This window comes from Stenotrophomonas sp. TWI1409, assembly GCF_039673015.1.
Classification (GTDB): Bacteria; Pseudomonadota; Gammaproteobacteria; order Xanthomonadales; family Xanthomonadaceae; genus Stenotrophomonas; species Stenotrophomonas maltophilia_A.
Map to the genome: position 1 here is coordinate 56,339 of NZ_JBDJKU010000004.1, position 56,665 is coordinate 113,003.

The 56,665-nt window shown below is 67.2% G+C and carries 48 protein-coding genes, 2 tRNA genes and 1 pseudogene (2 of these 51 cut by a window edge); 21 read left to right on the forward strand and 30 right to left on the reverse strand.

Annotated elements, in window-relative coordinates; all coding sequences use genetic code 11:
• Positions 1–356, forward strand: partial view of a succinyl-diaminopimelate desuccinylase gene (dapE, locus tag ABE423_RS02625; RefSeq protein WP_346484895.1) — the 3' end only. Its footprint begins 781 nt before the window's first position; the window shows 356 of its 1,137 coding nt (coding positions 782–1,137); its start codon lies beyond the left edge, outside the window; it ends in the stop codon at positions 354–356.
• A gap of 66 nt (positions 357–422) precedes the next feature.
• Here the strand turns inward: dapE and ABE423_RS02630 are convergent, their stop codons facing one another.
• Positions 423–1,301, reverse strand: a complete 879-nt coding sequence (locus ABE423_RS02630) for a tetratricopeptide repeat protein (RefSeq protein ID WP_346484916.1) — start codon at positions 1,299–1,301, stop codon at positions 423–425.
• Positions 1,302–1,640: 339 nt separating this feature from the next.
• Here ABE423_RS02630 and asnB point away from each other — a divergent pair, with 339 nt between their 5' ends.
• Both asnB and ABE423_RS02640 read left to right on the forward strand, forming a co-directional pair.
• A complete protein-coding gene (gene asnB, locus ABE423_RS02635; RefSeq protein WP_346484897.1) occupies positions 1,641–3,332 on the forward strand; it encodes an asparagine synthase B in 1,692 nt (563 codons plus the stop codon).
• A gap of 100 nt (positions 3,333–3,432) precedes the next feature.
• The gene (locus ABE423_RS02640; protein ID WP_041864491.1) at positions 3,433–4,821 is read left to right on the forward strand and encodes a cation:proton antiporter; all 1,389 of its coding nucleotides are present in this window, start codon (positions 3,433–3,435) and stop codon (positions 4,819–4,821) included.
• 14 nt (positions 4,822–4,835) lie between these two features.
• Here ABE423_RS02640 and ABE423_RS02645 read toward each other — a convergent pair.
• A pseudogene (locus tag ABE423_RS02645) lies at positions 4,836–7,157 on the reverse strand (penicillin acylase family protein); the annotation flags it as partial.
• 123 nt (positions 7,158–7,280) lie between these two features.
• Here ABE423_RS02645 and bfr point away from each other — a divergent pair.
• A complete protein-coding gene (gene bfr, locus ABE423_RS02650) occupies positions 7,281–7,769 on the forward strand; it encodes a bacterioferritin (protein WP_004151115.1) in 489 nt (162 codons plus the stop codon).
• A 350-nt stretch (positions 7,770–8,119) separates the two neighbouring features.
• Here the strand turns inward: bfr and parC are convergent, their stop codons facing one another.
• Entirely contained in the window at positions 8,120–10,363 is a 2,244-nt protein-coding gene (gene parC, locus ABE423_RS02655) for a DNA topoisomerase IV subunit A (RefSeq protein ID WP_182267510.1), read from the reverse strand.
• 60 nt (positions 10,364–10,423) lie between these two features.
• Positions 10,424–11,305, reverse strand: a complete 882-nt coding sequence (locus ABE423_RS02660; RefSeq protein WP_049399506.1) for a helix-turn-helix transcriptional regulator — start codon at positions 11,303–11,305, stop codon at positions 10,424–10,426.
• A gap of 172 nt (positions 11,306–11,477) precedes the next feature.
• Here ABE423_RS02660 and emrR point away from each other — a divergent pair, with 172 nt between their 5' ends.
• Genes emrR through emrB form a run of 4 tightly spaced genes read left to right on the forward strand, consistent with a single transcriptional unit; the run spans position 11,478 to position 16,195 of the window.
• Positions 11,478–11,921: a multidrug efflux system transcriptional regulator EmrR gene (emrR, locus tag ABE423_RS02665; protein ID WP_125893862.1), complete on the forward strand. Its 444-nt coding sequence runs from the start codon at positions 11,478–11,480 to the stop codon at positions 11,919–11,921.
• Entirely contained in the window at positions 11,918–13,411 is a 1,494-nt protein-coding gene (gene emrC, locus ABE423_RS02670; protein ID WP_049463707.1) for a multidrug efflux transporter outer membrane subunit EmrC, read from the forward strand. The genes emrR and emrC overlap by 4 nt, the downstream gene beginning before the upstream one ends.
• Positions 13,412–13,422: 11 nt before the next feature.
• Entirely contained in the window at positions 13,423–14,601 is a 1,179-nt protein-coding gene (emrA, locus tag ABE423_RS02675) for a multidrug efflux MFS transporter periplasmic adaptor subunit EmrA (protein WP_125893864.1), read from the forward strand.
• 7 nt (positions 14,602–14,608) lie between these two features.
• Entirely contained in the window at positions 14,609–16,195 is a 1,587-nt protein-coding gene (gene emrB, locus ABE423_RS02680) for a multidrug efflux MFS transporter permease subunit EmrB (protein WP_032127920.1), read from the forward strand.
• A 110-nt stretch (positions 16,196–16,305) separates the two neighbouring features.
• Here the strand turns inward: emrB and ABE423_RS02685 are convergent, their stop codons facing one another.
• The 3 genes from ABE423_RS02685 to ABE423_RS02695 form a co-directional block, all read right to left on the reverse strand.
• On the reverse strand, positions 16,306–16,584 hold the full coding sequence (locus ABE423_RS02685) for a hypothetical protein (RefSeq protein WP_125893866.1): 279 nt from the start codon (positions 16,582–16,584) through the stop codon (positions 16,306–16,308).
• A gap of 324 nt (positions 16,585–16,908) precedes the next feature.
• Positions 16,909–16,993, reverse strand: a tRNA-Leu gene (locus tag ABE423_RS02690).
• Positions 16,994–17,043: 50 nt separating this feature from the next.
• On the reverse strand, positions 17,044–17,943 hold the full coding sequence (locus ABE423_RS02695; protein ID WP_125893868.1) for a LysR family transcriptional regulator: 900 nt from the start codon (positions 17,941–17,943) through the stop codon (positions 17,044–17,046).
• Positions 17,944–18,042: 99 nt separating this feature from the next.
• Between ABE423_RS02695 and ABE423_RS02700 the strand changes: the two genes are divergently transcribed.
• Positions 18,043–18,789 (forward strand): sulfite exporter TauE/SafE family protein, encoded by a 747-nt coding sequence (locus tag ABE423_RS02700; RefSeq protein ID WP_107433349.1) that lies wholly within the window; start codon positions 18,043–18,045, stop codon positions 18,787–18,789.
• Between the two features lie 78 nt (positions 18,790–18,867).
• Here ABE423_RS02700 and ABE423_RS02705 read toward each other — a convergent pair.
• A tRNA-Leu gene (locus ABE423_RS02705) sits at positions 18,868–18,952 on the reverse strand.
• 128 nt (positions 18,953–19,080) lie between these two features.
• Between ABE423_RS02705 and rnr the strand changes: the two genes are divergently transcribed.
• From rnr to rlmB, 3 genes are all read left to right on the forward strand, one after another.
• Positions 19,081–21,546, forward strand: a complete 2,466-nt coding sequence (gene rnr, locus ABE423_RS02710) for a ribonuclease R (protein ID WP_125893870.1) — start codon at positions 19,081–19,083, stop codon at positions 21,544–21,546.
• 124 nt (positions 21,547–21,670) lie between these two features.
• Positions 21,671–22,165, forward strand: coding sequence for a GFA family protein (locus ABE423_RS02715; protein WP_125893872.1), 495 nt, complete (start codon positions 21,671–21,673; stop codon positions 22,163–22,165).
• 93 nt (positions 22,166–22,258) lie between these two features.
• Positions 22,259–23,002 carry a 23S rRNA (guanosine(2251)-2'-O)-methyltransferase RlmB gene (rlmB, locus tag ABE423_RS02720; RefSeq protein WP_005408775.1) on the forward strand — a complete coding sequence of 248 codons (744 nt, stop codon included), beginning with the start codon at positions 22,259–22,261 and terminating at the stop codon, positions 23,000–23,002.
• Positions 23,003–23,215: 213 nt separating this feature from the next.
• Here rlmB and ABE423_RS02725 read toward each other — a convergent pair whose 3' ends face one another.
• Genes ABE423_RS02725 through ABE423_RS02735 form a run of 3 tightly spaced genes read right to left on the reverse strand, consistent with a single transcriptional unit; the run spans position 23,216 to position 27,848 of the window.
• Positions 23,216–24,655: a TolC family protein gene (locus tag ABE423_RS02725; RefSeq protein ID WP_049463608.1), complete on the reverse strand. Its 1,440-nt coding sequence runs from the start codon at positions 24,653–24,655 to the stop codon at positions 23,216–23,218.
• The gene (locus ABE423_RS02730) at positions 24,652–26,610 is read right to left on the reverse strand and encodes a MacB family efflux pump subunit (protein WP_180838436.1); all 1,959 of its coding nucleotides are present in this window, start codon (positions 26,608–26,610) and stop codon (positions 24,652–24,654) included. The genes ABE423_RS02725 and ABE423_RS02730 overlap by 4 nt, the downstream gene beginning before the upstream one ends.
• Positions 26,607–27,848 carry an efflux RND transporter periplasmic adaptor subunit gene (locus ABE423_RS02735; RefSeq protein ID WP_180838437.1) on the reverse strand — a complete coding sequence of 414 codons (1,242 nt, stop codon included), beginning with the start codon at positions 27,846–27,848 and terminating at the stop codon, positions 26,607–26,609. The genes ABE423_RS02730 and ABE423_RS02735 overlap by 4 nt, the downstream gene beginning before the upstream one ends.
• Positions 27,849–28,052: 204 nt before the next feature.
• Here ABE423_RS02735 and ABE423_RS02740 point away from each other — a divergent pair, with 204 nt between their 5' ends.
• The 3 genes from ABE423_RS02740 (at position 28,053) to ABE423_RS02750 (ending at position 33,401) form a co-directional block, all read left to right on the forward strand.
• The gene (locus tag ABE423_RS02740; protein ID WP_005408779.1) at positions 28,053–28,781 is read left to right on the forward strand and encodes a response regulator; all 729 of its coding nucleotides are present in this window, start codon (positions 28,053–28,055) and stop codon (positions 28,779–28,781) included.
• A 6-nt stretch (positions 28,782–28,787) separates the two neighbouring features.
• Positions 28,788–30,197 (forward strand): ATP-binding protein, encoded by a 1,410-nt coding sequence (locus ABE423_RS02745; protein ID WP_032127908.1) that lies wholly within the window; start codon positions 28,788–28,790, stop codon positions 30,195–30,197.
• A gap of 177 nt (positions 30,198–30,374) precedes the next feature.
• Positions 30,375–33,401 (forward strand): two-component regulator propeller domain-containing protein, encoded by a 3,027-nt coding sequence (locus ABE423_RS02750; RefSeq protein WP_346484904.1) that lies wholly within the window; start codon positions 30,375–30,377, stop codon positions 33,399–33,401.
• 95 nt (positions 33,402–33,496) lie between these two features.
• On the opposite strand, the gene rnt is transcribed toward ABE423_RS02750, so the two are convergent.
• The 11 genes from rnt to pstS (ABE423_RS02805) form a co-directional block, all read right to left on the reverse strand.
• Entirely contained in the window at positions 33,497–34,081 is a 585-nt protein-coding gene (gene rnt / locus ABE423_RS02755; protein ID WP_005408782.1) for a ribonuclease T, read from the reverse strand.
• Between the two features lie 235 nt (positions 34,082–34,316).
• Positions 34,317–34,838 carry a DoxX family protein gene (locus tag ABE423_RS02760; protein WP_180838439.1) on the reverse strand — a complete coding sequence of 174 codons (522 nt, stop codon included), beginning with the start codon at positions 34,836–34,838 and terminating at the stop codon, positions 34,317–34,319.
• A 27-nt stretch (positions 34,839–34,865) separates the two neighbouring features.
• Positions 34,866–35,621 (reverse strand): putative DNA-binding domain-containing protein, encoded by a 756-nt coding sequence (locus ABE423_RS02765; RefSeq protein WP_125895760.1) that lies wholly within the window; start codon positions 35,619–35,621, stop codon positions 34,866–34,868.
• Positions 35,614–36,489, reverse strand: coding sequence for a DUF692 domain-containing protein (locus tag ABE423_RS02770; protein WP_180838440.1), 876 nt, complete (start codon positions 36,487–36,489; stop codon positions 35,614–35,616). Before ABE423_RS02770 ends, ABE423_RS02765 begins: the two co-directional genes overlap by 8 nt.
• On the reverse strand, positions 36,476–36,835 hold the full coding sequence (locus ABE423_RS02775) for a hypothetical protein (RefSeq protein ID WP_125895762.1): 360 nt from the start codon (positions 36,833–36,835) through the stop codon (positions 36,476–36,478). Before ABE423_RS02775 ends, ABE423_RS02770 begins: the two co-directional genes overlap by 14 nt.
• Before the next feature lie 205 nt (positions 36,836–37,040).
• On the reverse strand, positions 37,041–37,748 hold the full coding sequence (phoU, locus tag ABE423_RS02780; RefSeq protein ID WP_008265615.1) for a phosphate signaling complex protein PhoU: 708 nt from the start codon (positions 37,746–37,748) through the stop codon (positions 37,041–37,043).
• A gap of 97 nt (positions 37,749–37,845) precedes the next feature.
• Entirely contained in the window at positions 37,846–38,676 is an 831-nt protein-coding gene (gene pstB / locus ABE423_RS02785) for a phosphate ABC transporter ATP-binding protein PstB (protein WP_005408788.1), read from the reverse strand.
• A 19-nt stretch (positions 38,677–38,695) separates the two neighbouring features.
• A complete protein-coding gene (pstA, locus tag ABE423_RS02790) occupies positions 38,696–39,559 on the reverse strand; it encodes a phosphate ABC transporter permease PstA (protein ID WP_032127902.1) in 864 nt (287 codons plus the stop codon).
• Complete coding sequence (pstC, locus tag ABE423_RS02795) at positions 39,559–40,527, reverse strand: phosphate ABC transporter permease subunit PstC (RefSeq protein ID WP_049421601.1); 969 nt, start codon at positions 40,525–40,527, stop codon at positions 39,559–39,561. Before pstC ends, pstA begins: the two co-directional genes overlap by 1 nt.
• A gap of 82 nt (positions 40,528–40,609) precedes the next feature.
• Positions 40,610–41,698, reverse strand: coding sequence for a phosphate ABC transporter substrate-binding protein PstS (gene pstS / locus ABE423_RS02800; protein WP_125895763.1), 1,089 nt, complete (start codon positions 41,696–41,698; stop codon positions 40,610–40,612).
• 511 nt (positions 41,699–42,209) lie between these two features.
• Positions 42,210–43,226, reverse strand: coding sequence for a phosphate ABC transporter substrate-binding protein PstS (pstS, locus tag ABE423_RS02805; RefSeq protein ID WP_180838441.1), 1,017 nt, complete (start codon positions 43,224–43,226; stop codon positions 42,210–42,212).
• Positions 43,227–43,777: 551 nt separating this feature from the next.
• Between pstS (ABE423_RS02805) and ABE423_RS02810 the strand changes: the two genes are divergently transcribed.
• Positions 43,778–45,010 carry a porin gene (locus ABE423_RS02810; protein ID WP_032127900.1) on the forward strand — a complete coding sequence of 411 codons (1,233 nt, stop codon included), beginning with the start codon at positions 43,778–43,780 and terminating at the stop codon, positions 45,008–45,010.
• 81 nt (positions 45,011–45,091) lie between these two features.
• On the opposite strand, the gene nth is transcribed toward ABE423_RS02810, so the two are convergent.
• The 3 genes from nth to ABE423_RS02825 are packed head-to-tail and all read right to left on the reverse strand — an operon-like array spanning position 45,092 to position 46,930.
• Positions 45,092–45,790, reverse strand: coding sequence for an endonuclease III (gene nth, locus ABE423_RS02815; RefSeq protein WP_258015816.1), 699 nt, complete (start codon positions 45,788–45,790; stop codon positions 45,092–45,094).
• The gene (locus ABE423_RS02820) at positions 45,790–46,143 is read right to left on the reverse strand and encodes a hypothetical protein (protein WP_049399879.1); all 354 of its coding nucleotides are present in this window, start codon (positions 46,141–46,143) and stop codon (positions 45,790–45,792) included. The genes nth and ABE423_RS02820 overlap by 1 nt, the downstream gene beginning before the upstream one ends.
• Positions 46,144–46,147: 4 nt before the next feature.
• The gene (locus tag ABE423_RS02825; protein WP_180838442.1) at positions 46,148–46,930 is read right to left on the reverse strand and encodes an enoyl-CoA hydratase-related protein; all 783 of its coding nucleotides are present in this window, start codon (positions 46,928–46,930) and stop codon (positions 46,148–46,150) included.
• Between the two features lie 167 nt (positions 46,931–47,097).
• Between ABE423_RS02825 and ABE423_RS02830 the strand changes: the two genes are divergently transcribed.
• The 3 genes from ABE423_RS02830 (at position 47,098) to ABE423_RS02840 (ending at position 49,638) form a co-directional block, all read left to right on the forward strand.
• Entirely contained in the window at positions 47,098–47,799 is a 702-nt protein-coding gene (locus ABE423_RS02830; RefSeq protein ID WP_032127896.1) for an FKBP-type peptidyl-prolyl cis-trans isomerase N-terminal domain-containing protein, read from the forward strand.
• A 136-nt stretch (positions 47,800–47,935) separates the two neighbouring features.
• Positions 47,936–48,739 (forward strand): CoA pyrophosphatase, encoded by an 804-nt coding sequence (locus ABE423_RS02835; RefSeq protein WP_125893469.1) that lies wholly within the window; start codon positions 47,936–47,938, stop codon positions 48,737–48,739.
• Entirely contained in the window at positions 48,736–49,638 is a 903-nt protein-coding gene (locus ABE423_RS02840; RefSeq protein WP_125893471.1) for a sulfurtransferase, read from the forward strand. Before ABE423_RS02835 ends, ABE423_RS02840 begins: the two co-directional genes overlap by 4 nt.
• Before the next feature lie 433 nt (positions 49,639–50,071).
• On the opposite strand, the gene ABE423_RS02845 is transcribed toward ABE423_RS02840, so the two are convergent.
• The gene (locus ABE423_RS02845; RefSeq protein ID WP_180838443.1) at positions 50,072–50,638 is read right to left on the reverse strand and encodes an N-acetylmuramoyl-L-alanine amidase; all 567 of its coding nucleotides are present in this window, start codon (positions 50,636–50,638) and stop codon (positions 50,072–50,074) included.
• Between the two features lie 72 nt (positions 50,639–50,710).
• On the opposite strand from ABE423_RS02845, the gene ABE423_RS02850 reads away from it, so the two are divergent.
• Positions 50,711–51,238 carry an alpha/beta hydrolase gene (locus tag ABE423_RS02850; protein WP_014036558.1) on the forward strand — a complete coding sequence of 176 codons (528 nt, stop codon included), beginning with the start codon at positions 50,711–50,713 and terminating at the stop codon, positions 51,236–51,238.
• 145 nt (positions 51,239–51,383) lie between these two features.
• Positions 51,384–53,522, forward strand: a complete 2,139-nt coding sequence (gene rlmKL, locus ABE423_RS02855) for a bifunctional 23S rRNA (guanine(2069)-N(7))-methyltransferase RlmK/23S rRNA (guanine(2445)-N(2))-methyltransferase RlmL (RefSeq protein ID WP_180838444.1) — start codon at positions 51,384–51,386, stop codon at positions 53,520–53,522.
• A gap of 155 nt (positions 53,523–53,677) precedes the next feature.
• Here the strand turns inward: rlmKL and ABE423_RS02860 are convergent, their stop codons facing one another.
• The 4 genes from ABE423_RS02860 to ABE423_RS02875 all read right to left on the reverse strand — a co-directional run.
• Positions 53,678–54,007 (reverse strand): DUF3325 domain-containing protein, encoded by a 330-nt coding sequence (locus ABE423_RS02860; RefSeq protein ID WP_032127891.1) that lies wholly within the window; start codon positions 54,005–54,007, stop codon positions 53,678–53,680.
• The gene (locus tag ABE423_RS02865; protein WP_180838445.1) at positions 54,004–55,641 is read right to left on the reverse strand and encodes a PepSY-associated TM helix domain-containing protein; all 1,638 of its coding nucleotides are present in this window, start codon (positions 55,639–55,641) and stop codon (positions 54,004–54,006) included. The genes ABE423_RS02860 and ABE423_RS02865 overlap by 4 nt, the downstream gene beginning before the upstream one ends.
• Entirely contained in the window at positions 55,638–55,952 is a 315-nt protein-coding gene (locus ABE423_RS02870; RefSeq protein ID WP_125893479.1) for a DUF3649 domain-containing protein, read from the reverse strand. The genes ABE423_RS02865 and ABE423_RS02870 overlap by 4 nt, the downstream gene beginning before the upstream one ends.
• Before the next feature lie 107 nt (positions 55,953–56,059).
• Positions 56,060–56,665, reverse strand: partial view of a TonB-dependent siderophore receptor gene (locus ABE423_RS02875; RefSeq protein ID WP_346484912.1) — the end only. It continues 1,620 nt past the right edge of the window; 606 of the gene's 2,226 nt are visible here — the last part of the coding sequence; its start codon lies off the right edge, out of view; it ends in the stop codon at positions 56,060–56,062.

Genomic DNA, 56,665 nt, shown 5'->3' on the forward strand with positions numbered 1-56,665 from the left:
ACTGGGATGCACCGAAGCTGGAGGCGGAGATCACCGCATTGCTGGGCCGCCATGGCCTGCAGTACACGCTGAAGTGGCACCGCAGCGGCGAGCCGTTCTACACCCCGGAAGGCACGCTGCGCGCCACCGCGCGTGCGGTGCTGGCCGAGCACATCGGCCGTGCGCCGGAAGAAAGCACCGGCGGCGGCACGTCAGATGCACGCTTCATCGCGCCACTGGGTGCGCAGTGCATCGAAGTGGGGCCGGTCAACGCCAGCATCCACCAGGTGGATGAGAACGTGCGCGTGGACGATCTGGAAGCGTTGCCGGGGCTGTACCAGCGCCTGGTGGAACGGCTGCTGGTGGGAACCCCATGACGGAATGAATCCCGCGAGGGTGGGTGCCGACCGTTGGTCGGCACGCCTCCCGCCGGGGCCGCTTCTCTACTCTGAAAAAATGAAGAACGGCGGCTCGACCGCTTTCTTCCAGTAACTTGGCGCGGCCATGTAGAAGTGTTGCGCCTCGGCTCTGGCGAACCAGCGCGCCGCCGCGTCGGTGTCTTTCTCCACACCCGGCGCACTGCGGCCCAGCAGCAGCCCGGCGAAGTACTGGCCGAACACATTGCCCTTCTCACCGGCGCGCTGGTACAGCTGCAGCGCACGCGCCGGATCGCGCGGCAGTCCCATGCCTTTCTCCAGCAGCGCGCCCAGGTCGACCTGCGCTTCGGCGTCGCCGTGCTCGGCACGACGCTGGATCTGCGCCACCAGCGGATGCACGGTGTCACCCTGTGCGGCCACCGCATCCGACAGTCGCGACGACGAACTCGGGTAGCGCTCGTAGATCATTCCGCGCAGGTCCCAGCGCAGCGCCTGCTGCGCGTCGCCTCGCTGGCGATAGGCCTTGGCGAGCCCGTAGAACGCATAGGGATTGCCGTGGTTGGCAGCCGCCAGATAGGCGCGTTCGCCACGTCGCCAGGACGTGCGCAGGACAGGTGCCGGGTTGATGTGGGGGCTGTCGGCATGCTGCAGCGTACCGGAGATCCAGATCCGGCCCAGTGCTTCTTCCGCTTTGGTGTTGTGGAAGGTCCAGGGCGTGATCGCGGCAGCACGCTCGTAGTAGGCGACGGCGCGCGGATCGTTGAAACGTTCGAAGGTCTGCGCAGTGTCCCAGGCTCCGTCGAAGCTGCCGTCGGTGCCGCGTTGCTCCAGTGCCTGCTGCTGCGCCAGCGGCAGCGTGGAGGGCGGAGGCAGGGTCTGGCAGGCGGCCAGGCCCAGGCAGAGCAGGGCGGCCAGCGCCGCGTTGCGTCCAGTGCGGTGTTGCATTTCCATTACACGTTTCACGGCGGGCCATTATGCGCGCCGGGGAGTGGTTGCCAACGCAACGGTTGCGCCGTGCCGGAAACCGGGGTAGGGTCGATGCCATGTCGATCCGTCTGGTCACCGCCGTCAATAACAACAACCGCAATAATCTGCGCGCGAATAATCGTGCGCGGCCGATGCGGGACTGCGCCCTGGGTAGATAGACAGCAACACACGCCCGGACACCAGAAAACCCGCATCAGCCGATGCGGGTTTTTTTGTGCCCGGGCGCAGCCCCACCCGGGCCTGGATGGCCGGTCGAACACCCTCCCACCCGTGAAATCCCCCAACAGGAGCTCTCCCATGTGTTCGATCTTCGGAATCTTCGGCCTGCAGGCCGGTGACGATCTTCCCGCCCTGCGCCGCCATGCGCTGGAACTGTCGCAGCGCCAGCGCCACCGTGGCCCGGACTGGAGCGGCGTGTACCTCGACGAAGGTGCGCTGCTGGTCCATGAGCGGCTGGCCATCGTCGACCCGGCCGGTGGTTCGCAGCCGCTGCTGTCGGCCGATGGCCAGCTGGCGCTGGCGGTGAACGGCGAGATCTACAACCACCAGGCATTGAAGGCGGCGCTGACCACCGCCTACGACTTCCAGACCGGCTCGGACTGCGAGGTGATCAATGCGCTGTATCGCCAGGGCAGTTCGCCGGCGCAGTGGCTGGAACAGCTCAACGGCATCTTCGCCTTCGCGCTGTGGGACCGCGACAGCGGGCGCGTGCTGGTGGCGCGTGACCCGGTCGGTGTGGTGCCGCTGTACTGGGGCCACGATACCCAGGGGCGCCTGCGCGTGGCCTCGGAAATGAAGGCGCTGGTCGATACCTGTGCCGACGTCGCACAGTTCCCGCCGGGTCACTACTTCGACAGTGCCAGCGGTGAGCTGGTGCGCTACTACCAGCAACCGTGGCGCGACTATGCCGACGTGCAGGGCCGCCAGGCCGACCTGGCCGAACTGCGCCAGGCCTTCGAGCATGCGGTGGAGCGCCAGCTGATGAGCGACGTGCCGTATGGGGTGCTGCTGTCCGGTGGCCTGGACTCGTCGCTGGTGGCGGCCGTTGCCGCGCGCTATGCGCGTCGCCGCATCGAGGATGGCGGGCAGACCGAAGCCTGGTGGCCGCGCCTGCATTCGTTCGCGATCGGCTTGAAGGGTTCGCCGGATCTTGCTGCTGCGGCGATCGCTGCCGAGGCTCTTGGCACCGTGCATCACGGCTTCGAATACACCTTCGAGGAAGGCCTCGACGCGCTGCCGGAAGTGATCCGCCACATCGAAACCTACGACGTCACCACCATCCGCGCCTCGACGCCGATGTTCCTGCTGGCACGGCGGATCAAGGCGATGGGCGTGAAAATGGTGCTGTCCGGCGAGGGCAGCGATGAGATCTTTGGTGGCTACCTGTACTTCCACAAGGCGCCGGATGCACGTGAATTCCACGACGAGCTGGTGCGCAAGCTGGACGCGCTGCACAACTACGACTGCCTGCGCGCCAACAAGTCGATGATGGCCTGGGGCGTGGAGCCGCGCGTGCCGTTCCTCGATCGTGAGTTCCTTGATGTGGCGATGCGCTTCGATGCCGCGCACAAGATGGTCGGTGCCGGCTTCGGTGGGCGCCGCATCGAAAAAGCGGTGCTGCGCGAGGCGTTCGACGGCTACCTGCCGGACAGCATCCTGTGGCGGCAGAAGGAACAGTTCAGCGATGGCGTCGGCTACGGCTGGATCGACGGGCTGAAGGCGCATGCCGAAGCACAGGTGAGCGACCGTGTACTGGCGGCGGCCGACAAGCGCTTCCCGCACAACCCGCCACAGACCAAGGAGGCGTACTACTACCGCCACCTGTTCGAGCAGTTCTTCCCCAGCCGTGCGGCGGCCGAGACCGTGCCGGGCGGCAAGTCGATCGCCTGTTCGTCGCCGGCCGCCATTGCCTGGGACGCCAGCTTCGCCGCGGCGGCGGACCCCTCGGGCCGCGCGATCGCCGGCGTGCACGAGCAGGCACTGGCCTAAGTCCCAAAAAGGGGACGGAGGGGATTAAGTCGTTTTTGCCACAAACGACTTAATCCCCTCCGTCCCCTTTTTCGTATCATCGCCCCCTGCACATTGGGGAATGTTCATGGGCGTACAGACCGGGGGCCAGGCGCCGCCGATGAAATGGGGATGGCGTTATCTGGCCTGGGCCGGCGTGCCATTGCTGGCCGGGGTGCTACTGGCGCGGTATGCCGGGCCGGCAGCGCCTGCGGCGGTCGCCCGTGCCTCGGTAGCCGCCGAAGGCAGCTGGGCGCAGCACCTTGCCTCACCGCTGGGCCTGTTCCTGCTGCAGCTGCTGGTGCTGCTGCTGGTGGCCAAGGGCGCGGGCGCGCTGCTCAAGCGCTTTGGACAACCGGCGGTGATCGGCGAGATGGCCGCTGGCCTGATGATGGGGCCGCTGGTGCTCGGCAGCCTGCTGCCGCAGCTGCATGGTGCGTTGTTCCCGGCCAGCTCGCTGGGTCCGCTGGGCATGCTCAGCCAGCTGGGCGTGCTGATGTTCCTGCTGGTAGCCGGTGCCGAGCTGGACCTGGCGGCGCTGCGTGGCCGCCGGCGCTTCGCCTTCACGGTCAGCCATGCCGGTATTGCAGTGCCGTTCGTGCTCGGCGTGGCGCTGGCGATCTGGCTGTATCCGCAGCACGGTCCGCAGGGTGTGGGCTTTACTGCTTTCGCATTGTTCGTCGGCATCTCCATGAGCATCACCGCGTTCCCCGTGTTGCTGCGCATCCTTGCCGATCGTGGGATCACACAGACGCCATTGGGCCAGACCGCGATCGCCTGCGCGGCATTGGGCGATGCCACCGCCTGGTGCCTGCTGGCCTTGATCGTCGCCGCCGCCCAGGCCAGCGGCTGGTTGCCGGCCAGCCTCAACCTGCTGTGCGTGGTCGTGTTCGTGGCGCTGATGCTGGGGCTGGTGAAGCCGTGGTTTGCCCGCCAGCAGATTGCGCCGGGCCGTGAGGGACGTTGGTTGCTGGGTATCCTGCTGCTGTCACTGGCGAGTGCGCTGGTCACCGAGATGCTGGGCATCCACGCGTTGTTCGGTGCATTCGCTGCGGGCGTCGCGGTATCGTCCAACGCGCAGCTGCGCGACCTGTTGATGGCCCGCGTCGAACCGTTCGCGGTGACCCTGCTGCTGCCACTGTTCTTCGCCATGACCGGCCTGCGCATGCGCGCCGATGCGCTGCAGGCCAGCGATATCGTGTTGTGCGTGGTGGTGATCGCGGTGGCCACGGCCGGCAAGCTGCTGGGCACCTTCAGTGCCGCGCGCAGTGCGGGCATGCCCACGCGCGAAGCGTGGCGGTTGGGGGCGCTGATGAACACCCGTGGTCTGATGGAGCTGATCGTGCTCAACCTGGGCTACGAGCTGGGCCTGCTCGGCGATCGGCTGTTCGCGGTGCTGGTGATCATGGCGTTGGTGACCACGGCGATGACCGGGCCGCTGCTGAACCTGATCGAGCGACGCCGGGGCTGAGCGCTGGACGGTAGTGCCGGTACCAGCGTCATCGTGTGCTGCGCCTTGCCGGGCAGGAACGGTGTCGGCCGCCCATGCACCCAGTCTTCGTGGCCGGCGCCCCAGTACGGCGACAGCGGGTGCCCGCTCTGGCCGCCGGGCATGTGCACGATTCCGTCGGCCTCATGTCCGGGCGAAACCACCATGCGTTCGGAGGCGCCGAAGTTCGGCGTCTGCACGCGCGGCATGTCACGGTCGCCGGGCAGCGGGTCGGCGGGCATGCACAGCCAGCGCTTGGCGATGTCCGGCAATGCACGCGCGATGGGATGGCAGAGCGCCGCGGTGTTGCGCTCTCCCCAGGTGCGCTGGGCCAGCGGGCCCTGCTTGGCCAGCTCGCTCTCGGTGCGGCGTGCGGCATCAAGCAGCAGCGCGTCCCAGCTGTCGTAGGCCGGTGGCAGCAGGTTGGCGGGGCGTTGCTGCAGCATCGGCCAGGCCACGCCTTCCAGTTGTGCCAGGCGCGGGTCCAGATAGTCATCGCCCAGCTGCGCGTTGGCCGGTGCCAGCAGTGCTTCGGACAGGGTATCCATCACCTGCGTGCGGAACGCGCGCACCACCCGGTAGCTGACCGAGCCGGCCGAGGCCCGGCCGCCCCATTGATGGCTGACCGCCTTCAAGCGCTTCAGAGCAGGGTCGTCACTGCGTTCGATGACGTCATGCAGCAACGCCCACCAGCGCTGCAGAAACACGGCGCGATCATCGAGCTGGATCGCCAGCAGGTCGTGTTCGTCGAAGCGGTCCTGGATGGCGAGCAGGTCGCGGATCTGCTGCGCACGCGCGCCGAGGTCATAGCCACCGTTGCCAACAGTAGCCAGCGCCTCGCCGTCGAGGACGCGTCCGTTGGCGGTCCACAGGCGATGGTTGGGGGGATCGATCAATGCAGGCGAGGCATCGCTGCGGATCGGCCACGGCGCGCAGTCCTGGTTGCTGGCGGCATTGAAGCCGGCCGGCGCACAGCCGGGGCCGCGGTCAGGGCGGGCGCCGATCAGCCGCCAGGCAATGCGGCCGCTGCGGTCGCCGACCACCAGGTTCTGCGCGGGAATGCCGGCGCGGTCGGCGAAGTGCAGTGCACCGTCAAGGTCACCGGCGCGGGCCAGATCAGCGAAATCCAGGCGTACGGCGCCGGGCAGGTGTGCGACCCAGCGCAGGGCATCGCCACTGCCATCGGCATGGGTGTGCAGGATCGGCCCCCAGGCGGTTTCGCGTACCGGGAACAGCACGTCGGCCTGGCCGGCCACCGCGATGCGTTCTTCGTGCACGGTCACCGTGGCGTTGGCCGGTTCCGTGCGGTAGTCCGCCGTGTCGATGTAGCTGTTGGTGAAGCCCCAGGCGACGTGGCCGTTGCTGCCGACGATCACCGCCGGCAGGCCAGGCAGCGAGAAGCCAGTGACGTCGACCTGGCCGCCGGCGGCCTGCGGGTCCGGATAGCGCAGGCGCACCCGGAACCACAGCCCCGGCGCACGCAGGCCCAGGTGCATGTCGTCGGCAACGATCGCGCGGCCGTCGGCGGTGAGTGCGCCGGCCACCGCGAAGTTGTTGCTGCCGATGACGTCCGCCTCCTCCTGCTCGGTGCCCGGCTTTCCCTTCAATGTGCGCAGATCGAGCTGGCTGGCATCGGGCAGAATCGCATTGCCGGTGGCTTCGCCAAACAGCGGTGCATCCCATTCGGTGCCGTCGTGGGCAATCAGCGCGTACAGCGCCGGCGGCACCACCGCACGGATGCGGCTGAGGGCAAGCTCGGTCTGGTTGTTCGGGTCCTGCAGGTCGGCGTACATGGCCAGCCCGGCCAGCACGCTGTCGCTGGCCTGCCACGGTTGCGGTGACTGCCGCAGCAGCAGGTAGGCCCATGGCCGCACGGAGAGATCGGTAAGGCCTTCGTTGACGCCATCTACATAGGCGCGCACGACCGCGCCGTTGTCGCCCAGCGCGGTATCCAGATGCGCCTCGGTGCGGGCGCGCAGGCGGTGCACGCGCATGCGCTTGTCGGCGTCGATGGCCTTCGGTCCGAACAGCGCCGACAGCTCGCCGGCGGCACTGCGGCGCATCAGGTCCATCTCGAAATAGCGTTCCTGCGCATGCACATGGCCGAGTGCGCGCATCGCGTCGGCCTGGCTGCCGGCAGTGATGGTGACCACCCCCAGCGCATCGCGCTCGATGGTGACCGGCTTGGCCAGGCCCGGCAGCGCATGCTCGCCGTCCAGGTCGGCCAGGCTGCCGCGCAGCAGCAGCCACAGGGCCAGTGCGGTGACCAGCACGATGGCGACCAACACACCCAGCACCCAACGCCATGTACGTCGCATCGCACGTCCTTTCCGAACTCGTGGGCCGATTGTAGCCGCAGGCGCAACTGCGACTGATTCCGATTAGATCACCGTATTTTGAAATGCGGCACCCTATGCCACATCGATTCACAGGAGCCCCCCATGAAAGGCAACCCGGACGTCATCGCCTGCCTGAAGGAACTGCTGCGCGGCGAGCTTGCTGCCCGCGACCAGTACTTCATCCATTCCCGCCGCTACGAGGACCAGGGCCTGTTCGCGCTGTACGAACGCTTGAACCACGAGATGGAAGAGGAAACCCAGCACGCCGACGCGCTGCTGCGCCGCATCCTGTTCCTCGGCGGCGACCCGGACATGCGCCCGCATGCCACCGAGCCGGGCAAGACCGTGGAAGAGATGCTGCAGAAGGATCTCGACACTGAATACGCGGTTCGGAACAATCTCGCCGCCGGCATGAAGCTGTGCGAAGAGAAGGGTGACTACGTGAGCCGCGACATGCTGCTGGCGCAGCTGAAGGACACCGAGGAAGACCACGCCTGGTGGCTGGAGCAGCAGCTGGGCCTGATCAAGCGCATCGGCCTGGAGCTGTACCAGCTGAGCAAGATCGACGGCAACGGCGCTCCGGCGCACTGAGCCGCAGGCGCCGCCGGGCCATGCCCGGTGACCACCCGGTAGAGCCGACCGCTGGTCGGCTGCTCTTCAAAAGCGGGGGGCCCTCGCCGTTTCCCCCCCGGTCTGCCCCGCCGGGTGTTCGTTGCAACAAAAACCCCCCCCCCCCCCCCGGTCGGCTCTACCAGAAGAAGCACAGCGTTCTGTCGCCCGCCAGCACCGGAGCATCGCCAGCCAGCTTTCGCCAGCCAGCCGCTCCACCGCCCGCCAGCCGACAACGAAAAAGCCGGGGAATGCCCCGGCTTTTTCGTGTCTGGTCTCCGGCAAGGCGTGTCAACCAAGGTTGACACCCACCAGGAGCAAGGCCCCAGCCTTTATTCCACCGACAGCCCTTCCACCTTCTGCCAGCCGCGCGGCAGCAGGTGGCCGCGGGTGGCGCGGGCGCCGAGGTAGGCGTCAAGCTCGTTGAACTTCAGGCCCATCGTGCGCTGGCCACTGCGCACCTGCAGGGTCTGCCCCGGGCTGATGGCCACGATGGCGACCACGCGTTCGGTGGCGAGCTTGGCCTTGGGGATCTCGATGATCTTGTTGCCCTTGCCCTTGTCCAGTTCCGGCAGGTCGTTGGCGGCAATCGCCAGCAGGTTGCCGGAGCTGGTCACTGCCACGATGCGGTCGGTGGCGACGTTGGCGACCACCGACGGGGTCAGCACCGACGAACCCGCCGATAGGTTCAGCATCGCCTTGCCGGCCTTGTTGCGGCCGATCAGGTTCTCGAAGCGGGTGACGAAGCCGTAGCCGTGGGTGGAGGCCAGCACGAAGCGGGTGTCCGGCTCGGCGCTGGCCAGGGTCACGAAGCTGGTGCCCGCGGCCGGCGAGAAGCGGCCGGTCAGCGGTTCACCGTTGCCACGCGCGGAGGGCAGGGTGTGCACCGGCGTCGAGTAGGCGCGGCCCTCGCTGTCGAGGAACGCGACCTGCTGCGTACTGCGCGCACGCACCGCGCCCTGCAGGGCGTCACCATCACGGTAGGACAGGGCGGACGCATCGACGTCGTGGCCCTTGGCGGCGCGGATCCAGCCCTTCTCCGACAGCACGACGGTCATCGGCTCGCTCGGCACCAGCTCGGTCTCGTCGATGGCCTGCGCGGCCTGGCGCTGCACCAGCGGCGAACGGCGCGCGTCGCCGAATTTCTTGGCATCGGCGGTCAGTTCGTCGCGGATCAGCTTCTTCAGCTTGGCCTTGCTGTCGAGGATGCCGAGGATCTTCTCGCGCTCCTTGGCCAGCTCGTCCTGCTCGCCACGGATCTTCATCTCCTCCAGGCGGGCCAGCTGCTTCAGCTTGGTTTCCAGGATGTACTCGGCCTGGTCGTCGGACAGGCCGAAGCGCGCGATCAGCGCGGCCTTCGGTTCGTCCTCGGTACGGATGATGTGGATCACCTCGTCCAGGTTGAGGAACGCGACCAGCAGGCCTTCCAACAGGTGCAGGCGGCGCTCGACCTTCTGCAGGCGGTGCTGCAGGCGGCGGGTGACGGTGTTGCTGCGGAAGGTCAGCCATTCGCTGAGCAGCATCTTCAGGTTCTTCACCTGCGGACGGCCGTCCAGCCCGATCACGTTGAGGTTGACGCGGTAGCTGCGTTCCATGTCCGTGGTCGCGAACAGGTGGCCCATCAGCTGCTCGGCGTCGACGCGGTTGGAACGCGGCACCAGCACCACGCGCACCGGGTTGGCGTGGTCGGACTCATCGCGGATGTCTTCCAGCCACGGCAGCTTCTTGGCGCGCATCTGCGCGGCGATCTGCTCGATCACCTTCGACGGCGACACCTGGAACGGCAGCGCGGTGACCACGATGTTGTGTGCTTCCTTGGTGAAGGTCGCACGTGCGCGCACGCTGCCGTTGCCGGTTTCGTAGATGTTCCGCAGATCGTTGGCCGCGGTGATGATCTCGGCGCTGGACGGATAGTCCGGGCCCTGCACGTGCTCGCACAGGTCGCGCACGCTGGCATCGGGGTTGTCCAGCAGGTGCAGCAGTGCGCTGACGATCTCGTTGAGATTGTGCGGCGGCACGTCGGTGGCCATGCCCACGGCGATGCCGGTGGTGCCGTTCAGCAGCAGGTGCGGCAGCCGTGCCGGCATCCAGGTCGGTTCCTGCAGGGTGCCGTCGAAGTTCGGTGCCCAGTCAGTGGTGCCCTGGCCCAGTTCGCCCAGCAGCACTTCGGCAATCGGGGTCAGCTTGGATTCGGTGTAACGCATCGCCGCGAACGACTTCGGGTCGTCGCTGGAGCCGAAGTTGCCCTGGCCCTCGATCAGCGGGTAGCGGTACGAGAACGGCTGCGCCATCAGCACCAGCGCCTCGTAGCACGCGCTGTCGCCATGCGGGTGGTACTTACCGATGACGTCACCGACGGTGCGCGCGGACTTCTTCGGCTTGGACGCGGCATTCAGGCCCAGCTCGCTCATCGAATAGATGATGCGGCGCTGCACCGGCTTCAGGCCGTCGCCGATGAACGGCAGGGCGCGGTCCAGGACCACGTACATCGAGTAGTCGAGGTAGGCGCGTTCGGCGTACTCGCGCAGCGGCAGTTGTTCGAATCCGTGGAACACGGGGCGGGCAAGTTCGGTCATGCGGCGTTGTTACCTGTTGTCGGGAGGCGGCGACGGCGGTCGCCGCTCGCAATCCTGTGATTATCCGGATGCGGCGGGGGATGCCAAGCCGCGCGCAGGGTCCAGCCCGGTTTCCAGGCCGTGTCCGGCCCGTGCCAGGTAGCGCCCCGGTGGCAGCCCGAAGTGGCGGCGGAACACGGTGACGAAGGCGCTGGCGCTGCTGAAGCCCAGCGCGTGGGCGATATCGGCCACGCTGCGGCCGTCGGTCAGCTGGCGCAGGGCTTCGGACAGCCGGGCCTGCTGCCGCCACTGGGCGAAGCTGAGCGTGGTCTCGTCGCGGAAGTGGCGGGTCAGGCTGCGCGGCGACAGTCCGGCCCAGTGCGCCCATTCGGCCAGGCTGCGCTCGTCGGACGGGTCGGCCAGCAGCTGCGAGGCGATCTTCAGCAGGCGCCGGTCATGCGGCATCGGCAGGTGCATGCGCTGGCGCGGCGCGGTACGGATCTCGTCCAGCAGCACCTCGATGATGTGCTGGCGCTCGGGCGTGGTGTCGTAGCCCAGCGGCCATTCGCAGATGCGGTCGGCCAGCGCCTGCGCCAGCTTGGACAGGCCCAGTACGCAGGGATCGGCGGGCAGGGTGGCGCAGGCCGGTGCGGCCAGCGCCATGCCCCAGCCACGCAGCGGGCCGTCGAGGGTGACCGTATGCGGCTCCAGCGGCGGCATCCAGCCGGCCGAGCCCGGCGCCAGTGACCACGTTCCGTGCGAGGTGCGGGTGGTCAACAGGCCGCGTTCGACGCAGATCAGCTGCGCGCGCTGATGGTGGTGCCAGTCCACTTCACGGACCAGGCCCAAGGGGCTGTCGAAGCGGAAGGCGACAACCGGTGGCCCGTCATTGCGCTCGAACCAATCCAGGGCGTCGTCGCGCAGCAACCGCTTGGGAGGGGGGATTTCTGCCTTGTTCATCATATCCGCTGGCTGAAATGTGTCATCCATTGGCTGAATTGTACTACCGGGCCACCTGACCAGATCATTAAGGTAGGCGCCTTCGTTGATCCAGCCCGCTGCTGCAACACAGCATTCGATGCCAGATCGAATATTTCCATTGAGAAATATTTTTTTTGGAAGAGAATGCTCCCCCATGATCTGTCCTGCAACCACTCCCCCCAGCTTCGGCCTGCTGCTGCGCCAGGTGCGCGATGGCCTGGTCCGTCAACTCGACGCGTCCATGGCTGAAGAAGACCTGGGTATCGGCTTCACCCATTACATCGGGTTGAAGGTGCTTTCCAACATGGCTCCGTGCACGGCCAACGAGCTGTCCCAGGCCATCGACCAGGTGCCCAGTGCGGTGACCCGCCTGCTGGACAAGCTGGAGTCGCTGGGCTGCGTCCGCCGCGAACCGCATGCCCAGGACCGGCGTGCGCTGCAGATCGTGCTGACCGATGAAGGCCGCGCACTGTGGGCGCGGCTGAAGCTGCGTGGCGACGCGGTGATGGATTACGCCCTGCGTGATCTTTCCGCCGACGAGCGCACGCAGCTGCTGTCCCTCCTCACCCGAATCCGCGATTCCCTGACGACCCCATGAACCCGATCCCGCAATCCACTCTCCGCCGGTCCGGGCGCGCGCTGCTGGTATCAGCGCTGGCCCTGGCCCTGGCCGCCTGCGCCAGCAGTCGTGGCCTCAACCCGCAGGGCCACGTGCTCGACGTGGACAGCCTGCACAGCGAACGCACCCTGGCCGACACCGACCTGAGCGCCACCGGCTTCCCGGCGCAGGACTGGTGGAAGGCACTGGGCGATGCGCAGCTGGACGCGCTGGTCGCCGAGGGCCTGGCTGGCCACCCGAGCCTGGACGCTGCCGATGCGCGCCTGCGCCAGGCGCAGTCGCAGGTCGGTACCGCGCGTGCCGATCGCCTGCCGAGCCTGTCGGTGTCCGGTGGTTACACCGGTCTGCGCCTGCCCGAGTCGATGGCCGGCAGCGAGATGGGTGGCCATTACGCTGGCAGCAGCCAGGTCGCGTTTGATTTCAGCTATGGCGTGGACCTGTGGGGCGGCAAGCGCGCTGCCTGGGAAGCGGCCGTGGACGGCGCCCATGCCGCCACTGTCGAAGCCCAGGCTGCACGCCTGAACCTGTCCACCGGCATCACCCAGGCCTATGCCGACCTGGCGTATGCATGGCAGCTCAATGACGTGGCCGAAGAAGAGCTGGGCCGCTCGCAGAAGTCGCTGGAATTGACCCGCCAACGCCGCAGCGCCGGCATCGACAGTGATCTGCAGGTGCGCCAGGCCGAGGCCCGCGTGCCCGCCGCGCAGCAGCAGGTGCAGGCCGCGCAGCAGCGCATCGATGCGGCCCGCACCGCGCTGGCCGCGCTGGTCGGCAAGGGTCCGGACCGTGGCCTGTCGATCCAGCGCCCGCAGGCGTTGAATCCGATGGCGCTGCAGCTGCCGGGCGTGCTGCCCAGCGAACTGTTGGGTCGTCGCCCGGACATCGTTGCCGCGCGCTGGCGCGTGGAAGCGGCCGACAAGCAGATCAAGGTCGCCAGGACCAAGTTCTACCCGAGCTTCAACCTGACCGCACTGGCTGGCGTCGTCGCACCGAACGTGGGCGATCTGCTGAAAAGCAGTTCGACCTTCGCCTACATCGGACCGGCGCTGAGCCTGCCGATCTTCGAAGGCGGCAAGCTGCGCGCCAACCTGGCCAACACCGATGCGCAGTACGACCTGGCGGTGGCCAACTACAACCAGACCGTGCTCGATGCACTGCGCGACGTGGCCGACCAGGTCAACGCGGTGCGTTCGCTGGCACAGCAGGCGCATTCGCAGCAGCAGGCGGTGGATACCGCACGTTCGGCCTTCGACCTGGCCCAGCAGCGCTACCGCGCCGGCATCGGCAGCTACCTGGACGTGCTGACCGCGCAGTCCACCCTGCTGCAGTCGCAGCAGCAGCTGGCCGGCCTGCAGTCGCAGCAGGTGCAGACCTCGGTGCGCCTGAGCAAGGCGCTGGGCGGTGGTTTCCAGCCCTCTGACGCCGACCGCGCACCGATCGCCTCCCATTCCGATTCCTCGCATTCCTGAAGACTTCCGCCATGAGCCAGACCCAAGACACTGCGGCCCCGGCCGCCCCCAACCGCCGCGGCAACCTGCTGCGCGGCCTGTTCGTGATCGTCGTGCTGCTGCTTGCCGCACTGGCGCTGTGGTACTTCATGTTCGGCCGTTGGTTCGAAGAGACCGACGACGCCTACGTGCAGGGCAACCAGGTGCAGATCACCCCGCTGGTGGCCGGTACCGTAGTCGCCATCAACGCCGATGACGGCATGCGCGTGGAGCGCGGCCAGCTGCTGGTGCAGCTGGATCCGTCCGACACCGCAGTAGCCCTGCAGCAGGCCGAAGCCAACCTGGCCAAGACCGTGCGCCAGACCCGCGGCCTGTACCGCAGCGTGGAAGGTGCGCAGGCGGACTTGAACGCCCGCCAGGTGACCCTGAAGCGCGTGCGCGACGACTTCGCCCGCCGCAAGGATCTGGCCGCCACCGGCGCCATCTCCAACGAAGAACTGGCCCACGCCCGCGATGAGCTGGCCGCTGCCGAAGCGGCCGTGGCCGGTTCGCGCGAGACGGTCGAGCGCAACCGCGCGCTGGTCGACGATACCGTGATCGCCACCCAGCCGGATGTGCAGGCCGCCGCCGCGCAGCTGCGCCAGGCCTTCCTCAACAACGCCCGCGCCGGCATCGTTGCGCCGGTCACCGGCTACGTCGCCCGTCGTTCGGTGCAGGTCGGCCAGCGCGTGCAGCCGGGCAATGCCCTGATGGCGGTGGTGCCGACCGAGCAGATGTGGGTCGAGGCCAACTTCAAGGAAACCCAGCTGCGCCACATGCGCCTGGGCCAGGAAGTGGAGCTGAAGTCGGACCTGTATGCCGGTGACGTGAAGTACAAGGGCCGCGTCCAGAGCCTGGGCCTGGGCACCGGCTCGGCGTTCTCGCTGCTGCCGGCGCAGAATGCCAGCGGCAACTGGATCAAGATCGTTCAGCGCGTGCCGGTACGCATCGCCATCGATGCCAAGCAGCTGGCCGAACACCCGCTGCGCATCGGCCTGTCGATGAAGGCCGAAGTGAGCCTGCGCGACCAGAAGGGCGAAGTGCTGCCGAGCACCCCGGCCAAGGGCACGGTGTTCGACACCGACGTGTATGCCAAGCAGCTGCATGATGCCGACGAGGTGATCCACACGATCATCCAGGGCAACCTGCCGCAGCAGGCGAAGGTGGGCTGAGGTCGCCATGTCCGCACAAGCTCCAGCCGCGCCCGGTGCTCCGGGCGCCCCGGCGGCGCCGGGTGCGGCCTCCGGGTTCCTGCCGCCCAGCGTCGCCCTGTGCACCGTCGGCCTGGCGATGGCGTCGTTCATGCAGGTGCTCGACACCACCATCGCCAACGTCTCGCTGCCGACCATCGCCGGTAACCTCGGCGCCAGTTCGCAGCAGGCGACCTGGGTCATCACCTCGTTCGCGGTCAGCACAGCCATCGCGCTGCCGCTGACCGGCTGGCTCAGCCGCCGCTTCGGCGAACGCAAGCTGTTCGTCTGGGCCACGCTGGCCTTCGTCATCACCTCGCTGCTGTGCGGCCTGGCGCAGAGCATGGGCATGCTGGTGCTGTCGCGTGCGCTGCAGGGTTTCGTGGCCGGCCCGATGTACCCGATCACGCAGTCGTTGCTGGTCTCGATCTATCCACGGGAGAAACGCGGGCAGGCACTGGCGCTGCTGGCGATGATCACGGTGGTGGCGCCGATCTGCGGCCCGATTCTCGGTGGCTGGATCACCGACAACTACAGCTGGGAATGGATCTTCCTGATCAATGTGCCGCTGGGCATCTTCGCTGCGCTCGTTGTGGGCAACCAGCTGAAGGGGCGCCCGGAGCACATCGAGAAGCCGAAGATGGACTACGTCGGCCTGGTCACCTTGGTGATCGGTGTCGGTGCGCTGCAGCTGGTGCTCGACCTGGGCAACGACGAGGACTGGTTCTCGTCGATGAAGATCGTGGTGCTGGCGTGTGTGGCCGTGGTCACGCTGACGGTGTTCCTGATCTGGGAACTGACCGACAAGGATCCGATCGTCGACCTGAAGCTGTTCCGGCATCGGAACTTCCGCGCCGGTACGCTGGCGATGGTGGTGGCCTACGCGGCGTTCTTCAGCGTGGCGTTGCTGATTCCACAGTGGTTGCAGCGTGACATGGGCTACACCGCGATCTGGGCGGGCCTGGCGACAGCGCCGATCGGCATCCTGCCGGTGATCATGACCCCGTTCGTGGGCAAGTATGCATCGCGCTTCGACATGCGCATGCTGGCTACGATTGCGTTCATTGTGTTGTCGATGACCAGCTTCCTGCGTTCGAACTTCAACCTGCAGGTGGACTACAACCATGTGGCGGGCGTGCAGCTGATCATGGGCATCGGCGTCGCGCTGTTCTTCATGCCGGTGCTGCAGATCCTGCTGTCGGACCTGGATGGACGCGAGATCGCGGCGGGCTCAGGCCTGGCCACCTTCCTGCGCACGCTGGGTGGCAGCTTCGCGGCGTCGCTGACGACGTGGCTGTGGGCGCGGCGCACCCAGGTGCACCACGCCGACCTGACCGAGCACATCTCGGTCTATCAGCCGGGCATGCAGGACCAGGTGACAGCGATGGGGCAGGGCGACCTGCAACATGGCGCAGCGGTACTGAACAACATGATCAACCACCAGGCATCGCAGATGGGCTTCAACGACATCTTCTTCCTGCTGGGCTGGATCTTCCTGGCGATCATCGCGTTCCTGTGGCTGGCCAAACCGCCGTTTGGCGCAGGCGCAGGTGCGGCCGCCGGTGGCGGACACTGAAACTCCCTGGAAACACGTGCTGTATTTTGACCCCGCCGCAAGGCGGGGTTTTTGTTTGTGCACCGCGGGTCGCACAGGCCCTGCCCTTGGGGTCCTGCCGTGGCGCAGGTTCAGCGCGTGCGATAGACGCGCTTGAACTCCACCCGATCGCAGAACAATCGGGAGATGGCCCACATTCCCGCCACAAGTACGGCGCCGCATGTGAGCCAGCCAGCCGTGGCCTGCAATCGGCTGCCGACCAGTGCGCCGCAGATGATGGCGGCAACAAAGACCAGCATTACGGCCTCCTTCGATGCGCCGTAGTGGACCTCGGCCTGGCATCCCACGCATACGCGTACGCCGTGGTTCGAGCCGGTATGGCAGTGAGGGCAGATGATGCTGCGCTGCATGGGTGCGTCCTTTGGGGAAGGGGGAGGGCGCTGGTCAGGTCGTGGCGATACACCTGCAACCGGCTTCTGTAAATCTGCCTTCCACCGAAAAGGAATCGGGTAAATCTCGACTAGGAAAAGTACGAAATGAACGGCTGACGTGAAATGCGCCCCAAAAGGAGGCCGTTCAAGGTCTGGTAACGACGCGCCGGGAGGCGGTATGCAGCAGCAGGCGACTGCCGGGTGGTGCTAGATACGACAGTTCCAGCGGTAGATGCGATGCCAGGCTCGCCAAACCCCGGAAACGAAAAAACCCGCTTTCGCGGGTTTGATCATCTTGAGTCATGGTGCCCAGGAGAGGACTCGAACCTCCACGGTTTTACCCGCTAGTACCTGAAACTAGTGCGTCTACCAATTCCGCCACCTGGGCGACTCAGGAGATGAATTATGGGGAGCGACAGAAGATGTGTCAACAACATTTCACACCTTTTTCTGCGGCTGTACGCCCAGGTGAAGCAGCAGGCTGCGCATCGCCGATGACAACTGCGCCCACTCGGCAAAACAGGCGCACAGGCGGCGCTGTGCCCATGCATCGGCGAGCGGTACGGCGACGGTATGCGTGTTGCGCCGATGCTGGCGGGCGATGGTCCGCGGCACGATGCCGACACCAATGCCGTGGCCGACCATGATGCATACGCCTTCGAAGGTCTTCATGCGGATGCGTACATCCAGGCGCCGCCCGATGTCGCGCGCCTGGTCCTCGATGTAGGTCTGCAGTGCATTGCCATCGGCCAGTGCGACGAAGGTCTCGCCGGCAACATCGGTGAAGGCCACGCTGCGCCGCGATGCGAAGCGGTGGTCTTCGGGCAGCAGCATCACCAGCGGATCTTCGGCGACCACATGCTGCTGCAGGCCGGCAGCGTCGACGGCATCGCTGATGATGCCGGCCTCGGCCTGGCCAGCACTGATCGCACGCACGACTTCAGGGCTGGTGCGCTCCAGCAGTTCCACGTGCAGGCGCGGGCGTTCGGCCAGCCATGGTGCGAGCCGCGAAGGCAGGTAGTTGGTCAGCGCTGCGGTGTTGGCATACAGATGCAGGGTGCCGCGCGCACCGTGCGCGAACGCCTGCAGTTCACCGCGCAGCTGTGCCTGCTGCTGCAGGATCAAGCGTGCATGGTGGGCGAGCGCGGCACCGGCTTCGGTCAGGCTGACGCCGCGTGGGTGCCGGTTCAACAGCGGGGTACCGGCATCGGCTTCGATCGTGCGCAGGCGCTCACTGGCTGAGCCCAGTGCCAGGTTTGCCTGCGCGGCACCGGCCGTGATGCTGCCCGCCTCGGCAATGGCCAGGAACAGGCGCAGGTCGGCGATATCCATCCGCATGTGATGCCCTCATCGCAACGCCTGCGCCTTCGGATCAGCCGAAGGCGAGGCCGGGAAGACCGCATTGTGCGCCGAGCGGCCGGCCGATCCAATGAAGGCATGAATGAATCGATGTACTTCTACGTGCTGCTGGTGGTGGTGTTCGTGCTGGCCGGTGTGGTCAAGGGCGTGACCGGCATGGGCTTGCCGACAGTGGCGATGGGTCTGCTCGGTGGCGCGCTGTCGCCGGTGGCGGCGGCATCGATGCTGTTCATCCCCACCTTCGTCACCAATGCGTGGCAGCTGTTGTCCGGCCCCTCACTGGGCCACATCGTGCGGCGCCTGTGGCCGATGATGCTGGCCGTGGTGGTGGTGACGCTGGGTTCGGCAGCGCTGCTGGTGCGGGTCGATCGCACCTGGTCGCGTGTTGCGCTGGGCGTTGCGCTGGTGGTTTATGCGGCCTATGCCCTGCTTGCGCCGGTGTTCCGCGTGCCGCAGCGGCGCGAGCGATGGCTGGGGCCGCTGGTGGGGGCGTTGTCGGGTGTGGTGACCGGCGCCACCGGCGTGTTCGTGATGCCGGCGGTGCCGTACCTGCAGTCGCTGGGGTTGCAGCGCGAGGAGCTGGTGCAGGCGCTGGGACTGGCGTTCACTGTGTCGACGATTTCGCTGACCACTGGCCTGGTGCTGCACGGCGCATTCGGCATCCAGCAGCTGGGGCTGAGTACGCTGGCGGTGCTGCCGGCATTGCTGGGCATGTGGCTGGGGCAGGTGATCCGGCAGCGCATCAGTGCGCGGGTGTTCCGCGCCTGCTTCCTGGGTTTCCTGCTGCTGCTCGGGCTGGAGCTGGTGCTGCGGCCGCTGTTGTGATGCCGGCCGCCGGTCGCGGCGATGCCGAATCACGGGCATGAAAAAACCCGCTTTCGCGGGTTTTTCTCATTCTCGACGTGGTGCCCAGGAGAGGACTCGAACCTCCACGGTTTTACCCGCTAGTACCTGAAACTAGTGCGTCTACCAATTCCGCCACCTGGGCGTTCCAGAGGCGCAATTGTGAAGATGAATCCGCAGGCTGTCAACGACTTCCTGAATATTTTTCATGCAAGGCCTTCAAGACAGCCGCTGACCCGTTCTGCACGCCGTCAGCGGCTACCATGTAGGGCGATGACTACCAAAAAACCAAGCAAGGGCGGGAGCACCTCCCGCAGCCAGGCCCCGAAGAAGGGCGCCAAGGCGGGCACGGCCCGCACCACCAAGCCGGGCAAGCCGTTGCCGGGCTGGTTCCCCGAATTGAATGAAGGCGGCGCACCACCGCGTGGTCGCAAGGTCCGCAGCGCCGATGCCGCCGCTCCGGGCCCGGCCCCGGGCCGCAAGCTGCCGCCGACCGGCAAGGTGATCGACGATCCCTATGCCGCCCGCGAAGCCGAGAAGTACGAACAGCCCATCGCCAGCCGCGAGGCCATCCTGGCCCTGCTGGAGCGCTGCGAAGGGCCGCAGACCGCCGAAGAACTGGGCGCGCGCCTGGGCCTGACCGCGCCGGACCGGGCCGAGGCGCTGTCGCGCCGGCTCGGTGCCATGGTCCGCGACGGCCAGTTGGTGCAGAACCGTCGCGGCGGTTTCGCCCCGATCCAGACCCTGAATCTGGTCACTGGCGTGGTGATCGCCAACCCGGAAGGGTTCGGTTTCCTGCGCCCGGTCGAGGGCGGTGACGACCTGTTCCTGCCGCCGTATGAGATGCGCAAGGTCATGCACGGCGACAAGGTGCTGGCCCGTGTGACCGGCATCGACCATCGTGGCCGTCGCGAAGGCAGCATCGCCCGCGTGCTCGAGCGCGGCATGACCCGCCTGATCGGCCGCTTCAGCATCGAGATGGGCATCAACTACGTGGTGCCCGACGACAAGCGCGTGCAGCGCAACGTGCAGGTGCCGCCGGACCAGACCGGTGGTGCGCGCGATGGCCAGCTGGTGGTCTGTGAACTGACCCAGGCGCCGGACAGCCGCCGCCCGCCGATCGGCCGCATCATCGCCGTGCTCGGCGACAAGCTGACCGCCTCGCTGGTGGTGGAAACCGCCATCCACGGTCATGAGCTGCCGTTCGAGTTCCCGCAGGAAGTGTTGGACGAAGCCGCCTCGGTACCGCTGGTGGTCGAACCGGCGATGATCGGCGACCGCGTCGACCTGCGCAGCACGCCGCTGGTCACCATCGATGGCGAGGATGCCAAGGACTTCGACGACGCGGTGTACTGCGAACCGAATGCCGAGGGTTTCCGCCTGGTGGTGGCGATTGCCGATGTCTCGAACTACGTGCGCCCCGGCACGCCCCTGGATGAGGAGGCGCAGAAGCGCGCCACCTCGGTGTACTTCCCGGGCTTCGTGGTGCCGATGCTGCCGGAGACGCTGTCCAACGGCATCTGCTCGCTGATGCCGAAGGTCGACCGCATGTGCTTTGTCTGCGACATGCAGATCGACCGCGACGGCCTGGTCACGCATTCGCGCTTCTACGAAGCGGTGATGAACTCGCACGCGCGCCTGACCTACACCCAGGTGTGGAAGGCGGTGGGCGAGGACGATGCCGATACCAAGGCCTGGATGGGCGACCTGCTGCCGCAGGTGCAGCGCCTGCACCAGCTGTACAAGGTGCTGTCCAAGGCACGTGCCAAGCGCGGCGCCATCGAGTTCGAAAGCAGCGAAGTGCGCTTCGTGCTGGACAACCGCGGTGAAGTCACCCAGGCCGGCATGCTGGTGCGCAATGACGCGCACAAGCTGATCGAGGAATGCATGATCGCGGCCAACGTCGAGGCGGCCAGGTACCTGCTGTCGCGCCATGTGCCGGCCCCGTACCGCATCCACGAGAAGCCGCCGGAAACCAAGTACGCCGACCTGCTGGAATTCCTCAAGGAGTTCAAGCTGAGCCTGCCGCCGTGGTCCAAGGTGCGTCCGGGCGATTACACCAAGCTGCTGAAGAAGATCCGGGATCGCCCCGATGCCACGCTGCTGGAATCGGTGCTGCTGCGCAGCCAGAGTCTGGCGATCTACAGCCCGGAGAATCACGGTCACTTCGGCCTGGCGCTGGAGGCGTACGCGCACTTCACCTCGCCGATCCGTCGCTACCCTGACCTGCTGGTGCACCGCGCGATCAAGCACGCGTTGTCCGGCAAGCCGCTGGACAAGTTCACCTACAACGCACGCGAGATGGCTGCGCTGGCGCTGCAGTGCTCCGAGCGTGAGCGCCGTGCCGATGAGGCCGAGCGCGAGGTCGACGAGCGCTACCGCGCCGCGTGGATGGAAAAGCACGTAGGCGGCCAGTTCGATGGCGTGATCAGCGGCGTGACCAGCTTCGGCCTGTTCGTGGAACTGGACGAGTCAAAGGTGCAGGGCCTGGTCCATGTGACCCAGCTGCCGCAGGACTATTACAAGTTCGACGCGACCCGCAAGACGCTGACCGGCGAGCGCCGTGGCAGCAGCTACCGGCTGGGTGATCGCGTGCGCATCCTGGTGCTGAAGGCCAGCATGGAAGAGCGCAAGATCGACTTCCGCCTGGTCGAGCACAAGGGTGAGGATGAAGGCGATGGCCTGCCGCCGCTGCCCGAGCGTGGCAAGCCGGCCAAGCGCGCCAAGAAGCAGTATTGAAAGGTGTGCCGACCAACGGTCGGCACCCACCTCACCCGGTAGGTATCCACCTCACCCGGTCGGCACCCACCTCACCCGATAGGTGCCAACCGTTGGTTGGCACGACGTTTCGGAGGAACTCACAATGCAGGGCCAACCCGAATACAGCGGCGGCTGCCAGTGCGGCGCGATCCGCTTCCAGGCGCGAGGCGAGCTGACCGACAGCTCGATCTGCCATTGCCGGATGTGCCAGAAGGCCTTCGGTGCCTACTATGCGCCGCTGGTGTCGGTGCGCGGCGTGCAGTTCAGCTGGACCCGCGGCCAGCCACGCTATTTCCAGTCGTCCAACGTGGTGCGGCGTGGCTTCTGCGCCGACTGCGGAACGCCCCTGACCTACGAAGCCCCGGATGGCGTGGCCGTGGCCGCCGGTGCCTTCGACGAGCCGGAACGCCTGCCACCGACCATCCAGTACGGGGTGGAGCGCAAGCTGCCGTTCGTCGACAGTTTGTCCAGCCAGCCGGCGCGACGTACCGAGGAAGACGTCGCGGCGCTGGAGTTCCTGGCCACCATCGTGTCCCACCAGCACCCCGACCACGACACCCCGCACTGGCCGCCGCGCAGCCGCTCCGCCGAAGGCTGAGCTGCGGGTAGCGCCGGGCCGTGCCCGGCGAGCGCGCAGCGCGGTCGGCGCCGATGCTCTACCATAGCCACCCCCTTTCCGGTCCCCGCCCGCATGAGCAAGAACAGCCAGTGGATTGTCGGCGTCAACGCCGTCGCCTCCTCCATCGAGAACGACGCCGAGAACGTCCGCGAAGTGCTGGTCGAGGCCGGTGCGAAGAACCCGCGCCTGACCGAGATCGAGGAAAACGCCCGCCGCAAGGGCATCGACGTGCGCAAGGTGAACAGCCAGGCGCTGGACGGTGTCGGCGGTTCGGTACGCCACCAGGGCGTGGCCGCGCGCTATGCCGCCGCCCGCACCTACAGCGAGAACGAGCTGGAAGGCCTGGTCACTGCAGCCGAGGGCAAGGCCCTGCTGCTGGTGCTGGACGAGGTGCAGGACCCGCACAATCTCGGTGCCTGCCTGCGCTCGGCGGCTGCCGCCGGCGCGACTGCCGTGATCATCCCCAAGGACAAGTCGGCCACGGTCAATGCTACCGTGCGCAAGACCTCGGCCGGTGCCGCCGATCTGATCCCGGTGGTGGCGGTGACCAACCTGTCGCGCTGCCTGAAGGACCTGCAGAAGCAGGGCGTGTGGATCTACGGCCTCGCCGGCGAAGCCACCGCCTCGCTGTACCAGCTGGACCTGAAGGGCAACATCGCGCTGGTGCTGGGCGGTGAAGCCGATGGCCTGCGCCGCCTGACCCGCGAGAACTGCGATGGCCTGGTCAAGATCCCGATGCCGGGCGAGATCGAGAGCCTGAACGTCTCCGTCGCTGCCGGCGTCAGCCTGTTCGAGGCCGTGCGCCAGCGCGGTTGATCGGCTTTCCGGTAGCGGCGGGGGCCGGCCCGGGGGGGGGGGCGGCGGGGCGGGGGGCGCCCCCCCACCCCGCCCCGCGGCCGGGGGGTTTCGTGGCCCGTGACGTCCCCGCCCGCTACCGGCGATCCGATTCACGCATGGCGTGGATCGGCCGTGTCGACCAAGGTCGACACCTACCGGTAGTCGCCAACCTTGGTTGGCGCTCTTGCCGCCTCACCCCGCGCTGCCGCCCAGTGCCTTGAACAAGGTGACGTCGTTGTTCAGCTGGCCCTGGCGCACGCGCGCCAGCGACAGCTCGGCATCGCGCCGGGTCTGCTGCGCTTCCAGCCAGGTGCGCAGGTCGGTGGCACCCACGCGGTAGCGCACTTCCTGCGCCCGTTCCACTTCCACCGCTTCGTCGTACGAAGCCTGCGAGGCCGCCACCTGGCGCGCCAGCTGCTCGCGTGCCGACAGCGCGTTGTCCACTTCCGAGAGCGCGGTATACAGCGTCTTGCGGAAATTGGTCGCGGCGATCTGGTAGGCGGTGCCGGCGATATCGGTATCCAGCTGCGCGCGCTGCAGGTTGAGGAACGGAAGCGACAGGCCGGCGCCCAGCGTGGCCACCGGGTTGCGCAGCACGTCACCCAGCGACGTTGCACTGGAGCCGAGGCTGCCGGTCAGGCTCAGCGCCGGGTAGTACTGGGTAGCGGTCACCTTGATGGTCTTCAGGCTGTTGCGCAGGCGCAGTTCGGCCGCGCGCAGGTCGGGACGGCGACCGAGCAGGTCGGTCGGCAGGCCCTCCGCGATGCTGGGGCTGCGTGCGCCGAGCAGGTCCTGCGGTTCGTCCTGCTGCGGCCAGGGCGTGCCGTCCAGCAGCACGGTCAGTGCATTGCGGGCCTCCACCCGCTGCTGTTCCAGCGCACTCTGCGAGGAACGCTGCGACTGCAGGTTCTGCAGTGCCTGGCGTACTTCCAGGCGCGATACTGCACCGGCGTCGAAGCGGGCCTGGACCAGTTCGCGGGTACGTTCCAGCCGCTCCAGGTTGGCCTGGCCGGTGGCGATGGACTGGTTGAGATAGGCCAGGTTCCAGTATTGGTTGATGGTGTCGCTGATCACCAGCAGCGCGGTGTTCTGCCGGTCTTCCTCGCTGGCCTCGGCTTCCCAGCGGGCGATGTCGCGCTGGGTGCGCAGGCGGCCCCACAGGTCCACTTCCCAGCCCAGCGAGACGCCGGTGGAATAGCTGCGGCGCCAGTCGTCGGCCTGGTCGGTGGCGCGGCTGGCGCTACCACTCACACCCGAAGACGAAGGCTGCGGCCACAACGCGTTGCTGGCCAGGCCGGCCTGCAGGCGCGAACGCTGCACGGCCAGGCCAGCGGCGGCAAGATCGCTGTTGGCGGCCAGCGCCTGCGCCACCAGACGGTCGAGACGTTCATCGCCGAAACCGGTCCACCAGGTGTCCTGGCGGATGTCGCGGCCCGGAGTATCCAGGCTGCTGCGCGGATCGTCGGCCGGCGCATTGAGGGTGGCATCGCCACGACCGTAGGTCGCCGCCACGTCGGGGGCCTGCACCGGATAGCGGCCCATCGATGCGCAGCCTGACAGAGCGAGCAGTACAGCGCCCGCCAGCAACAGGCGCGAGGGGGCAGGGAAGGGCAGTCGGGTCATCATCTTCATTCGCGGGCCAGGGCCTCCACCGGGTCGAGCTGCGCGGCGTTACGCGCGGGCAGGAAGCCGAACGCCACGCCGATCAGGGTCGAGCAGGCGAACGCGGCAACGATCGAGGCAGTGGAGAACAGCACCTGGAAGTCGCTGGCGAAGCGGCCGATCATCGAGCCCAGCAGCAGGGCCAGGCCGATGCCGAGCACGCCGCCGAGCAGGCACACCAGCACTGCTTCGATCAGGAACTGCTGGCGGATATCACTCTGCCGTGCACCGACGGCCATGCGCACGCCGATCTCGCGGGTACGCTCGGTCACCGACACCAGCATGATGTTCATCACGCCGATACCACCGACCAGCAGTGCGATGGCGGCGATGGCGCCGATCAGCAGGGTCATCGTGCGCGTGGTCTGCTCGATGGTCTGGCGGATCTCGGCGCTGTTGCTGAGGAAGAAGTCCTCGGTGCCATGGCGCATCGTCAACAGTCGGGTGATCGCTTCCTGTGCGGCGTCCATCGGCGTGGCGTCGTCCACGCGCACGGTAATGCTGGACACGTGGCTCTGGCCGAGCATGCGCGACATCACCGTGGTGTACGGCAGCCACACGCTCAGGCTGGTGCTGCCACCGAACCCGAAGCTCTGGCGCTTGGCCACGCCGACCACGCGCGCCGGCACGTTGCCCAGCAGGATCACCTGGCCGATCGGATCGACATCGGGGAAGAACTGGGCCTGGGTGTTCTCGTCGATCACCGCCACCTGGCCGAGGCCCTTCACTGCATCGGCATCGAAGAAGCTGCCGCTGAGCAGGGTCACGCCCTTGACCCGGAAGAACTGCTCGCCGACGCCGCTGACCTGGGCGGTGGAGGACTGGTTGCGGTAACGCGCGGTGACCGAGGTCGACACGCTGGGCGTGGAGCTGTCGACGTAGCTCTGCCGGGCCAGCGCATCGGCATCACTGGCTTTGAGCGTCTGCACGCGGGCCGAGCGCATGTCGCCGAAACCACGGCCGGGGTAGACATCGATGGTGTTGGTGCCGAGCGCGCTGATGTTCTGCAGGATCTGCTGCTGCGAGCCGTTGCCCAGCGCCACCACCGAGACCACCGAGGCGATACCGATGATGATGCCGAGCATGGTCAGGAAGGTGCGCAGCCGATGTGCATTCATCGCCAGCAACGCCATGCGGAATGCTTCGGTGAAGCGGTCGCGCGCGGCCCGCCAGCTGTTGCCGCGGGCGACGCCGGTGCTGGCCTCGCGCTGCGCGCGGTAGGTCGGTGCATTCGGGTTGGCGCGGTCGGCGATGATCTCGCCGTCGCGGATCTCGATGATGCGCTGCGCGTGTTCGGCCACGCTCATGTCGTGGGTGACGATGATGATGGTGTGGCCTTCGGCGTGCAGCTCGCCGAGGATCGCCATCACTTCCTCGCCGGATTTCGTGTCGAGCGCGCCGGTCGGTTCGTCGGCCAGGATCACCTCGCCGCCGTTCATCAGGGCACGGGCGATCGACACGCGCTGCTGCTGGCCGCCGGACAGCTGGCCCGGCTTGTGGTGCATGCGGTCGCTCAGGCCCAGCCGCTGCAGCAGTTGTTCGGCACGCGCGTTGCGCACCGGGCCGGGGCTGCCGGCGTACACCGCCGGCACTTCCACGTTGCCGCGTGCATCGAGGTCGCCCAACAGGTGGTAGCGCTGGAAGATGAAGCCGAAATGCTCGCGGCGCAGTTCGGCCAGCTCGTCCGGCTCCATCTTCCCGGTTTCGCGGCCGGCCACCTGGTAGCTGCCACGGGTGGGACGATCGAGGCAGCCGAGGATGTTCATCAGCGTCGACTTGCCTGAGCCGGACTGGCCGACGATGGCCACCATCTCACCGGCGTGGATGTCGAGGTTGACGTCACGCAGCACGGCGATCACATCGTCGCCGGCCGGGAATTCGCGTCGCAGGTCACGCAGGCGCAGCAGCGGCGCCGTCGTGCTCATCGGCGCCCCATGCCCGGGCCGCCGACCCGCATCTGCATGCCGCCGCGGTTGCCGCCGCCGGCGCTGGCACCGGCCGCACCGGCTTCGCCGACCACTACGCGCTCGCCTTCCTTCAGTCCCGACAGGATCTCGGCCGAGGCGCCGTTGTTGATGCCCACGGTAACCTTGCGCGGCTGCGGCTGGCCCTTGTCGTCCAGCACCCGCACCATGCGCTCGTCGCCACGGCGCTTCGGCCCCAGTGCCACCGCCGGCACCATCAGCACGCCCTTGGCCTGCTTCAGCAGTACCGAGACCTGCGCGGTCATGTCGATGCGCAGGGTGCCATCCGGATTCTCCACGTCGAACAACGCGTTGTAGTAGACCGCGCTGCTGGAACTGGAACTGGACGAGCTGCTGGAACTGGACGAACTCTCGTTGGCGATCGAGGCCGGCGCCGGATTGATCTGGCGCAGCGTGGCGTGGTACTTGCGATCCGGGTCACCCAGGGTGGTGAAGTACACCGGCATGCCGGCCTTGATCTTGACCACGTCGGCCTCGGAGATCTCGGCATTGACCGTGACCACGTCCAGCCGCGCCAGCATGACGATGGTCGGTGCAGTCTGGTTGGCGTTCACGGTGCGACCTTCCTCGGCCACCACCGCCACCACGGTGCCGTCCATCGGCGCGGTAATGCGGGTGTAGGCCAGGTTGGCGCGGGCGGTGCCCAGCTCGGTTTCGCGGCCCTTGATCTGCGCCTCGTAGGACTGCAGCTGGGCGCGGGCGGTCTTCAGCTGCGCCTCGGCGGCATCGTATTCCTGGCGCGAGGTGGCCTCGGCGGCCAGCATCTGCTGCTGGCGCGCGAATTCCAGTTCGGCCTGGCGCAGGGTGGCCTGCTGCACGGCGCGCTGGGCGGTGACCTGGTCCAGCGAGGCCTGCGCATTGAGCACCTGGTTCTGCTGGGTGGTGGCGTCGATCTCGGCGATCAGGTCGCCTTCCTTCACGGTGTCGCCCAGCTGCACCTTCAGCGATTTGATCTGGCCCGAGGCCTGGGCACCGACGCTGACCAGCTTGTAGGCGTCGATCACGCCGGTGGCTTCCACCGTCTGCTCGATGTCACCACGGCTGGCGGGCGTGGTCGCCACCGCCGGGGCGGCGGGCTTGCGCAGCAGCCACCAGGCGGCTGCGGCAACGGCAAGGGCGAGCAGGGCGATCAGTATCAGGCGACCCCGGCGGGTCGCGGGCAGCAGGCGGAACGTCACGTCGTGGCTTCACTCTCGGGGCCGCGGTGGCGGCGTTGGTGGGCATTGTGAAGACCGGGCGATGGGCGGCTCAATCCTCGGGGTATGTCTCTATGTAACACTGTCGGTGAATACGCGTAACCACAGGTATCCCGCCCATGGCTGGATACACTGGTACGCATTGCCCCGGATGCGGTTCAGCTGCCGACACGGGATGATCGCGACATGGAGACTGAAAACACGATGCATCGACTGCTGATCGTCGACGACGACAACGACATCCGCACCCTGCTGGCCGAACAGCTCGGCCGGGCCGGCTACCAGGTGAGCACGGCGGCAGACGGCACCGCCATGCGCCAGCTGCTGGACCGCGAACACGTGGACCTGATCGTGCTCGACCTCAACCTGCCGCGCGAGGATGGCCTGACCCTGTGCCGCGATCTGCGCGCGCGCTCGAACACGCCGGTGATCATGCTGACCGCGCGTGCCGAGCCAATCGACCGCGTGCTGGGCCTGGAAATGGGCGCCGACGACTACCTGGCCAAGCCGTTCGAACCGCGCGAGCTGCTGGCACGCATCCGCAACGTGCTGCGCCGGACCGAGGCGCTGCCGGCGAACCTGGAGCCGCTGGCGGTGCGCCGTGCGCGCTTCTCGCGCTGGGTGTTCGATCTGGAGCATCGCCACCTGGTGGACCCGGACGATCGCGTGGTGGTGCTGTCCGGCGCCGAGTTCCGCCTGCTGCGGGTGTTCATCGCCCACGCCAACAAGGTGCTGTCGCGCGAGCAGCTGGTCGCTCTCAGCAGCGGCCGCAACTACGAGGCACAGGACCGCGCCATTGATCTGCAGGTCAGCCGGCTGCGCAACAAGCTGGGCGACGACGGTGGCCCGGACGGACTGATCAAGACCGTGCGCAACGAAGGCTATGTACTGGCCTCCTCGGTGAACCTGGAATAAGCCGCGATGAAGCGCCTGCGCCATTTCCTGTCCTCGATGGTCGGGCGGTTGTTCGTGATCCTGCTGCTGGGCATGAGCGTGGCCGCGATCGGCGCGACCATGCTGGCCACCTCCAAGCGCCAGCAGGAGTTCGAGCGGCAGAACCTGAACCGCATCGCCGACCGCCTCCAGGGCTACGTCAACCTGCTCGACGGCAACCCCGAACTGCGCGAGCGCCTGCTCGAAATCGGTGGGCCGAGCGTGCGTGCGCTGCAACCCGGCGCACGCCTGGGACGGGCCGATACCGCGTTGATGGAAGTGCTCGATGACCGGCCCGGCCCGGTCGCACGCGCGCATGTGCACTTCGCTTCGTTCCGCTCCTGCATTCCCAAGCTGCAGGACCTGCTGCCCCCGCCGCCACCGGGGCATCGAAAGCATCCGCGCGAACGTGATCCGGCGTTCATCCCGCCCAAGTGCCGTGCGGTCGACGTGACCCTCAACGACGGCACGCTGCTGAAGCTGGCGCTGGATTCGCCGGCGGTGGCACACAACGGCATCCTCGCCGTGGACCCGTGGTTCCTGACCCTGCTGGTGCTGGCGATCGCGGTGCTGGCCTATATCGTCGCGCGCATGGCCAGCGCGCCGCTGCAGGAACTGGCCGCAGCCGCCGAAGACCTGGGCGACGACCTGCAGCGCGATCCACTGCCGCTGCGCGGCCCGCGCGAAGTGCAGCGCGCCGCAGAGGCCTTCAACGCCATGCAGCATCGCCTGCAGCGGCACCTGGCCGAGCGCACGCAGATGCTGGCGGCGATCACCCATGACCTGCAGACCCCGCTGACCCGGCTGCGCCTGCGCCTGGAGAATGTCAGCGACGAGGTGCTGCGTGAGCGCCTGATCGGCGATCTGGCCGCGATGCAGGCGTTGGTGCGCGAAGGCCTGGAGCTGGCGCGCAGCGCGGAGAGCGCCGAGCAGCGCGCCGCACTGGACCTGGATTCGCTGCTGGAGAGCATCGTTGAAGACACGGCCGAGGGCGGCGGTGATGTCGTCTTCGAAGGTGGCAGCGGAGCGGTGTTGATGTTGCGTCCGCTGGCCATGCATCGCCTGTTTTCCAACCTGGTGGACAACGCGGTGATGTATGCCTACCGGGTGCGGGTACGGGTCGAGCGTAGTGGTGGCGCGATCACCGTGGTGGTGGCCGATGACGGCCCGGGCCTGGCCGAGGATCAGCTGGAAGCCGTGTTCGACCCGTTCGTGCGGGTGGAAACCTCGCGTTCGCGCGAAACCGGCGGCGCCGGTCTGGGCCTGACCATCGCCCGCGCCCTGGCTGAGAAAGACGGGGCGCGGCTGTGGCTGCGCAACCGCGTTGAAGGCGGGCTGGAGGCGGTAGTGCAGTGGCCGGCCAGTGCACAGGTGACGCCGCCGGGCCGCGCGGGCTGAGCCTTCGCGGCTGGCGATGGTGACGCCCTGGGCCGGGTTTGGCCTATCATCTGCGCATCTTCCCAGTTCCCCCCCGATGAGCCAGCCCGTTCCCGCCGGCATGCCGTCCCGCGCTGCCCGGCAGTTCCCGCATGCTGCCAGGCCCGGCAGCCCTGCCTGGCCGCCGCCGCTGCACTGATGGCCGGACAGGGGGACATCGGGCGCTGGGTGGAGCGCTGCGGATCAGATATCGGTCGATGGCTGCGACAGGGCCTGCTGTGGCTGCTGCTGGCCCTTGCACTGCCGGTGGCAGCGCAGGAGGGGGCTCCGCCACTGCGCGACTACGCCATTGATGTATGGACGTCGCGCAACGGCCTGCCGCACAACTCGCTGCGCGACATCGCGCAGACCCCCGAAGGCCACCTCTGGTTCGCCACCTGGGAAGGCCTGGTGCGTTACAACGGGCTGGATTTCACCGTGTTCGACCGCAGTACCCGCCCGGGCCTGCGCGACAACGGCATCGGCGCGCTGTTCGTCGACCGCCAGGGTGGGCTGTGGATCAGTGATTCGCGGGGCAATGTCAGCCATCGCGGCAACGATGGCCAGTGGCGTGTCTGGGAGCACCAGGCCGATACCCCGCAGGTCCTGATCCAGTCCATGCAGATGGACAGCCAGGGCCGCCTGTGGCTGCTGTATGAAGGCAAGGGCATCGGCTATCTGACGCCGGACACCGGTATCGTCTACCAGGCTCCGGCCGCCGACCTGCCGATGGCGATGAGCTTCACCAAGCTGGTGGTCGACGCGCAGGACCGGGTCTGGGCCGGCACGTTGGATGGACTGGTGCTGCGCGACAACGACGGGGTGCTCAAGCGGGCGCCCGCGGCGTGGGGGCTGGGCGCCGGCAGTGGCCTGTCGTGGCCGTACCGCGCTCCAGATGGCGCGCTGTGGATCGTCGCCGGCGAGCGCCTGTACCGGGTGGAGGATGATCAGCTGGTGCTGATGCACCGCCTGCCGGGGCAGCTGCACCTGACCTCGATGCTGCAGGATCGCCATGGCGACCTGTGGCTGGGCACCGAGAACCAGGGCCTGCTGCGGATCTCAGCGCATGGCCTGGAGCGCCTGCCGGCGGGCCTGAACCTGCCGGGTGGGCGCGTGGTCAGCCTGCGCGAGGATGCCGAGGGCAGCATCTGGGTGGGTGCCAACGGTGGCCTGTACCGCCTGCGCGAAACACTGTTCAGCAGCTACACCGAGCGCGATGGCCTCAGTGGCGACTATGTGCGCACCGTGTTCGAGGACCGCGATCGCCAGCTGTGGGTCGGCAGTGCCAGCGGCCTCGACCTGCAGACTGCTGATGGCCGCTTCCGCGCGATGCCGCTGCACAACCGCGGCGGCAAGGCACCTTCGGTGCTCAGCCTGGCGCAGGGCCCGGACGGTGACCTGTGGGTCGGAACGTTCGGTGATGGCGTCTACCGTCTTGGCCCCGATGGCCGGCTGCGGCACAACTATGCCGCCGCCGATGGCATGCCGGGCGGCAACATCCGCGCGATCAGCGTGGACCCGCAGGGTGTGGTCTGGGCCGGCACCCAGAAGGGCGTGGTCCGCATCGACGGCGACCGCGTGCAGGTATCAAGCGTTGCGGGTATGCCCAGCGGCCTGATCACCGCGCTTGAGCACGATCACCAGGGCAACCTGTGGATCGGCACCATCGAGGGCATCCGCGTACTGCGCGGCGATCACGTGCAGTCGATCGACCTCGCGCCGATGGGAGGTGGCCGCAGCGTGTTCGGCTTCCATCAGCTGGGTGACGCGATGTGGATCAGCAGCGACCGTGGCCTGTACCGCTGGCGCAACGGCACGCTGGCACGGGTGGGGCTGGAGCAGGGCATGCCGGTGGATGCGGTGTTCCAACTGGTGCCGGATCGCCTTGGCAACGTGTGGATCAGCAGCAACCGCGGCGTGCTGCGCACCGACATGGCCACCCTCAACGCCGTGGCCGATGGCCGCGCACCCCGGGTGGTGGTGGAGCGCTACAACGAGATTGACGGCATGGCCAACGCGCAGGCCAACGGCAGCTCCGGGCCATCGGCGATCCTGCGCCAGGACGGCACGTTCTGGGTGGTCACCGCCGGAGGCCTGAGCACCGTCGATCCGCAACGCCTGCAGCGTTTCCGCGAGCGTCTTTCACCGCCGGCAGCGATTGAAAGCGTGCAGGTGGATGGCGCACCGGTGCATTGGGAAGGCCCGGACCGCAACTACATTCCCGGCGGTCGCCGCTTGGCGGTGAGTTATGTCGGCCTGAGCTACCTGATGTCTGACCGGATCCGCTACCGCACGCGGTTGGATGGCCTGGATACGGGGTGGGTCGAACGCGGCCCGCAGCGCAGCGTGGAGTTCGTTGGCCTGCCGCCGGGCGACTACACCCTGCACGTGGCCGCTGCCCATCCGGGTGGCAGTTGGGGCCAGCAGGAAGCGGTATGGAGCTTCACCGTGGAGCCGTTCTGGTGGCAGCGACGCAGCGTGCAGGTGCTGGGTGGCCTGTTGCTGCTGGCCGGGCTGGTGGCGCTGTACCGGCTGCTGCTGCAGCAGCTGAAGGCCAGCAACCTGCGCCTGGCACGGCGCGTGGACGAGGCGACCTTCGACCTGCAGGCCAAGACCGTGCACCTGCAGGCGCTGAACCAGGAAAAGACCGAACTGGCCGAGCGCCTCGCACGCCAGGCCGAGGCATTCGAACGGCAGGCCCGCGAGGATGCACTGACTGGCCTGGCCAACCGCCGTGCCTTCGATGAAACGCTGGCGCGTGACTTCGCGCGTTCGCAGCGCAGCGGTCATCCGCTGTGCCTGGTGGTGCTGGATATCGACCACTTCAAGGACGTCAACGACCGCCACAGCCACAGCATCGGTGATGCGGTGCTGGTGCAGGTGGCGCGGTTGATCGCCGCCGCCAGCCGCGATTCGGACCTGCCGGCGCGGACTGGCGGCGAAGAGTTTGCGCTGCTGCTCAACGACACCCGCCTGGAGGAAGCCGCACAGCTGTGCGCGCGCCTGCGCGGCCTGTTCCATGACCACCCCGACTGGGCCGGCGTGGACGGACTGCGCGTGACCTTCAGCGCAGGGCTGGTGGAGCTGGATGCCGACGACCGCACCCCGGCACTGCTGTACCAGCGCGCAGATCGCGCGTTGTACCGCGCCAAGAGCGAAGGCCGCGATCGTACGAGTATTGGTTGATCGCATCCACGCATGGCGTGGATCTACCGTCCGGTGAGTGGTGGGTGCGGACCGTTGGTCCGCACTGCGTGGATGCGGTTGCGCCGTTGGCTGGCTTACCGCGGCCAGGCGTTGGCGATGGTGCAGAACAACCGCGCGGTCTGCTCGGTGTCATACACCGCGCTGTGCGCCTCGTTGGCATCCCAGCCCAGCCCGGCGGCGGTGGCCGCACGCGCCAGCACGGTCTGCCCGTAGGCGATGCCGGCCAGGGTCACCGTATCGAACACGCTGAAGGGATGGAACGGATTGCGCTTGTGGCCGGTGCGCGCCACGGCGGCATTGACGAAGCCGAGGTCGAAATGCGCGTTGTGGCCGACCAGGATCGCGCGCTGGCAGCCGTACTTCTTCATGGCCGCGCGTACCGGGGTGAAGATGTGGTCCAGTGCCGCCTTCTCTTCCTTGGCCAGCCGGAACGGGTGGTCGAGGATGATGCCGGTCACTTCCAGCGACTTCGGGTCGATCTCCAGGCCCTCGGCCGGCACCACGTGGGCACTGGCGGTCTGGCCGGGGTAGAGCAGGCCGTTCTCGTCCATCTCGATCGGCACGGCGGCGATTTCCAGCAGTGCGTTGCGCTGGCTGTCGAAGCCGCCGGTTTCCACGTCCACCACCACCGGCAGGAAGCCGCGGAAGCGTTGTGACATCGCGCGCTGCGCCTGGGGGACTGCGGAATCGTGAGCGGCGGCAGGTGCGGGGGTGGGGTCAGTCATGCGTGAATTCTAGCAGAGCGACCCTGAGCGCCCGGCCAGCCTTCGGTGCATGCGTTCCCTGCGCGGGCGTGTGTCGACCAAGGTCGACACCTACCGGGGCAGCGCGCGCTCAGGATTCCGGTAGCTGCCAACCCTGGTTGGCACACGGTGCGCCGACCAGGGTTGGCGATTACCGGACTGCTGGCCGTGCAGGCGTGGCCGAGGGAGACCACCTCGCCAGCCACGCATCCACGCTCAGCCTGCCGGCGCCGGTGAGGATCAGCGGCAGCAGCATGGCCATGAACAGCACCGGCAGCTTGAAGTTGCCGAAGCCCTGGTCAGTGATCGCGTAGCCCATGGCGAGGTCGGCCAGCGAGTTCCACTCCATCGGCCAATGCACCGCATAGGTAGCCACTACGGTCAGCACCAGCAGGCTGGCGGCGGCGAAACGGGTGCCGAAACCGAACAACAGGCAGGCCGCGCCGAGCAGTTCGAACCAGGTGGCAAGCTGCCAGTTCAGCGCGGCCGGCAGCTGGTCGAACGGGAACGGGAAAGCGTCCTGCAGGTCGGCGAACCAGTTCTGGCCGCGCAGTTTCTCGCGGCCGGATTCGAAGTATTCCCAGGCCAGCAGCAGGCGCAGGCCGAGCGGGGCCAACCAGGGGGCGAGACGGTCCAGCTGGCCACGCGTGGCGGCCAGGGTCGGAAGGTTCATCGGTGGTTCTCCGTGGGGGAAAGGGCGTCAGCCAGGGACTGTGAGCGGGCCGATCACGCCGGCCTGCAGGAACTGCTGCAGCAGCGCGGCACCGGGCCCGGCCAGCGCCTCCTCAGCCAGGCCGTTCGCAGCGGCCAATTGCCGCAGATAGGCATGTCCATCGAGGCCGGGTCGTTCGCCGACGCTGGACAGCAGGTATACCGCCAGCGGGCTGAGCACGGCGAAGCGCACTTCGCCATCGGCCTCGCGGCGGACCAGCAGGCCGGTCGGTTCCGCCGGCGGCTGCATTGGCGCATCCTCGGCACCGAGTCGATGCACCGGCCACTGATACAGCAGCGGCCACGCCAGGGGTGAGCGCTGCAGCGGTACCTGCAGCGGATCGATGTCGCCGGGTGCCGGCAGCGGCTCGGCCTGCAACTGGTACAGCGCGGTCTCCACCCACTCGTAATGAGCGAGTTCGGCCAATGCCGGGTGCGGCAGCTGCGGCTGTGCCTGCAGCCACTGCACGAATTCGGCGGCCAGTTCGGTGAACAGCGGTGTCTGGCAGCGATGGGTGGCGAAGTAGTGGCGCACCAGGTCGCTCCAGGCGGGCTCGCCGAGCAGGCGCACGCAGACCGGGAAGCCGTTGCTCAACAGGCCGAGCAGATTGTTGAACAGCAGCCGTTGGTACACCGTGACCCGGCGTGCCTCCAGCCCAGCCGGCGGTGGAACGCCCTGCGGATCGCGCAGATGGGCAGTGAACGCGTGCTGCTGCGCGCGCAGGGTGCCGCGAGCGTCAGTCATGTGCAGTCCCCCCGTGCGTCGCCTGCAGGCGGCGGATGGTCTGCAGTTCGCCCTGCAGCTCGGCGTACGGGGGGAAGTTGAAATCGCGTTCGAGCAGGGTGGGGCGTGGGCCGATGCGCGCGTAGGTACGCGCCAGCAGCTCCCAGACCGGGTCGATCACCGCGCTGCCATGGGTATCGATCTTCAGGTCCGGTGCCTCGTCCAGGTGCCCGGCCACGTGCAGGCAGACGACGCGCTCTGCGGGCAGCCCGGCGATGAAGGTGTCGGCATCGTAGCCGTGGTTGCAGGCGTTGACGTAGACGTTGTTGACGTCCAGCAGCAGATCGCAGTCGGCTTCGGCAAGCACCGCATTGGTGAAGGCCAGTTCGTCCATCGCCGGTTCTGGTGCCAGGTAATAGGACACGTTCTCCACTGCAATGCGGCGGCCCAGCAGATCCTGCACGTGAGCGATGCGTGCCGCAGTGTGGCGCACGGCTTCGTCGGTGAACGGAATCGGCAGCAGGTCGTACAGGTGACCGTCGTCGCTGCAGTAGCTCAGGTGCTCGCTGTACAGCGGCACGCGGTGCTTTTCCAGGAACTGGCCGACCTGTTCCAGCAGCTGCGTATCCAGCGGCGCGCTGCCGCCAAGCGACAACGACAGGCCGTGGCAGCTCAACGGATGGCGCTGCGCCAGTTCGGCCATTGCATCCCCGGCGGGACCACCCACATGGATCCAGTTCTCCGGCGCGCATTCGAGGAAGTCGAAGTCACCGGCCGGTGCATCGCGCAGATCCTGCAGCAGCGCCCGGCGCAGCCCCAACCCGGCGGCCGCCGCACGAAGCGGCGACCGCAGGTGGACGGCGCTGGCGCGGACGTCAGTGCTTGGCACCGCACTTGCCTTCGCCGCACTTGCCTTCAGCCGACTTCTTGTCGCCTGTCTTGGCAGCGGCTGCACCAGCAGCCTTGCCCTTGTCGGCACCGCACTTGCCTTCGCCACACTTGCCTTCGGCAGCCTTGCCCTTGTCACCGCCGCACTTGCCTTCAGCGGTCTTGCCGTCGGCGCCGCACTTGCCTTCGGCGTGCTTGGTATCGGCAGCCTTTGCCGCCTGGCCAGCCACCAGGTAGCCCTGGGCCAGGTCGCTCATGCTCAGGGCCGAGGCACTGGCGGTCATGCCCAGGCCGGCGGCCAGGGCCGTAGCGGTCAGCAGGGACAGGGTCTTGTTGGAACTGCTCATCGGTCTTACTCCTAGGTGGTGGGCAGGCGCCCGGGGTGAATCGATGGTGCAGCGATCCTACTCAACGAATCCTCGCCAAGAACTCAAATTTTCGTGAGATTTGTTACAGAGCGGGAGACCGGTGGCCAGAACGCCCAAAACAAAAGGGCCGCTGTCACCAGGACAGCGGCCACCTTGGAGTCAACTCCGGTGTTGCAGTGCAGCGTCAGGGCTGTCCGGTGCTGGAGGTTTCGTCGCGTTTTTCACGCGGCGGCAGCGGCTGCTCGCCATGCACCAGGAACCACACGTTCTCGGCGATGTTGGTGGCGTGGTCGCCCACGCGCTCCAGGTTCTTGGCCATGAACAGCAGGTGGGTGCACGGGGTGATGTTGCGCGGGTCTTCCATCATGTAGGTCAGCAGCTCGCGGAACAGCGCGGTGTACTGCGCGTCCAGGCGGGCGTCGTCCTCGCGCAGCGCCAGCGCAGCGTCGGCATCGTTGTCGCGGTAGGCGGCAATGGCGCGGCGCACCTGCTGCGCGGCCAGGCGGCCGAGCGCCCGCAGGCCCTGGATCTGTGGCAGCGGCGGCACTTTGCCCAGCGCGATCGAACGCTTGGCAACGTTGGCCGCATAGTCGCCGATGCGCTCGATGTCGGCCGGGATGCGCAGGCCGGCCAGGATCTCGCGCAGGTCGCGCGCCATCGGCCCACGCAGCGCCAGGCGCATCACGTCATGGCTGATCTGCTGCTCCAGCGCATCGATCGCTTCGTCGTTGGCGATGATGCGATGGGCGGCGTTCTCGTCGCGCTTCTCGATCACGTCCATCGCCGCTTCGAGCTGAGCGACGGCCATCTCGCCCATGCGCACGATTTCGGCCACCAGCCGCTGCTGTTCTTCGTCGTAGCTCTTGACGATGTGGTCGTTGGGAAGATTCATGGTCTGCAATCCGGGTAGAGCCAGGCCATGCCTGGCTGGCGTGATTTGTAGAGTCGAGCCATGCTCGACTGACATTGTCTGTCTGTCGACTGACGTTTCAGCCGAAGCGACCGGTGATGTAATCCTCGGTCTGCCGCTGCGACGGCTGCGAGAAGATCACTTCGGTGCGGTCGTGCTCGATCAGGTCGCCCAGGTACATGAAGGCGGTGTAGTCGGACACGCGCGCGGCCTGCTGCATGTTGTGGGTGACGATGACGATGGTGTACTCGTGCTTGAGCTCTTCCACCAGCTGCTCGATGCGGCTGGTCGAGATCGGATCCAGCGCCGAGGTCGGCTCGTCCAGCAGCAGCACCGACGGGCGCAGGGCCACGGCACGGGCGATGCACAGGCGCTGCTGCTGGCCACCGGACAGGCCCAGTGCGCTCTGCCCCAGCTTGTCCTTCACTTCGTCCCACAGCGCGCCCTGGCGCAGTGCCTGCTCGACGCGGTCGGCCATGTCGGCCTTGCTCAGCTTCTCGTGGTGGCGGATGCCGTAGGCCACGTTCTCGAAGATGGTCATCGGGAACGGCACCGGCTTCTGGAACACCATGCCGACCTTGCTGCGCAGGCGGTTCATCGGGTACTTCGGCGACAGGATGTTTTCGCCGTCCAGCAGCACTTCACCACGCGCCTCCAGCTTCGGGTACAGCGCGTAGATGCGGTTGAAGATGCGCAGCAGGGTCGACTTGCCGCAGCCGGAGGGACCGATCAGCGCGGTCACGCGCTTTTCCGGGATCTCCAGGTTGATGCCCTTCAGGGCATGGAACTTGTCGTAGTAGAAGTCCAGTCCACGCGCAGCCAGCTTCACCGGCGACGGCGTGTGCAGGCTCTCGTGCGAGGACGGCACGGCGATGCGCTGCATCGGCACGGCGTTGGAAAGGTCGTTCATGGCGTTATCCACGGAAAGGTCAGTCATGGGAGATACGGTTGCGCAGCAGGATGCCGCGGGCGGCAAGGCTGACCAGCAACACGAAGACGGTGAGCACCAGGGCACCGGCCCAGGCCAGCACCTGCCAGGATTCATACGGGCTGCCGGCGAACTGGTTCATCACCACCGGCACCGAGGCCATCGGCTGGAAGATGTTGTTGTTCCAGTACTGGTTGCCGAAGGCAGTGAACAGCAGCGGTGCGGTCTCGCCGGAGATGCGGGCCAGCGCCAGCAGGATGCCGGTGATGATGCCGGCCGAGGCACTGCGGTACAGCACCTGCACGATCACCTTCCACTGCGGGATACCCAGCGACAGGGCTGCCTCACGCATCTGCGAGGGCACCAGGCGCAGCATCTCGTCGGTGGTGCGCACCACCACCGGCAGCACGATGAAGGCCAGCGACAGTGCACCGGCGAACGCCGAGAAGTTGCCGCCGGTCTGCATCACGTACAGCGTGTAGACGAACAGGCCAAGCACGATGGATGGGGCCGACAGCAGGATGTCGTTGACGAAGCGGACCACGGTGCCGGCCTTGCGGGCGTTGCCGTACTCGGCCAGCCAGGTGCCGGCCAGCACGCCCAGCGGGGTGCCGATGCCGATCGCCAGCGCACACATCACCGCACTGCCGAAGAAGGCGTTGGCGAGACCGCCTTCCTGCATCGGCGGCGGCGTCATCTTGGTGAACAGATCCCAGTTGATGCCGGCCAGGCCCTTGGAGGCCAGGGTGAACAGGATCCAGCCCAGGAAGAACAGGCCGAACAGGGCGGTGGCGCAGGAGGCGGTGATCGCAACGACGTTGCCGATGCGACGGCGCAGGTACAGCGAATCAGCGGTGGTGGACATCAGTTGCCCTCCTTGCGGGACAGGCGCATCAGCATCAGGCGGGCGATGGCCAGCACCACGAAGGTGACGATGAAGAGGACGAAGCCGAGCAGCAGCAGGGCCGAGCGGTAGGTTTCAGTGGCTTCGCCGAAATCGTTGGCGATCAGCGCGGCGATGGTGGTGCCCGGTTCCAGCAGCGACGGCGACAGGCGCACGCTGTTGCCGATCACGAAGGCCACCGCCATCGTCTCGCCAAGGGCGCGGCCGAGGCCGAGGAAGATGCCGCCGATCACTGCCGAGCGGGTGTAGGGCAGCACGATGTCCCAGCTCACTTCCCACTTGGTGGAGCCCAGCGCGTAGGCCGATTCCTTCAGGCGGGTCGGCACGGTCAGGAACACTTCGCGCATCACCGAGGAGATGAACGGAATGACCATGATGGCCAGCACGAAACCGGCGGTGAGCATGCCGATGCCCAGCGGCGGGCCCTGGAACAGCGGGCCGATGATCGGCATCTCGCCCAGCGTCTCGTTGAGGAACGGGGTGACGTACTCGGTCATCACCGGCACCAGCACGAACAGGCCCCACATGCCGTAGATGATCGAGGGAATGCCGGCCAGCAGTTCGATGGCGGTACCGACCGGGCCACGCAGCCAGCGCGGCGCGACTTCGGTGAGGAAGAAGGCGATGCCGAAGCTGACCGGCACGGCGATGACCATCGCGATGAGCGCGGTGACCAGGGTGCCGTAGATCGGAGCGAGGGCGCCGAACTTGTTTTCGACCGGATTCCAGTCGGCGGAGAAGAAGAAGCTCAGGCCCTGCATCTGCAGGGCATGGCGGCCGCCCCACAGCATGGACAGCGCAGCGCAGGCCAGGGCGATCAGGACGAAGATGACGGTGCCGACCAGCACCCATCGGAACAGTTTGTCGTTGCGGGCATCACGCGCATCACGCGTGGACGGGGCGGCTACAGGCTGGGCGATGGCATTCATGGGGACGGCAGGGCCAGGAAGGGGCGGGGCGGCACGGCGTGGAAGAAGCGGTGCCCGCGCGGGGCGGGCACCGTCGTGTCCATCACTTCAGGTCGGTCGCCCAGTAGGCCTCGATCTGCTTGACCAGTTCGGCCGGCAGCGGCACGTAGTGCAGCTCGTTGGCCTGGGCCTGGCCGTTCTCGAAGGCCCACTTGAAGAAGGCCAGGGTGTCCTGGTTGCGCTTGGCGTCCTTCGGCTGCTTCTGCATCAGCATGAAGTTGGTGGCGGTGATCGGCCACGCCTGCTCGCCCGGGGCGTTGGTGATGACCAGGTTGAAGTCCTTGGCGCTGGCCCAGTCGGCGCTGGCAGCCGCAGCGGCGAAGGTTTCCGCGCTCGGTTCGACCCAGTTGCCGGCCGCATTCTGCATGGCGGTGTACGGCATGCCGTTCTGCAGCGCGTAGGCCAGTTCGACGTAGCCGATCGAGCCCTTGATCTGCTTCACGTAGGAAGCGACGCCTTCATTGCCCTTGCCACCGACGCCGTCCGGCCACTGCACCGAGGTGCCTTCGCCGACCTTGCTCTTCCACTCCGGGCTGACCTTGGACAGGTAGTTGGAGAAGTTGAAGGTGGTGCCCGAACCGTCCGAACGGTGGACCAGGGTGATCTTGCCGTCCGGCAGCTTCACGCCCGGGTTGGCGGCGACGATGGCCGGGTCGTTCCAGGTCTTGACCTTGCCCAGGAAGATGTCGGCCAGCAGGGCGCCGCTGAGGCGCAGCTTGCCGGTTTCCAGGCCTTCGATGTTGACCACCGGCACCACGCCGCCGATGGCGGACGGGAACTGCGCCAGGCCGGCCTGGGCCAGCTCTTCGCTGCTCAGCGGCTTGTCGGAGGAGCCGAAGTCGACGGTGCCGGCCTTGATCTGGGCGATGCCGCCACCGGAGCCGATCGACTGGTAGTTGATCTTGGCGCCGGTGCTGGTGTTGTAGTCAGCCGACCACTTGGAGACCAGCGGGAAGATGAAGGACGCGCCCGCGCCGGACACTTCGGCGGTCACCTTGGCACCGGCAGCGGCCGGGGCGGCGGCACCGTCGGCAGCCGGCTGCTGCGCGGCCTGCTTGTCGCCACCGCAGGCCGACAGGCCCAGGGCGATGGCCAGGGAAAGGGCGGCAAGGCCGGCCGAGTGCAGTTTCATGGTCACTCCATAGCGGGGAAGAGCCGACGTCGTCGGCGGATGCGGCTATGAAATGATGTTTTTGTTACAGCCGTATTACGACCATGACAGAGGTGTCCTGGATCACGTTCTGACAAGGGTTTCACGGAGTTGGCCACGGTCCGGGAGACCCCCGGAGACCCCGGATCTGCGCACCGATATGACGGCCGGGGCTCTACAAACGCTCTTGCCTTTGCTCCTGCCTTTCATGACCCCACCGCGCCCCCGATGAACTGTCCAGAGTCGGCGCAGGGCCTAGCCCGGGACCGTTCGCGCCATGGATGGCGCGATCGAGCCCCCATGGACGGGTTTACGGCGTGTCCCGGGCTGGGCCCTGCGTCGGCTCCGGCCAGTAGATTGGAAGCGCAGCGCTCTTCACGTCCAACCCCCAAAAACAAGAAGAGCGCGAGATCTCGAGGATCTCGCGCCCGGGGTGGGATCGGTGGGGGAGAGAGGACCCGCCGATCCCGTTCCTGCGGGGGAACGCGCTTGCTTACTTCAGGTTCTGCGACCAGTAGGTCTCGATCTGGCGGACCAGGCTGTCCGGCAGCGGCACGTAGTCCAGCTGGCGGGCCTGGGCATCGCCGCTCTTGTAGACCCAGCGGAAGAACTCCTGGGTGGCCTTGCCGTTGGCAGGGTTCTTCGGCTTCTTGTGCACCAGGATGAAGTTGGTGGCGGTGATCGGCCAGGACTCGGCGCCCGGGGCGTTGGTCATCACCAGGTAGAAGTCCTTGGCGCTGGCCCAGTCGGCGCTGGCAGCAGCGGCGGCGAACGACGCGTCGCTCGGCTGCACGAAGCGGCCGGCGGCATTCTTCATCGCGGTGTACGACAGCTTGTTCTGCAGCGCGTAGGACAGTTCGACGTAGCCGATGCCGCCCTTGATCTGCTTCACGTAAGCGGCAACGCCTTCGTTGCCCTTGCCACCGATGCCGGCCGGCCACTGGACCGAGGTGCCTTCACCGACCGAGCTCTTCCACTCCGGGCTGACCTTGGACAGGTAGTTGACGAAGTTGAAGGTGGTGCCCGAACCATCCGAACGGTGCACGACGGTGATCTTGGCGCTCGGCAGGGTCACGCCCGGGTTCAGTGCGGCGATGGCCGGGTCGTTCCAGGTCTTGATCTTGCCCAGGAAGATGTTGGCCAGCACGGTGCCGTCCAGCTTCAGTGCGCCCGGGGCGATGCCGGCCACGTTGACGACCGGCACCACGCCGCCGATCACCGACGGGAACTGCGCCAGGCCCGAAGCGGCCAGTTCTTCCGGCTTCAGCGGAGCATCGGAGGAGCCGAAATCAACGGTCTTGGCCTTGATCTGGGCGATACCACCGCCGGAACCGATCGACTGGTAGTTGACCTTGTTGCTGGTGGCGGCGTTGTAGTCGGCCGACCACTTCGACATCACCGGGTAGATGAACGAGGCGCCCGCGCCGGTGATTTCAGCGGCGTTGGCGGCGAACACGGACGACGCTGCGAAGACGGCAACGGCAACGCGCGACTTGAAGGCGTGGATCACGGGGTGGCTCCTGGGTTGATGGGATGCGGGGTTACCCGCCCGGCGCACATTCCATAACGGTTCGATGACAGCGCAGGGACCGTTGTATGACGCAACCGTTACAGCGCTACCGGGCGCCCGCACAGCCAGGGGCGTGAAGGTTCTGAGTGCTGCGGGCAACGTGATGACCATGCGCCGGAGACGGACGTGGCCCGGTTGCGATCACGTTCTATATGTCGCTGATGGACTGCCCGGTGTGGTCGTCAATGCCATCCCGGCCTGGCATTCCGCAGTGATGCCGCGTCATCCACACGAAACCATCAATGCAGGTGAGCGCTGCGCGGCGGTCGGCCCGGGCCGGGACGCTGATACGTGACGCCATATGCCGCAAGGGATCGACAAGCATGTGGCGGCAAATGAGTCGTACGCATGACCGCACGAAGAAATCTGTGGTTGGTGCTCAGGTTGTCATTCGGCTGTCATGGTTTTAACGGAATGTTCGCAAAACGCTTGACCGGCCAGCCGGCGTGGCGTTCTGCCCAAGCCATTCCAACCCTCTGGAGAAATCCAAAATGCGTTCCCATTTGCTCGCCGCCGCGGTCGTTGCAAGCCTCGGTCTGGTTTCCGCCGACGCCTTCGCAGCTCCCGCCAGCACGGGCGTATCCCAGGCACAGCTGCAGCAGCTGCAGGCGCAGATCGCTGCCCTGCAGGCCCAGGTCCAGCAGTTGCAGAACGATTCGCAGGCGCTGCAGGCACAATCTGACGCACAGTCCGAAGTGAACATCACCCAGGCCCAGGCCCTGGAAGGTGCACAGAAGACCCAGACCAGCGTCGACAAGCTGGCCAAGCTGGTCAATGACAACAAGATCGGCGGTCGCATGTTCTTCGACCTGACCAACATCGACAAGACCAGCAACGGCAAGGACACCGCCGCCAGCGGCACCGGTCTGGACGTCAAGCGCTTCTACCTGACCGTCGACCACAAGTTCAACGACATCTGGTCGGCCAACCTGACCACCGACTTCCAGTACAGCTCGGCCATCGGCAACACCGAGCTGTTCGTCAAGAAGGCCTACGTGCAGGGTAGCTTCGACCCGGCCTTCAACCTGCGCGTCGGTGCCGCCGACATGCCGTGGATCCCGTACGTCGAGAAGTTCTACGGCATGCGTTATGTCGAGAACACCCTGACCGACCGCCTGAAGTACGGCAACTCGTCCGACTGGGGCCTGCATGGCTTCGGCAACCTGGGCAACAACTTCAACTACGCGGTCTCGGTTGTGTCCGGCGCCGGTTACAAGAACCCGACCCGCAGCAAGGGCATGGACGTGGAAGGTCGCGCGGCCTATACCCCGAACGAGAACTTCGTGGTTGCCGTCGGTGGCTACAGCGGCAAGCTGGGCAAGGAAACCGACATCCAGAGCGCCGAGAACACCTATACCCGCGCCAATGCGATGGTGGCCTACGCCAGCAGCGACTTCCGCGTCGGTGGCGAGTACTTCCAGGCCAAGAACCTCAACAACGTGATGACCGTTGCCACCGACAAGACCAGCGGCTGGTCGGTGTGGGGCAGCGTGCGCGTCACCGACGGCGGCATCAACGTGTTTGGTCGTTACGATGACACCGACGTCAGCAAGACGCTGGACCCGACCCTGAGCGACAAGTACTGGAACGTCGGCGTCGAGTTCCCGGTCATGAAGAACCTCAAGCTGTCGACCGTGTACAAGTACACGCACCTGGCCAACGCCAGCGACAAGAAGAACGACAAGACCAAGGAGTTCGGCGTCTGGGGCGACCTGTCGTTCTGATGTCCTGAAGCACTCTTGTCTACAAGCAAAGACGGCGGGCCCTGCGCCCGCCGTCTTTGTTTTGCCACACCACGAACGCGGTCACGCCTCGGCCGGGGTCTTTTCCTTGAACCGGCACAGGTCGGCGATCACGCAGCCCGGGCAATCCGGCTTGCGCGCCTTGCACACATAACGTCCGTGCAGGATCAGCCAGTGATGCGCGTCGAGCAGGAACTCGGCCGGAATCACCTTCACCAGTTTGTCTTCCACTTCGCGCACGTTCTTGCCCGGGGCCAGGCCGGTACGGTTGGAGACGCGGAAGATATGCGTGTCCACCGCCATCACCGGCTCACCGAACGCAGTGTTGAGCACCACGTTGGCGGTCTTGCGGCCCACGCCCGGCAGCGCTTCCAGTTCATCGCGATCGCGCGGCACTTCACCGCCGTGCTTCTCCAGCAGGATCGCGCAGGTGGCGATCACGTTCTTCGCCTTGGCGTTGAACAGACCGATGGTGGCGATGTACTGCTTCAGCCCGTCCTCGCCAAGCGCGAGGATCTTTGCCGGGGTATTGGCCACCGGGAACAGGCGGCGCGTGGCCTTGTTGACGCCCACGTCGGTGGCCTGCGCCGACAGCGCGACCGCCACCAGCAGTTCGAACGGCGAGCTGTACTCCAGTTCGGTCTTCGGGTGCGGATTGAGTTCGCGCAGGCGGGTGAACATTTCCACCACATCGGCGCGCGGCATGCTGCCACCGCGTCGCGCCGGCGCGCGCGGGGTCTTCTTCGCATTCGCAGCGGCCATTACTGCTCCTTGCCGGTGGCGCGGGCCTTGGCCCGGGCGAGAATCGCGGCGGCCGCCGGGGGCAGGGCGGGCTTCACGTCCGGCGCCGGGGCTGGCGTGCGTCGCGCATCGCGTTCGGCCTCGCGGCGCGCCAGGCGCACGGCACGGGCACGGTAGCGTTCGCGTGCGGCCCAGGCCGCGTGCAGCTGCTGCTGGGCCTGCTGCAGGCGTCGTGGAAGGTCCGGGTGGCCGGGCAGCAGCTGTTCGTCGCCGGCACGGGCAACGTAGTCCATGAGACCGGCCTGCAGGGCGCCATCGAGATCGTCTGCCTGGACCCGGGCGAACAGCTGCGCGGGGTTGGGTCGGGATGCCATGGCGTCAGCGGTTCTGGAAGGCCGGCGGGCGGCGCTGCAGGAAGGCGCTGGTGCCTTCGCGCATGTCTTCGGTGGCGAACAGCAGGCCGAACTGCGCGCTTTCGTACTCCAGCCCAGCCTCCAGGCTGCATTCGCCACCCACGTGTACCGCGTCGAGCAGGCCACGCAGGGCCAGCGGGGCCGAGCGTGCCAGCTGGCGCGCGATGTCCTGTACACGGTTGTCCAGCGCATCGGCGGGCACCACCTCGTTGACGATGCCCAGTTCCAGCGCACGCGCGGCGTTGATCGGTGCACCCAGCAGGCACAGCTCCAGGGTGGCGGCGCGGCCGCACAGGCGCAGCAGGCGCTGGCTGCCGCCGAAGCCGGGAATCAGGCCGAGATTGATCTCCGGCTGCCCGACCTTGGCCGTATCGGCAGCGATGCGCAGGTGGCAGGCCATGGCCAGCTCCAGCCCGCCGCCCAGGGCGAAGCCGTTCACGCGTGCGATCACCGGCTTGGGCATGCGCTCGATCTGGCGCATCAGGGCCTGGCCGAGCAGGGAGAAATCACGTCCCTGAACCGCACTGAGTGTGTTCATCTCGGCGATGTCGGCCCCGGCCACGAAAGCCTTCGGACCGGCACCGGTCAGCACCACCACGCGCACGTCCGGGGCGGCGGCGGCGGCGCTGAACGCCTCGGTCAGCGCCTGCAGGGTCGCGGCATTCAAGGCGTTGAGCTTGTCCGGGCGCTGGACGGTCACGGTGCGGATGGCGCCGTCGTCGGCGACAGCGATCAGGGCATCGGCCACGGGGAAACTCCTGAAACGTTAAAAAAAAGTGAGATTGAACTCCGCCAACGCAGACGGGTCTTAGCCTGCGTCGTGAGTAGCGGTTACACGTTGTGCCCGTTATCCTAACCCGTCGCCTCAGGGCGGCGCAGAACGTCCCTGAGTTACCACCCCTGGAGAACTGTTTGATGAAGTTGCGTTCTATCGCGGTCGCCGTCGCGGCCCTGGCCCTGACGGGCAATGCCTTCGCCCAGGACGTCTCGTCCGAAAAGGGCAAGCTGAGCTACTACTTCGGTTACGACTACGGCAACAACCTGGCGGAGCTGACCGGTCGTGGTGAGCAGCTGGACATCAACTCGGTGGTGAAGGGTCTGCAGGACGCCTACGCCAAGAAGCAGCCGGCGATCACCGCCGACCAGCTGAAGCCGGCCGTTGAAGCGTTCCAGAAGCGCGAGCAGGGCCGTGCCCAGGCTGCCAAGGCCGAGTACGAAAAGGCTGCTGCCGAAAACAAGACCAAGAGCGATCAGTTCATCGCGGCGAACAAGGCCAAGGCCGGCGTGCAGTCCCTGCCGAGCGGCGTCCAGTACCGCGTGATTGAAGCCGGCAAGGGCGCCAAGCCGACCCAGGCCAGCACCGTGCAGCTGGAAGTGGCCGGTCCGTTCCCGTACGGCCAGCGCCCGACTGAAGCCCGCCCGGCCCAGCAGATTCCGTCGATCAAGGTCAGCGAAGTCGAAATGAAGGCCATGCGCGAGACCCTGCTGCAGATGCCGGCTGGCTCGAAGTGGGAAGTCACCCTGCCGCCGGACCAGGCCTACGGTGCCGACCCGCGCACCCCGTTCCCGCCGAACGTGGCTGTGCAGTTCGAGATCAAGCTGGTCAGCGTCAAGTAAATCGAAGCGGTAAACGAAACGCGCCGGTGATCCCACCGGCGCGTTTTTGTTTGCGCGGAGCGCGACGCTGCCGTGCACTGCATATTGACCCCGCGCAAATTCAGCCCGATCGCGCTACTGTTGTCGGGTGCAAACAATGGAAAAAACGGCGCGTGTTGTCGCAAGTCCCTGCATCGGAGTGTGCACGCTGGATCCGCACCGGCAATGCACCGGCTGCGGGCGGCATATCGATGAGATCGCGCGGTGGTCGTCGATGAGCAACGAGGAACGCAGCCGCATCCTGCATCGCGTGCAACCTCTGCGTGAACAGCTGCAGCAATCACTGCGCGGCTCGCTGGCTGATCACGAGCGCCTGATGCGCGCGCTGCATCCACTGGCCGAGCCGCCGGCCGGCGACGGCTGGAACCGCAGCGAACTGAGTGACCTGCTGCCGCCGGGGCCACCCGTGGAAGCTGCCGTACTGGCCGGCATCGTGCCACGCGCCAACGGCGCACAGGTCATCCTCACCCGTCGCACCGAAACCCTGCGCCAGCATGGTGGCCAGGTCGGCTTCCCCGGTGGCCGCACCGAACCCGATGACCGCGATGCGTTGGCCGCTGCACTGCGCGAGAGCCAGGAGGAAATCGCATTGGCGCCCGGCCAGGTGCAGGCGCTGGGCTATCTCGATCCCTTCGTGACGATCACCGGCTACCGGGTCACGCCGGTGGTGGCCGTGGTCGATCCGGACTTCGTGCCGGTGCCGCAGCCCAGCGAAGTGGCCGAAGTGTTCGAAGTGCCGCTGGCCTACCTGATGGCCGCAGACAATCTGCGCCAGGTCGAAATCAATCACCGCGGCCGCATCCGCCACGTCCTCGAGTACGGCTGGCCCGGCCAGCGTATATGGGGCGCAACCGCCGCCATTCTCTACAACCTGCGTCGCCGACTGGAGCAAGTGCAATGAAGCCGATCGATCCGCCGTGGACCACCCTGGTCGATGTCACCACCCTGGCCGCAGTGTTGGGCGAAGGTGTGCGTGTGGTCGACGCACGTGCCACCGCCAGTACCGCCGTACGCGTGGTCGATGCACGTTCCTCGCTGGCCGATCCGCAGGCGGGTAACGGCCAGTATCTGGCGGGGCATGTTCCGGGCGCGGTGTATGCCGACCTCAATCGGGACCTGTCGGATCTGACCCGCAGCGGCCACGGCCGTCACCCGCTGCCGGACAGCGATGCCTTCGCCGCGAAGCTCGGCCAGTGGGGCATCGGTCCCGACACCCAGGTGGTGGTCTACGACGGCAGCGATGGCAGCATGGCCGCCTCGCGCCTGTGGTGGCTGCTGCGCCTGATCGGGCACAGCAAGGTGGCCGTGCTTGATGGTGGTATCGCCGCATGGCAGGGCGCAGGGCATCCCTTGGCGACGGGGCAGGATGAGGTGACCGCGCTGCCGGCTTACCCAGGCCGTTTCGACACCACTCAGATCGCCAATGCCGAGGAAATCAGCGCACGCCTGAAGCACGCGCCGGGCTGGTTGGTCGACGCACGCGCAGGCGAGCGCTTCCGCGGCGAAGTGGAGCCGCTGGACCCGGTCGCCGGCCACGTGCCGGGCGCGGTCAACCGTCCGTTTGCGTTGAACGTCGCCGACGGCCGCCTGCGTGATGCACAGGAACTGCGCGCCGAACTGCAGGGCGTGATCGGCAACCGTGATCCGCAGCAAGTGGTGCTGATGTGCGGCTCCGGCGTGACCGCCTGCCACCTGTTGCTGGCGATGGAAGCGGCCGGTCTGTCCGGCGCACGCATCTACGCCGATTCCTGGAGCGGCTGGGTCAGCGACAGCAGCCGCCCGGTGGCGACCGGCGCCTGAGGCGCGCGGGGGCGGATCCGTTTTCCAACGGAAAACGGCTCTGCCCCCCCTCGTGCCCGATTCGCACGCAAAGAGCAGTCGAGCGTGGCTCGACTCTACAAAGGCACCCTCCGATCGATTCGATCCCGTGCCGACCAACGGTCGGCACCCACCAACAGCAGCGGGAATCTGTCGAAGGCGGGGTGGGTCCGGTTGCGGGGGCGTGAGCGCCATGGATGGCGCGACCGAGCTTACATGGGTGAGGGCGCTCTGTTTGCGAAGCACTGCTTCGCAAGCGCCCGAACGCCCAGCCGCCAGCGGCTGGGCCGGGCCCCGGAGGGGGACTTGCAGCGCCCCCCGCAACCGGACCCACCTCGCCTCCCCTCAGGAAGTCAGGTTCTGCTGTTGCTCTGGCTTAGGCTTCTGCAGGTGCAGGGCGCAGCCCTGCAAACCCTCACCCAACCGGCTGCAACGGCACCTTCGCCAGGATCCGCGCCCACGGGAACAACGGCCCCGGATCACGCTTGCGTGCCACCGTCAGCGTCGCATCGTCGCTGGCCGGCACCTGGTCCAGGTCCAGCTGGTCATGCCCGGCAATCCGCCGCAGCGACGGATAGTGCGCCACCAGCGCCTGCAGCAGGCCTTCCAGCGCCTGCAGCTGTGCCTCGGTGTAGGGCTCGTCCATCGCCTGTTGGCGGCTGTCGAACCAGTGCGGGTAGCGCCCGGTGTTGACCAGCTCGATGCCCAGCGTATACGCGTTCATGCCGCGCACGTGATGCGCCACGCGCTCCGGCGCCACGTACTGCACCACGCTGCCATCGCGGTCGATGTAGAAGTGGCCGCTGTTGCCGGCACCGCTGTCGTACAGCACACGCTCACCGTACTCGCGGGCCATCGCCAGGTCGGGCAGCTCGGTGCAGTGGATCACCACCATCTCCAGCGTGGCCGGGTCGCGCAGTGGCAGACGGTCTTCGTAGGGCAGGGGCTGCAGTTGCAGGCCGGGCAGGAGCGGGTTGGGCATCTGGCGATGCTAGCATTGCGGCATGAACCTGCCTTCCCTTTCCTCGTTGGCCCGCGCCCACGGAGCACGCGCATGAGCCGCGGCCACTGCATCCTGTCCCATGGCTTCGAGAGCGGCCCGGAGGCGACCAAGGTCACCGCGCTGGCCGACGTGGCGCAGCGCCTGGGCTGGACTCATGAGCGCCCGGACTATACAGACCTGGACGCGATGAGCGAGGTCAGCCGCGTAGGTGACGTGCCGACCCGCCTGCGCCGCCTGGTTGAACGCACCGCCATCGCCGCCCGGCAGGGTCCGGTGGTGCTGGCCGGTTCCAGCCTGGGCGCCTACATCTCCGCCATCGCCTCGTTGCAGGTCCCGGTCGCCGGCCTGTTCCTGATGGTGCCGCCGACCACGATGGGCCCGATGCCGGCGCTGGACGCCGCCGCCGTGCCGACCACCGTGGTCCAGGCCTGGCATGACGACGTGGTGCCGGCCGCTGGAGTGATCGCCTGGGCCCAGGCGCGCTCCGCGCAGCTGCTGCTGGTCGACGACGGCCACCGCCTGGAGCACCACGTGGAGGCCTCCGCGCAGGCCTTCGAGCGCCTGCTGCGGCAACTGTGAAGCCCGGGCGCACGGCGCGCCCGCCCGCATTGACTACAATGGCAGCCCCGCCGCCCCCGGCGCGGGCTTGCCGGCCGTGCCTACGGCCCTCCTTTCCGACTGGCCCGGCCCCAGTGCCGCGCCCGACCACCTGCGAACCGATCCTGTGAAATTCTTCGTCTCCTGCGCCAAGGGCCTGGAATACCTGCTTGCCGATGAACTGTCGGCCCTGGGCCTTGGCAAGGCCACTGCCACCATTGCCGGCGTCAACGCCGAGGGCGAACTGGAGCAGGCGCTGCGGATCGTGATGTGGTCACGCCTGGCCAGTCGCGTGCTGTGGCCGATCGACGAATTCGAGTGCCCGGACGAGCAGGCCCTGTATGACGGCGTGCGTGCGCTGCCGTGGCACGAGCACCTCAAGCCGGAGATGACCCTGGCGGTGGACGCGCACGTGTCGGGCGACAAGATCACCCATGCCCGCTTTGCCGCGCAGCGGATCAAGGACGCCATCGTCGACCGCATGCGTGATGAAGGCCTGGAGCGCCCGTCGGTCAACACCGACCTGCCGGATGTGCGGGTCAACCTGTCACTGCGCAAAGGCCGTGCCTCGCTGTCGATCGACCTCGGCGGCGGCCCGTTGCATCGCCGTGGCTGGCGCGGCGCCGCTCACGAGGCACCGCTGAAGGAAAATCTGGCCGCCGCGCTGCTGCTGCGCGCGCAGTGGCCGCGGCTGCACGCCGCCGGTGGCGGCCTGCTGGACCCGATGTGCGGCAGTGGCACGCTGCTGATTGAAGGCGCGCTGATGGCCGCCGACGTTGCTCCCGGCCTGATGCGCCACGGCAGCCTGCCGCCGAGCCGCTGGCTGGGCTTCGACAAGGCGGCCTGGAAGACCATCCAGAGCGAAGCACGCGATCGCGAGGCCGCTGGCCTGGCCGCGCTGAAGCCGGTCATCCACGGCAGCGACATCGACCCGACCGCGATCCAGGCGGCACGCGAGAATGCCGAGGTGGCCGGTGTCGCCCACGCGATCCGCTTCACCCGCGCCGATGTGGCCGACCTGGCCGCGCCGGAGCAGGAGATCGGTGCGGTGGTCTGCAACCCGCCGTATGACGAACGCCTGGCCGCCGACCCGGCGCTGTACCGCGCACTGGGCAATGCCCTGCAGAAGGCGGTGCCGCAGTGGCGCGCCAGCCTGCTGTGCGGCAACGACGAACTGGCCTTTGCCACCGGCCTGCGTGCGGGCAAGAAGTACCAGATGTTCAACGGTGCGCTGGAATGCGCGCTGATCGTCTGCGACCCGATCGCCGTGCCGGGCCGTGACCCGGCGCAGCCGCGCGAGCTGAGCGAAGGTGCGCAGATGGTGGCCAACCGCCTGCGCAAGAACCTGAAGAAGTTCAAGAGCTGGCGTGCCCGCGAGGATATCACCTGCTTCCGCGCCTACGATGCCGATCTCCCGGAGTACGCGGCGGCCATCGATGTCTACGAGGAAGACGGTGGCAAGCGCCGTACCTTCCTGCATGTGCAGGAGTACGCGGCACCGGCGGCGATTCCGGAGAACGACGTGCGCCGTCGCCGCAACGAACTGCTGGCCGCTGCACGGGAAGTATTCGGCGTGCCGCCGGAACAGGTGTCGATGAAGTCGCGCGAGCGCGGCAAGGGCGGCAGCAAGTACGGCCGTTTCGAGCAGCGTGACGAGTTCATCGTGGTGCGCGAGAACAACGCGCTGCTGCAGGTGAATCTGTTCGACTACCTGGACACCGGCCTGTTCCTCGACCACCGCCCGCTGCGCCGGATGATGGCCGAGCAGGCGCGTGGCAAGCGTTTCCTCAACCTGTTCTGCTACACCGGCGTGGCCAGCGTGCAGGCCGCCGTGGCCGGTGCGGCCAGCACCACCAGCGTCGATCTTTCGGCGACTTACCTGCAGTGGTGCTACGACAACCTGGCGTTGAACGGGCAGGGCGGCAACCAGCACCTGCTGGTGCAGGCCGATGCGATGGCGTGGTTGGAAGGCGACCGTGGCCAGTACGACGTGATCTTCTGCGATCCGCCGACGTTCTCCAACTCCGCACGCGCCGATGACTTCGACGTGCAGCGCGAGCAGTTGAAGCTGCTGCGCGCGGCGGTTGCGCGGCTGGCACCGGGCGGCGTGCTGTACTTCTCCAACAACTTCCGCCGCTTCAAGCTGGAAGAGAACGCCATCGCCGAATTTGCCCAGTGCCGCGAGATCACCGCACGCACCATCGGCCCGGATTTCGAGCGCAACGCGCGCATCCACCGCGCGTGGGAACTGAAGCGGTTGGGGTAAGTCCGGTAATGCCGGCCGCTGGCCGGCAACGGTGTCAGATCCGCAGAGGGTTCATGGGATGCCGGCCAGCGGCCGGCACTCCCCATCTCTGGCCGGTACATCCACGCCATGCGTGGAGGGCTGTTCAGTAGATCCACGCCATGCGTGGATGGCGGTTACAGCAACGCCACCAGCAGCCCGGCCACGGGCAGCGCGATCGCCAGCGGCGCGATCCATTTCGGCCGGTACGGGTACAACCCGAACGACAGCACCACGCCGCCCACGGTCATCACGCCCAGCCACAGCACCGGGCCCATCGCCCAGCCGTGGTCGACCACGCACAGTGCGAACGCTATCGTCAGCAGGGCCCAACCCAGCACCCGCCACTGCGTGCGCCGTGCCGGGGTGGCTGCAGCCTTGCCGTGCAGGTCGTGCTGGTGCTTCTCCATCGCCAGCGACAGCGCGGTGAACGCAGAGAACGACAGGGTCAACGCGAGCAGCATCATGCGCTGGCCTCCGCTTCGGCGGTTTCTGCAGCGTCCACCGGGGCCTTGGGCGCCGCCGCCGCCGCTGCACGCTTCTTCTTCTCGGCCGCGCTCAGCGGTGGTGTCCAGCGCTGCATGCGCCAGCCGCACAGCGCCAGCATCGCGCCGAACGCGATCATCGACAGATCAAAGCCAGCCAGCACCCAGTCCCCGTTGCGCAGGGTGTTGCCCAGATGCGCATGCGTGGTCAGCGCATTGACCACCGGCACCAGCGCGAACGCGGCTGCGCCCAGGTACAGCTGCCAGGCCCACATCATCCGCTTCGGCCAGATGAAGGCGGCCAGCAGTGCCGCGCCCCAGGCGTAGAAGAACACGTTGGCCTCGGCGCTGGAGCGCTCGGCGATGTCCAGCGGCAGCAGGCGGTTGCCCCAGAAGTACGCTGCAAAGGCGATCGGCAGGCCGGCCACGGTACCGATGTTCAACGCATCGACCAGGCGCAGGCCGAAGCCTGTGCGGCCACTCTTGGCGTGCTTGGGCCGTTCCTTCACCGCCCACAGCACCACGCCGCTGGCCACCATCAGGCAGCCGACCAGTCCGGACAGGAAGAACAGTGCACGCAGGCCCCAGTCGGCGAAGCGCGCCAGGTGCAGGCCGTACAGCACGCCGCGGGTGGCGGTGGCGCCACCGGAAGGCGGTGTTTCTTCCAGCAGCGTGCCGTTGACCATGTCGTAGCGCACGGCCGGGGTGTCGGTGGACAGGCGCTTGCCGTCACGCTGGCGGATGTCGATCACTGCATTGGCCGCGCCCGGGTTGGACACGGTGAAGCCGGCCACTTCCACGCCGTGCCAATGCGCTCGCGCGCTGTCCAGCAGCTGCGCGATCGGCAGCGGCGTGGCGCGGCCTTCGGCCGGCGCGGTCACCTCCGGCATGCCGCCGAATGCTTCGCTGAAGAACTTGTCCTCGTCCTGAGGGTAAGCCACCTTCACGCCCCACGGCAGGTACATGATCATCAGGGTGACGATGCCGGTGTAAGTGATCATCGCGTGGTAGGGCAGGGCCATCACCGCGCTGACGTTGTGGAAATCGAGCCAGGAACGCAGGCCCTTGTCCTTGCGGAAGGTGAAGAAGTCCTTGAAGATTTTCTTGTGGGTGATGACGCCGGTGATGATTGCCACCAGCATGAACATCGCGCAGAAGCCGACCAGATAGCGCGCCCACAGCACCGGGATGTAGTGCAGGTCGAAATGCAGGCGGTAGAAGAAATCACCGCCGCGGGTCTCGCGGGCCTCCAGTGCCTGCCCGGTGTTCGGGTCCAGTGTTGCGTCGCCGAAGCCCCCTCGACGGCCACGGCTGGGGTCGGCCAGCTCCGGCGGCAGCCGCCAGAACATCTGCATGGCGGGGTTGCGCGGTTGTGGCAGGGTGACGAACCAGTTCTCGGCCTGCGCGGCGTCGGCCTGCAGGTAGTCCACGGCACGCTGCGCGGCCACATCGATGCTGACGTTGCTGGAGGGCAGTTCCGGGCGCATCCAGCGGCTGATTTCCTCGCGGTAGTAGCTGGCCGTGCCGGCCATGAAAATCAGCAACAGCAGCCAGCCGACCAGCAGGCCGGTCCAGGTGTGCAGCCAGGCCATCGACTGGCGGAATCCGTTCTTCATGCCCAGGCCCCCAGCATGCGCGCGATGACTGCCATCAGCAGGGTGGGGGCGAGGATGCCGACCCACGCACGCAGCGCACTGCGGGTGGCGAACGCCCACAGCGCCGCGCAGGCGGCCACCAGAATGGCCAGCAGCATGCCGGTCAGCACGGTCTGGCCACGTGCGCCGGGCAGCGCCACCGCGCAGAATACGCTGGTCACAGAAGCCAGCGTGTAGCCGCCGAAGATCGCCGCCAGCGAGCGTGACAGCACGCCCCAGCGCGGGTTGGAGAAGAAGGTGCGGGGGCTGGCGGTTGCGGGCGAGCGGTCCACGGCGTTCCTGCAGGTTTCAGTGAAAAGGAACCGGCGCACCGCAGCGCGCCGGGGTTGGCCATCCGTGGCCGGGCACCGGTCGCAGAACCGGTGCCATCCATCGAGGGTCAGAGCTTCCAGCGCAGTGTCATCGTCACATTGCGCGGTTCGCCCCAGAACACGCCGTCATAGAAACCGACGCGGTTGTAATACTTCTTGTCCAGCAGGTTGTTCACGTTTACCTGCGCGGTGAAGTTCTCGTTGAAGCGATAGCCCGCCGACAGGTTGAGCAGGTAGATGTCGCCCTGTTCGATTGCCACGCGGTCGCGCTTGCCGCTGGTCAGGAAATCCGCACGCGGCTTGTTGCTCAGGCTCCAGATTCCGCTCTGCCAGGTGGCGCCACCGCCCAGCCAGAAGCGGCCTTCAGCACCGCCCGGTCGCCAGCTGGCGTTGAGGCGGAACAGATCGACCGGGACGACGGTGTTCTGGCGCACGCCCTGCGCATTGCGGCTGACGGTGTGGGTGAAGCCGGCCGCCAGGTTCCAGTTCTCACCAAGGCTGCCTTGTGCTTCGATCTCCCAGCCCTTGACCTTGTTGCCCTTGCCGGTGGAGCGGTAGGCATTGACCCCACCCGGCAGCGAGTTTTCCGGCACCGAGTCGTCGAGCTCGGCAACGTTGTCCTTCTGGCCCTTGAACACGGCCGCGGAAGCATTCAGCAGACCGTCGAAGAACTC

What these genes read in the sequence shown, in the direction of transcription:
- ABE423_RS02835 (WP_125893469.1), top strand. Translation starts at nt 47,936, where the DNA reads ATGGAAAAAACGGCGCGTGTTGTCGCAAGTCCCTGCATCGGAGTGTGC.
- ABE423_RS02840 (WP_125893471.1), top strand. Translation starts at nt 48,736, where the DNA reads ATGAAGCCGATCGATCCGCCGTGGACCACCCTGGTCGATGTCACCACC.
- emrC (WP_049463707.1), top strand. Translation starts at nt 11,918, where the DNA reads ATGAACCCGATCCCGCAATCCACTCTCCGCCGGTCCGGGCGCGCGCTG.
- ABE423_RS02685 (WP_125893866.1), bottom strand. Translation starts at nt 16,584, where the DNA reads ATGCAGCGCAGCATCATCTGCCCTCACTGCCATACCGGCTCGAACCAC.
- emrA (WP_125893864.1), top strand. Translation starts at nt 13,423, where the DNA reads ATGAGCCAGACCCAAGACACTGCGGCCCCGGCCGCCCCCAACCGCCGC.
- ABE423_RS02730 (WP_180838436.1), bottom strand. Translation starts at nt 26,610, where the DNA reads ATGAGCACGACGGCGCCGCTGCTGCGCCTGCGTGACCTGCGACGCGAA.
- rlmB (WP_005408775.1), top strand. Translation starts at nt 22,259, where the DNA reads ATGAGCAAGAACAGCCAGTGGATTGTCGGCGTCAACGCCGTCGCCTCC.
- ABE423_RS02850 (WP_014036558.1), top strand. Translation starts at nt 50,711, where the DNA reads ATGAGCCGCGGCCACTGCATCCTGTCCCATGGCTTCGAGAGCGGCCCG.
- pstA (WP_032127902.1), bottom strand. Translation starts at nt 39,559, where the DNA reads ATGTCCACCACCGCTGATTCGCTGTACCTGCGCCGTCGCATCGGCAAC.
- emrB (WP_032127920.1), top strand. Translation starts at nt 14,609, where the DNA reads ATGTCCGCACAAGCTCCAGCCGCGCCCGGTGCTCCGGGCGCCCCGGCG.
- emrR (WP_125893862.1), top strand. Translation starts at nt 11,478, where the DNA reads ATGATCTGTCCTGCAACCACTCCCCCCAGCTTCGGCCTGCTGCTGCGC.
- ABE423_RS02765 (WP_125895760.1), bottom strand. Translation starts at nt 35,621, where the DNA reads ATGACTGACGCTCGCGGCACCCTGCGCGCGCAGCAGCACGCGTTCACT.
- rnt (WP_005408782.1), bottom strand. Translation starts at nt 34,081, where the DNA reads ATGTCACAACGCTTCCGCGGCTTCCTGCCGGTGGTGGTGGACGTGGAA.
- pstS (WP_125895763.1), bottom strand. Translation starts at nt 41,698, where the DNA reads ATGAAACTGCACTCGGCCGGCCTTGCCGCCCTTTCCCTGGCCATCGCC.
- ABE423_RS02745 (WP_032127908.1), top strand. Translation starts at nt 28,788, where the DNA reads ATGAAGCGCCTGCGCCATTTCCTGTCCTCGATGGTCGGGCGGTTGTTC.
- ABE423_RS02660 (WP_049399506.1), bottom strand. Translation starts at nt 11,305, where the DNA reads ATGATGAACAAGGCAGAAATCCCCCCTCCCAAGCGGTTGCTGCGCGAC.
- ABE423_RS02740 (WP_005408779.1), top strand. Translation starts at nt 28,053, where the DNA reads ATGGAGACTGAAAACACGATGCATCGACTGCTGATCGTCGACGACGAC.
- ABE423_RS02820 (WP_049399879.1), bottom strand. Translation starts at nt 46,143, where the DNA reads ATGGCATCCCGACCCAACCCCGCGCAGCTGTTCGCCCGGGTCCAGGCA.
- ABE423_RS02700 (WP_107433349.1), top strand. Translation starts at nt 18,043, where the DNA reads ATGAATGAATCGATGTACTTCTACGTGCTGCTGGTGGTGGTGTTCGTG.
- phoU (WP_008265615.1), bottom strand. Translation starts at nt 37,748, where the DNA reads ATGAATCTTCCCAACGACCACATCGTCAAGAGCTACGACGAAGAACAG.
- ABE423_RS02630 (WP_346484916.1), bottom strand. Translation starts at nt 1,301, where the DNA reads ATGCAACACCGCACTGGACGCAACGCGGCGCTGGCCGCCCTGCTCTGC.
- pstB (WP_005408788.1), bottom strand. Translation starts at nt 38,676, where the DNA reads ATGAACGACCTTTCCAACGCCGTGCCGATGCAGCGCATCGCCGTGCCG.
- ABE423_RS02640 (WP_041864491.1), top strand. Translation starts at nt 3,433, where the DNA reads ATGTTCATGGGCGTACAGACCGGGGGCCAGGCGCCGCCGATGAAATGG.
- asnB (WP_346484897.1), top strand. Translation starts at nt 1,641, where the DNA reads ATGTGTTCGATCTTCGGAATCTTCGGCCTGCAGGCCGGTGACGATCTT.
- ABE423_RS02860 (WP_032127891.1), bottom strand. Translation starts at nt 54,007, where the DNA reads ATGATGCTGCTCGCGTTGACCCTGTCGTTCTCTGCGTTCACCGCGCTG.
- nth (WP_258015816.1), bottom strand. Translation starts at nt 45,790, where the DNA reads ATGGCCGCTGCGAATGCGAAGAAGACCCCGCGCGCGCCGGCGCGACGC.
- ABE423_RS02725 (WP_049463608.1), bottom strand. Translation starts at nt 24,655, where the DNA reads ATGAAGATGATGACCCGACTGCCCTTCCCTGCCCCCTCGCGCCTGTTG.
- parC (WP_182267510.1), bottom strand. Translation starts at nt 10,363, where the DNA reads ATGACCGAACTTGCCCGCCCCGTGTTCCACGGATTCGAACAACTGCCG.
- ABE423_RS02845 (WP_180838443.1), bottom strand. Translation starts at nt 50,638, where the DNA reads ATGCCCAACCCGCTCCTGCCCGGCCTGCAACTGCAGCCCCTGCCCTAC.
- pstC (WP_049421601.1), bottom strand. Translation starts at nt 40,527, where the DNA reads ATGAATGCCATCGCCCAGCCTGTAGCCGCCCCGTCCACGCGTGATGCG.
- ABE423_RS02750 (WP_346484904.1), top strand. Translation starts at nt 30,375, where the DNA reads ATGGCCGGACAGGGGGACATCGGGCGCTGGGTGGAGCGCTGCGGATCA.
- rnr (WP_125893870.1), top strand. Translation starts at nt 19,081, where the DNA reads ATGACTACCAAAAAACCAAGCAAGGGCGGGAGCACCTCCCGCAGCCAG.
- ABE423_RS02695 (WP_125893868.1), bottom strand. Translation starts at nt 17,943, where the DNA reads ATGCGGATGGATATCGCCGACCTGCGCCTGTTCCTGGCCATTGCCGAG.
- ABE423_RS02830 (WP_032127896.1), top strand. Translation starts at nt 47,098, where the DNA reads ATGAAGTTGCGTTCTATCGCGGTCGCCGTCGCGGCCCTGGCCCTGACG.
- ABE423_RS02775 (WP_125895762.1), bottom strand. Translation starts at nt 36,835, where the DNA reads ATGAGCAGTTCCAACAAGACCCTGTCCCTGCTGACCGCTACGGCCCTG.
- ABE423_RS02865 (WP_180838445.1), bottom strand. Translation starts at nt 55,641, where the DNA reads ATGAAGAACGGATTCCGCCAGTCGATGGCCTGGCTGCACACCTGGACC.
- ABE423_RS02715 (WP_125893872.1), top strand. Translation starts at nt 21,671, where the DNA reads ATGCAGGGCCAACCCGAATACAGCGGCGGCTGCCAGTGCGGCGCGATC.
- bfr (WP_004151115.1), top strand. Translation starts at nt 7,281, where the DNA reads ATGAAAGGCAACCCGGACGTCATCGCCTGCCTGAAGGAACTGCTGCGC.
- ABE423_RS02760 (WP_180838439.1), bottom strand. Translation starts at nt 34,838, where the DNA reads ATGAACCTTCCGACCCTGGCCGCCACGCGTGGCCAGCTGGACCGTCTC.
- ABE423_RS02810 (WP_032127900.1), top strand. Translation starts at nt 43,778, where the DNA reads ATGCGTTCCCATTTGCTCGCCGCCGCGGTCGTTGCAAGCCTCGGTCTG.